Raw genomic sequence first — 56465 nt, forward strand, 5'->3', positions numbered from 1 at the left:
GTGATCATCTATCTCGTGGCCGTAGTCATCCTGCTGGTCCGCCCGCGTGGCCTCATTGGCCGGCGCGGTATCATGGAGACCTAACCCCCATGTTCTCGCTTTCCCGCAAGGACTCTGCCTCTCTGGCCATCTTCAGCCTCATCGTCCTCACGATGCCTTTGTGGCTTTCACCGCTCGGCGCGGCCTATCCGGGCCTGATGCAGAAATTCGCGATCTACGCGATCTTCGCCATCGGCTTCAACATACTGTTCGGCCTGACCGGCTATCTCAGCTTCGGCCATGCCGCGTTTCTGGGCGTCGGCTCCTACACCACCGTCTGGTCGTTCAAGCTCCTGACCATGGACATGCTGCCGGCCATGGTTCTGGCGGTGACGGTGGCGGGCCTGTTCGCCCTGCTGATCGGTTATTTCAGCCTGCGCCGCTCGGGAATCTACTTCTCGATCCTGACCCTGGCTTTCGCGCAGATGTGCTACAGCCTGGCCTATTCGGTCCTCACGCCGATCACCAATGGCGAGACCGGCCTTCTGCTGGCGCGCGACGACCCACGCTTCCTCGATGCGCTGTTTGGCGCGCAGGCCGCGGCTTCCGGCTTGCCGACGCCGACCCTGCTCGGAACCACGATCTCCGGCTATCTCGGCTTCTATATCTGCGCGGTGCTGCTGATCGTCTCCTTCTACGTCTCGCAGAAGATCTTCGCCTCGCCCTTCGGCATGGCGCTGCGGGCGATCAAGTCCAACCAGACCCGCATGAACTACACCGGCTTCAACACCAAGCCCTACACGCTTGCCGCCTTTGTCATCTCCGGCATGTTCGCCGGGCTTGCCGGCGCGCTGCTTTCGGTGACCGACCCGCTGGCCGGCGCCGAACGCATGAAGTGGACCGAATCCGGCAATGTGGTGCTGATGACCATCCTGGGCGGTGTGGGAACGCTCTACGGGCCTGTCGTGGGCGCCTGGCTGATCAAATATTTCGAGAACATCTTCTCGGCCATCAACGTCAACATGCTGAAGAACGCGTTCTCCTTCCTGCCGGACGGGCTTTCGGACGCGGTGGTGACCATCCTGTCCAAGTTCGTGGGCGAAGGCTGGCACCTGACGCTGGGCCTGATGTTCGTGCTGATCGTGGTGTTCCTGCCCGGCGGCCTCGTGGAGGGAAGCCAGCGCCTTCGGCGACGGTTTCAGCGCGGCAAGACAGCACCCGACGACGCGCTTCGCACCCAGCCAGCGGAATAGGACGGCGCAGCCATGACCCAGACACCTGCAAACATCGTCCTGCATGCGGCGGACGTCCACAAGCACTTCGGCGGCCTCAAGGCGCTGTCGGATATCGACCTCCAGATCGAGGAGGGCAAGACCCACGCCATCATCGGCCCCAATGGCGCCGGGAAATCGACGCTGCTCAACGTCATCATCGGGCGCATCCCGCCATCCAGCGGCGCCGTCGTCTTCGACGGAACCGTTCTGACCGGGAAGGCCCCGCATGAGATCAACCAGCTCGGCATTTCACGCGTCTTTCAGACGCCGGAAATCTTTGCCGATCTGTCGGTTCTGCACAATGTGATGGCCCCGGCCTTTGCCCGCCGCGACGGCGCCTTCAAGATCAACATGTTCCGCTCGGTGGAAAGCGAGGCCGAAATCCGCGAGCAGGCTGGGGCGCTGCTGCACGACCTCGGCCTCTACGAACGGCGCGACGGACATGCCGGAGCCCTGTCGCGCGGCGACAAGCGGCGACTGGAACTGGCAATGTGCCTGATACAGAAGCCGCGCCTGCTGCTGCTCGACGAGCCGACGGCCGGCATGAGCCGCCACGATACCAACACAACGATCGAGCTTCTGCGCAAGATCAAGATGAGCGGCATGACCAAGGTCATCATCGAGCACGACATGCATGTCGTCTTCTCGCTGGCCGACAAGATTTCGGTGCTTGCGCAAGGGCGCATCATCGCCTCCGGCCTGCCCGGTGAAATCAAGGACGATCCGCGCGTCCAGGAAGCCTATCTGGGAGGAGCCCTCGAATGAACGTCCTGGCGACAAAGCGGGAAGCCATTTCGGCCGCGACGGAGTCCGACCCGAGGAATGCCTTCTTCGCGATCCGCGACATCCATGCCTATTACGGCGAAAGCTATATCGTCCAGGGCGTCACGCTGGACGTTCACAAGGGCGAGATCCTGGCCCTTCTCGGCAGAAACGGCGCCGGAAAGACCTCGACGCTGCGCGCCATCGCCCGGCTCGATCAGCCCGAATTGCGCAGCGGTGAGATCTGGCTGGAAGGCCAGCCGATCCATGCGATGAAATCCTACCAAGCGTCACGGGCCGGCATCCAGCTGGTTCCGGAAGACAGGCGCATCATTCCGGGCATGAGCGTGGAGGAAAACCTGAAGCTGGCGCAGATCGCGCCCGGCCACGGCATGTCCCTCGACGAGATCTACGCGCATTTCCCCCGTCTGGCGGAGCGGCGCACGCAGGAGGGCATCACCCTTTCGGGCGGCGAGCAGCAGATGCTGGCGGTAGCGCGCGCGCTGGCCCGCGACGTGAAGCTGCTGCTTCTGGACGAGCCCTATGAGGGGCTGGCGCCTGTGATCGTCAAGGAAATCGAGAACATCGTCTACGACATCAAGAAGCGCGGCATCACCACGATCATCGTGGAGCAGAACGCGGTCGCCGCCTTGCGGCTCGCGGACCGCGCGGTCATCCTCGACACCGGCGAGCTTGTGTTCTCAGGAAGTGCGAAGGAGTTGCTCGACAGCCCCGAACTGCGCAACGAGTATCTCGCCATCTAAGCGCTCGCCTACCCGCCCCCTTCAGGGGATACGCAGGGGGACGTCTGAGGGCGCCAACCCCTGCCACGACCGAAAGATCGCCTGTAACGAACTCTCTCCGGGCGCGCTTCACCTGAAAGCGCGCTCTCCGCGGGCCATCGCGGATCTGCCGAAGCACTCGGCTTGTCCGCGACTGAATTTTACGCATCCACTTTCGACCGATCGGACCAGGGTCAAGGCCCTGCGCTGTCGCTCCCTTGCGCGGGCCCTGCTTGGCGCCGATGCCTCACAACGCAGCACCGGTCGCACTGCCCGAACGACCGATATGCCTCATCCAAATGAACTAGGCGATTAAAATAATAACGCTCGACTTTACGCGAAATATACTACGATCCACGGATGCTCTAAGTCCGAATTTCAGTGGGAAGCCAGGAACCAATCACCGCTTTGTGAATTATATTATACACAACCGCATGTATACTTGGACGCGCAATCCGCGCGCGATGGTAACGCATATTATTACAAACATCTAATATGAACGCGGATGTATGTCCCACTGATCTGGAAGTATTCACTGATTTTTAAATCCATTCGCTTTCAATGGAATGTCAGGGGCGAGAATTCCATGAAACCGACCTCACTTCAGATCGATGCGCTGTCGAAGAAAATCGCAGCGTTCATGCCGCTGAAGCCGGAAGACTCAGTAATACTCGAAAGGCTGCAAGGGCAGCGCATCCTGATAGGTGCCGGCCGCGATATTGTCTATGAAGGGCAGCACCATCACGCCGCCTATGTCGTTCGCGAAGGATGGGCCTGTTCCTACAAGCGCCTTCACGACGGCGGGCGGCAGATCATCGACATTCAGATCCCAGGCGATTTCCTCGGTCTACGCAGCTTGTTGCTGAGGACCTCGGACCAGAGCTACGTGGCGCTGACCGATATCGAGATCAGGAAGGTGAACACCGATCGGATTTGGGAGGCCTTCCGCGAGTCGCCGCGTCTGGCGGTCGCCCTGCTGTGGGCGGCATCGCGCGACAACGCCATGGTGGTGGAGCACCTTGTCAATGTCGGCAGGCGGGACGCGCTATCCCGCACCGCCCATTTCCTGCTCGAACTGGCAATGCGGATGAGACTTATCGGCCACGGAAACTCCGACAGCTTCCCTTGCCCGCTCTCGCAGACCGTACTTGCCGATTCACTCGGCCTGACCGCAATCCACCTCAACCGCGTTCTGCGGCAATTGCGCGAAGCGAACCTGCTCGTGTTCCGCGATGGCGTGGTGACCTTCCTCAACCGGGAGTCACTGGCCGAACTGACCGGATTCGACCTGACCTATCTCGACCAGGACATCACTCCGACCAGATAGCCACGCGGCCAGCTGGTGAGCGCACGCGAGGGCAGCGCGCTCGCGCGTTCCACCCTCAACGCCCTTGCGACACTGCGAGAAAAAGGGAATGCGCCCGACGCGGCAGCTATTGCTGCGCCTGCTTCAACACAAAGCGCTGTATCTTGCCCGTGGCCGTCTTCGGCAGAGCCTCGATGAACTTGATCGAACGCGGATATTTGTAGGGCGCGATCACCTGCTTGACGTGATCCTGCAGCGTCTTGATCGTCATTGCATCGGCCGGCACGTCCTTGGCGAGCACCACATGTGCCTGCACGATCTGGCCACGCTCCTCGTCGGCTGCACCGATCACAGCGCATTCGGAGACGAAAGCGTGGCTGAGCAACGCCGCTTCCACTTCCGGCCCGGCGATGTTGTAGCCGGCCGAGATGATCATGTCGTCGGAGCGGGCGGCGAAATGGAAATAGCCGTCCTCGTCCTGGTAGAAGGCATCGCCGGTGAGGTTCCAGCCGCCGCGTACATAGGTTCGTTGCCGCTTGTCGGCGAGATAGCGGCAGCCCGTGGGCCCGCGCACTGCAAGACGCCCCACCTCGCCGCGCGGCTTCTCGTTCATGTCCTCGTCGACGATCTTCGCCTCGTACCCGCCGACAGGCTTGCCGGTGGAGCCAGGAGCGGAATCGCCCAGGCGGTTGGTGATGAAGATATGCAGCATCTCGGTGGACCCGATGCCGTCCAGCATCGGCTTGCCGGTCTTCTCCATCCAGGCATTGTAGATCGGCGCGGGCAGCGTCTCGCCGGCCGAAACCGCGACGCGCAGCGAGCTGAGATCCGCGCCCTTGTCCATGGCCGCGAGCATGACGCGGTAGGCCGTAGGCGCGGTGAAGCTGATAGTCGCCTTGTAGTTCTCGATGATCTCGATCATCTTCGGCGGGGTCGCCTGCTCCAGCAGCGTCGCGGCAGCGCCAAAGCGCAGCGGAAAGATGGCGAGGCCGCCCAGCCCGAAGGTGAAGGCGAGCGGCGGCGAGCCCACAAAAATATCGTCCGCGCGAACGCCCAGCACTTCCTTGCCATACGCATCGGCGATGATGAGCAGATCGCGATGGAAATGCATCGTCGCCTTGGGCTCGCCTGTGGTGCCGGAGGTAAAGCCCAGAAGCGCGACATCGTCGCGGCTGGTCGGCACGGCGTCGAACTTCACCGGCTTGTCGAGCGCGATGCGGTCGAGCTCGGCATCATGGTTCGCGGTGCCGTCGAAGCCGATCACCTTCTTGAGGAATTTCGAGGTCTTGGCGCAGGCGACGAGTTCATCGAGGATGCGCGAGTCGCAAAGCGCGAATTCGATCTCCGCCTTGTCCACGATCTTCGCGAGCTCGCCCGCGCGCAGCATCGGCATGGTGTTGACCACCACGGCACCGGCCTTGGTGGCTGCGAGCCAGCAGGCGACCATGGCGGGGTTGTTGGCCGAGCGGATCAGCACCCGGTTGCCCGGCTTGACGCCATAATTGTCGACCAGCGCATGGGCGATGCGGTTCGACCAGTCGGTCAGTTCCTTGTAGGTGCGGCGGCGGCCATTGCCGATCAGCGCGATGTTGTCGCCAAACCCCTTGGCCACCATGGCGTCGGTGAACTCGACGCCGGCATTGAGGGTTTCGGGATAGTCGAAGCCGTCGAGCAGCAGGTCGGGCCACTCCTCCACCGGCGGCAGGTTGTCACGAGCAAATGTGTCGATGTGCGCCGATGGCCCCAGCATTCATTATCCTCCCGCCAGCGTCTGCCTGGCTATTATGACTTTCTGTACGTCGGACGCGCCCTCATAGATGCGCAGCGCCCGGATCTCCCGATAGAGGCTTTCGACGACGCTGCCCTTGCGCACGCCGTCGCCGCCATGGATCTGAACCGCCTTGTCGATCACGCTCTGGGCGCGATCGGTGGCGTAGAGTTTTGCCATGGCAGCTTCGCGGCTGACGCGTGGGGCGCCGGAATCCTTAAGCCAGGCGGCGCGATAGACCAGAAGTGCCGACGCATCGATGTCGAGCGCCATGTCGGCAATGTGGCCTTGCACCATTTGCAGGTCCGACAGCGGCGCGCCGAAAAGTTCACGCGACGTCGAGCGCGCGACGGCCTCGTCCAGCGCGCGGCGGGCAAAGCCGAGCGCGGCGGCGGCAACCGTGGAACGGAACACGTCGAGCACCGACATGGCGATCTTGAAGCCCTCGCCCGGCTTGCCGAGCATGGCCGACTTCGGCACGCGGCAATTCTGGAACGACAGCCGCGCCAACGGATGCGGCGCGATCACCTCAAGCCGCTCGGCGATGGAAAGGCCGGGCGTGTCGGCCGGCACGATGAAGGCCGAAATGCCCTTGGCGCCCGGCGCTTCGCCGGTGCGGGCAAAGACCGTGTACATGTCGGCGATGCCGCCGTTTGAAATCCAGGTCTTCTCGCCTTCAAGAACGTAGAAGTCGCCGTCCTCGCGCGCGGCAAGGTCGAGATTGGCGACGTCGGAGCCGGATTTCGGCTCGCTCAGCGCGAAAGCGGAAAGCGCGGTGCCCGCCCGCGTACGGCTCAACCACTCGCGCTTCTGATCCACGGTTCCGAACAGCGAGATCGCGCCGGTGCCGAGGCCCTGCATGGCAAAGGAGAAGTCGGCAAGGCCGTCATGGCGCGCCAGTGTCTCGCGGATTATGCAAAGGCTGCGCACGTCGAGCGTGCTGACCGCCACATCGGGATCGACGGCCGAATATTCCAGCCAGCCGCCCTCGCCCAGCTTGGCCACCAGCTCGCGGCAGGCGGCGTCGACGTCGCTGTGGTCGATGTTCGCCAGATTGGCGGCGGCCCAGCGGTCGAGCGCGTCGGCGAGGATGCGGTGGCGCTCTTCGAAGAAGGGCCAGGTGAGAAAGCTGCGGTCCGCCATGTCAGTCGCCCTTGAAGACAGGTTTTTCGCGCGCGACGAATGCGTCGTAGGCGCGCTTGAAATCCTGGGTCTGCATGCAGATGGCCTGCGCCTGCGCTTCGGCCTCGATGGCCTGCTCGATGGACATCGACCATTCCTGGTTCAGCATGGTCTTGGTCATCATGTGACCGAAGTTCGGGCCGTCGGCGAGACGGCGAGCCAGCGCAATCGCCTCGGCGTCGAGCGAGGCGGCATCGACGATGCGGTTGTAGAAACCCCAGCGCTCGCCTTCTTCCGCGCTCATGGTGCGGCCGGTGTAGAGCAGCTCGGACGCGCGGCCCTGGCCGATGATGCGTGGCAGGATCGCGCAGGCGCCCATGTCGCAGCCGGCAAGGCCGACGCGGGTGAACAGGAACGCGGTCTTGGCCTCGGGCGTGGCGAGGCGGATGTCCGAGGCCATGGCGACGATGGCGCCGGCGCCGACGCAGACGCCGTCGACGGCCGCAATCACCGGCTTGCCGCAGTTGATCATGGCCTTCACCAGATCGCCGGTCATCCGGGTGAAGCGTAGCAGGCCCTTCATGTCGAGGTCCAGCAGCGGACCGATGATGTCGTGCACATCGCCGCCGGAGCAGAAATTGCCGCCGTTCGAGCCGAACACCACCGCCTTGATGTCGTCGGCATAGACCAGCGCGCGGAACACGTCGCGCAGTTCGGCATAGCTGTCGAAGGTCAGCGGGTTCTTGCGCTCGGGCCGGTCGAGCGTGACGACCGCGATGCCGTCCTCCACGCGCCAGAGGAAATGCTTTGCGACGTAACCCGCCATATCAGTCATTATCATCAACCTTCGCTGTCTGTTTCGGCGCCCTGCCGATGGTGTCCAGGATACCGATAACCTGCTCGCACGCCGCCGGCGGCAGGTCCTCGAGCACGGCGTTGACCCAGCGCGCATGCGCCGCCGCCATCTTGGCGAACTCGTCCTGCCCCTTCTGGGTCAGGCGCACCAGGGTGGCGCGCTTGTCGCCCGCTACCGGCACGCGCAGCACCAGTCCGTCGATGACGAGGCGTTCGATGATGCCGGTGACGTTGCCGTTGGAGACGCGAAGCGCTGCCGACAGCTCGCTCATCTTGAGGCCATCGTCGAAACGATCCAACGCTGCGAGCACGTCGAAGCGCGGCAAGGTGGTGTCGAACTCGGCGCGAAGGTTTTCGCGAACGACCTGCTCGACATTCTTGGTGACCTTCAACAGCTTCAGCCAGACACGCACCCGCGGCCTGACGGGACTGGAAGCACTCAACTCGTCGGGCAGTTGCACGCTCATATCTCGCCTCCCGACACCGAAAGGGCCTGGCCGGTCATGGAGCCGGAATTCGGCCCGCAGAGATAGAGCACACTTTGTGCCACCTCCTCCGGCAGCACGAAGCGGCGCTGCGGGTTGCCCTCCGTCAGCGCGGCGGCGGCTTCCTCCCGGCTCTTGCCGGTCTTCTGCATGATGTTTTCGATCGAGCGTTCGAGCATGGGCGTCAGCGTGAATCCGGGACAGACGGCGTTCACCGTAATACCGGTCTCGGCGAGTTCAAGCGCCAGAGAGCGTGTCAGCCCAATTACCCCGTGCTTGGCGGCTGCATAGGCGGAGACATAGGGGTAGCCCTTGAGCCCGGCGGTGGACGCAACCGCGACCAGCCTGCCCTCGCCGCGCTTCCCCATGCCGCTGGCCAGTGCCTGCTGGAAGGTCATGAAGACGCTGGTGAGATTGACGTCCATCATCCGGCGCCAGAGGTCGAGCCCGGTGCGCCGGAAGGGCGCGCTTTCGGCAGCGCCCGCATTGGCAACGACGATGTCAAGATCGCCGACTTCGCTGGCGATCTTGTTGAACAGCGCCTTGAGCGACGCTTCATCGGTGACATCGGCCGTCATGGCGACGATGTCTTTCGAGCTGGCAGCGACCTCCAGCAGCGCTTCCATGCGCCGCCCAGCGACGACGACGGTCGCGCCGGCATCTGACAGCGAGCGGGCAATTGCCGCGCCCATGCCCGAGCCGCCGCCGGTGACCAGTGCGCACTTGCCGGTCAACTCTCTCATACCGCGCGATCCTGCGCCGCCATCTCTGCAGCGCGCTCGGCGAGGCGGCGAAGCTGGTCGCGGCCCGGCAGGTATGGATCGGGCCATGCCTCGGCAGTATCGCCCAAGGTCGCCGCTGCCCGGAGCGTCCAGTATGGGTCGGTCAGGTGCGGACGGGCGAGACAGACAAGGTCGGCGCGGCCGGCGAGCAGGATCGAGTTGACGTGATCCGGCTCGTAGATATTGCCCACGGCCATGGTCGCCATGCCGGTCTCGTTGCGAATGCGGTCGGAGAACGGCGTCTGGAACATGCGACCATAGACCGGGCGCGCAGCCCTAGTGGTCTGGCCGGCCGAGACGTCGCAGATGTCGACGCCGGCTTCGCAGAAGATGCGCGCGATCTCCACCGCTTCCTGCGGCGTCACGCCATCCGGCCCTACCCAGTCATTGGCCGAGATACGAACCGAGATCGGCTTGTCCTGCGGCCAGACCGCGCGGATCGCATGGAAGATCTCCAGCGGATAGCGCATGCGGTTTTCCAGCGAGCCGCCATATTCGTCGGTGCGGTTGTTGGTGACCGGCGTGATGAAGGACGACAGCAGATAGCCGTGCGCGGCGTGGATTTCGAGCATGTCGAAGCCGCAGCGGTCCGCCATCCGTGTCGCCGAAACGAACTGGTCGCGCACCAGGTCCATGTCGGCGCGGGTCATCGCCTTCGGGGTCTGGTTCTCTTCCGACCACGGCAGGCCGGAGACCGACAGCACCGGCCAGTTGCCTTGCTTCAGCGGCTTGTCGGTGCCTTCCCAGCCGACGCGGGTCGAAGCCTTGCGGCCGGCATGGCCGATCTGCGCGCAAATCTTGGCTTCCGTCTCGGTATGGACGAAATCGACGATGCGCTTCCAGGCCACCTCATGTTCCGGCGCGTAGAAACCGGGGCAGCCGGGCGTGATGCGCCCTTCGGCGCTGACGCAGGTCATCTCGATATAGAGCAACCCTGCCCCGCCCTTGGCGCGCTCGCCATAGTGCACCAGATGCCAGTCGGTCGGCGTGCCGTCGATGGCCTTGTACTGCGCCATGGGCGAAACCACGACGCGGTTCTTCAACTCCATGCCGCGCAGCTTGAACGGCGCGAACATCGGCGCGCGATGCGTGCCCTGCGGCGCGCCGGCTTTTTGCTGGAACCAGCCTTCGGCGCTCTCCAGCCAGTCCTTGTCGCGCAGGCGCAGGTTTTCGTGGCTGATGCGCTGCGAGCGCGTCAGCAGCGAATAGTTGAACTGCACCGGGTCGAGATGGAAATAGCGTTCCACCTCCTCGAACCATTCCAGCGAGTTGCGCGCCGCCGACTGCAGGCGCAGCACCTGCACGCGGCGCTCGTCTTCGTAACGGGCGAAGGCGGTTTCGAGCGACTTTTCGGTGTGAACGAATTCGGCGAGCGCGACAGCGCTCTCCAGCGCCAGCTTGGTTCCCGATCCGATCGAGAAATGCGCGGTTGCCGCCGCGTCGCCCAGCAGCGCGATGTTCTTGTAGGACCAGCGCTTGCACAGCACGCGCGGAAAATTCAGCCAGGCCGAGCCGCGAATGTGGTTGGCATTGGTCATCAGCGCATGGCCGCCGAGATGCTTTGCAAAGATGCGCTCGCAGACCGCGATGCTCTCCTGCTGGCTCATTTCGCCGAAACCGAACTTTTCCCAGGTCTCGGTGCTGCACTCGACGATGAAGGTCGCGGTGTCGTTGTCGAACTGGTAGGCGTGCGCCCAGACCCAGCCGTGCTCGGTTTCCTCGAAGATGAAGGTGAAGGCGTCGTCGAACTTCTGGTGCGTGCCGAGCCAGACGAATTTGCAGGCACGGACGTCGATGTCGGGCTCGAACTGGGCGGCGAATTCGGTGCGGGCCCGAGAATTCAGGCCATCGGCGGCGACGACAAGATCATACTGTTCGGCATAGTCGGCAACGCTCTCAACATTGGTCTCGAAGCGAATTTCGATGCCGAGCTCTTTCGCCCGCGCCTGCAGCAGGAGAAGAAGCTGCTTGCGGCCGATGCCGCAGAAGCCGTGGCCGCTCGACACCGTCTTGGTGTCCTTGAAGTGGACGGCGATGTCATCCCAATAGGCGAAATGCGCGCGGATGGCTTCGGCGCTCACCGGATCGTTGGCGGCAAGGTTGGTCAGCGTCTCGTCGGAGAGCACAACGCCCCAGCCGAACGTGTCGTCCGGCTTGTTGCGCTCGATCACGACGATCTCCGCCGACGGGTCGCGCAGCTTCATGCTGATGGCGAAGTACAGGCCGGCCGGCCCTCCTCCGATACAGGCGATCTTCATCGGCAACTCCCTTCTGATGGGGAAAGGATGGCACCGCGCCCCGATAATTTCAAGCATGAAGTTTCAAGCTTGAAATTTTCTCGACGGTCGTGAAATCTGCCCCGGCTTGCGCATTCGCGAACGGCTTGGCAGGCACTTGCGCGACGGCCGCAGCGTGATTGATAAAGCGCGGGACAAGCCGGCGACGGCGACCAAAGGGAGGCAGGAAATGTCGGGAAACAAGATCACGGACTGGGACGACGCCTATTCGAACTCGGCCCATATTCCGGGCGGCGACGCCTACCCGGCAAAGTGGCACGCGGCAGCGGCGGCCTTCCGTGATGAAATGCGTGGCGCCGGGCGGCTGCGCGAAGACATCGCCTACGGCCCCCACACGCGCAACCGCTATGACCTGTTCCTGCCGCAGGCAGACGCCAAAGGGCTCGTGGTCTTCGTGCATGGCGGCTACTGGATGGCGTTTGACAAGTCGGCATGGTCGCATCTGGCGGCCGGGCCGCTCGCGCACGGCTATGCTGTGGCGATGCCTTCCTATGTGCTGGCGCCGGAAGCGCGCGTCTCCGACATCACCAGGCAGATCGGCGCAGCCATCAATGCGGCCGCTCGCGAGGTCGAAGGCCCGCTGCACATCACGGGCCATTCGGCCGGCGGACACCTGGTCAGCCGCATGAACACGACCACCTCGCCGCTCGAGCGCGATGTGGCGGCGCGACTGCGCAAGACCGTCTCGGTCTCCGGCCTGCACGACCTGCGTCCGCTGCTCAACACGAAGATGAACGAGGCGCTGCGTCTCGACCTTGCCGAGGCACGCGCGGAAAGCGCGGCCCTGCTCGAACCTCTCGACGGCATGGACATCACCTGCTGGGTGGGCGCCAACGAACGCCCCGAGTTCGTGCGCCAAAACGGCCTGCTCGAAAATCTCTGGAGCAGCTTCAACGCCGAGGTCTCAAGCGTCGAGGAAGCCGACCGGCACCATTTCGATGTAATCGAAGGTCTTGCCGACCCCGATCACAGGCTGGTGCGGACCCTGCTCGGCGTGTAAGACACGGAGCTGGACTGGCCGCTTCCGAGCCCCGCGCAAGCACGGGCTTTGCAGCGAATGCCTGATTGTCGAATCAATGCATGATGTTGGACCGGACGGCTCATGCGCCGGTCGAATCCCGCGTCAGGAGAGCACAATGAAAACCGTATTCGTCCAACTGCAATGCGTGCCCGGCCAGACCTATGCGGTCGCCGACCAGCTCTACGAGCGCGAAGTGGCCTCCGAGCTCTACTCGACTAGCGGCGACTACGACCTCTTGATGAAGATCTACATCGACGACGATGTCGACATCGGCAAGTTCATCAACGAGAACGTGGCCAATGTGCCGGGCATCGTCCGCTCGCTGACCACGCTGACTTTCAAGGCGTTCTGAGAGACGCGCGAAACATTGCGGCCTTGATTCAAGGCCGCAATCCAATGCCTTGTTTTCAGTCGGGTTTCCGGTCGGCGCGGCGCGCTGCGATATAGCGCATGGCCATCACGCGGCGGCGCAGGATCTCGGTGCGCATCGCCATCAGATGCAAGGTGAAGAACAAGACTGTGAAGCCGGCGGCCATCACCATCAGCGGCCACAGCATGCTGGAATCGATCGTCGGGCCGCCCATCCGGAACACTGATGCCGGCTGGTGAAGCGTGTTCCACCACTCGACCGAGAACTTGATGATCGGGATGTTGATGAAGCCGACCAGCGTGATGACGGCGGCCGCACGTGCAGAGCGCGCGGGATCGTCCAGCGCCCGCGTCAGCGCGATGATGCCAAGATACATCAGAAAAAGCACGAAGACCGAGGTCAGCCGTGCGTCCCACACCCACCAGGTACCCCACATCGGCTTGCCCCAGATGGAGCCGGTGACCAGCGCGAGCGCGGTGAAAGTGGCACCGATGGGTGCCGCGGCCTTGAGCGAGACGTCGGCCAGCGGGTGACGCCAGACCAAAGTGCCGAGCGACGACGCCGCCATCAGCGAATAGCACATCATGGCGATCCACGCGAAAGGCACGTGGATATACATGATGCGGACCGTGATGCCCTGCTGGTAATCCTCCGGCGCGGCAAAACCCAGGTAGAGTCCGACGGCCAGCAAAGCCACCGACAGGCCGCCAAGCCACGGCACCACCCTGTCGGCCAGCGCCAGGAAGCGTGTGGGATTGGCTAGATCGATCCAGCGGCCGGGCCGCGCGCTTGTTTCAGTCATGCCGGCCTATCTACCGCGAGCAGCCGGCCCCTGCAATGCGGGAGGTCGCCGCAGGCGCCTCCCCTTTTGGTGGGTCACGCCGCCTCCGGCTGCACCGAGACGTGGCTGAGCGCGCGCACGTCCTCGTCGGTCAGCAGGCCACCGGCACGCAGGAGTGCTGCGAAGCGTCCATTGGTTGCCGAAAGCTCGGCAAAACCGCCCATTTCCACGATGCGGCCGTGGTCCATGAAGACGACCAGATCGGCATCGCGAACGGTGGTCAGGCGATGGGCGATGATGAAGGTTGTTCGGCCCTGTCGCACGCGGTCGATCGCATCCTTGACCCGGCTTTCGGTTTCCACGTCGAGCGCGCTGGTGGCTTCGTCCAGAACCAGGATGGGCGCGTCCTTGAGGATGGCGCGGGCAATGGCGACGCGCTGGCGCTCGCCGCCGGAAAGCTGGCCGCCGCGTTCGCCGACATTGGTGTCATAGCCCTCGCTCTTGGCGAGAATGAAGTCCTGCGCGGCTGCCGCCTGGGCCGCAGCGTGCACATCGGCGTAGCTGGCGTTTTCGCGGCCGATGCGAATGTTGTCCTCGATCGAACGATTGAAGAGGCCGGCATCCTGGAACACGGTGGCCATGGCCTGGCGCAGCGACTTGCGGGTTACCGAGCGCGTATCCACGCCGTCGACCAGGATGCGTCCGCTCTGCGGCGTGTGCACGCCCTGAAGGAGGTTGATGAGGGTAGTCTTGCCAGCCCCCGTCGGGCCGACGATAGCCACGGTCTGGCCGGCGCGGATCTCGAAGGAGATGTCCTGCACGCCATGGCCGGAATTCGGAAACTCGAAGCTGACATTCTCGAAGCAGACATCGCCCTTGACGTTTTCCAGCTCGCCCAGGCCGGCCGGCTCCTCGCGCTCCGCCACCGAATCTTCAAGCTGGTAGAAGGCCTCGAGCTTGGCACGGGCGTCGAAGATCTGATTGACGAAGTTCGAAACCTGGTCGAGCCGGCTGATGAGCAGCGACGCAAAGCCGGTGAAGGCCACGATGTCGCCCACGCGCAATTCGCCGCGCGATACCAGCAGGGCGCCGATCATCAGCACGATCATCATCGAGATCGTCGAAGAGAGGCGGTGCAGCGCGCTGGCAAGCGCCCACCAGTCCAGAACCGGATATTGGGCCTGGAGCAGGTCGCGGATATGGCCGCGCAGCTTCTGGGTTTCCACTCCGATGCGGTTGTAGCTCTGCAGCACCGCAACGTTGTTGACTGAATCCGTCACGTGCGAAAACACTTCGTGATAGTGCGTCTCCACCTTGGCCTGGCCGTCCTTGGTCTTGTGCATCACCACCCGGCCTATGGCCACGTAGAAGACGCCAAGCCCCAGCAGCACCAGCGACATGCGCACATCGAGCGAAAGCGCCGTCGGCACCAGCAGCACCAGGGCCACGGCCGTGGTCAGGTGCTGGCGCATGAACTCCAGCCAGAGGCTGAACAGGCTTTCCACGGCGCGCAGCAAAGTATGCAGCGCCTGTGACGTTCCGCGCTCATGATGCCACGACAACGGCATGGCGACGACCTGTTCGAACGATTCGCACAGCAGCGCGGCGCGCCGGGCGTGAGCCATGCGGTCAGCCCCCCGGGCTACGAGCACATAAGCAAGGATGTTGAAGGCGCCCAGGCTAGCCCAGATCGCCAATGTCGGGACGACTTCCAGCTTCTGCGAGATGGCATCGATAACCCTGCCGAACAGTATCGGCTCAGCAATGGTTACCAGAGCAAGCACAATATTTGCTGAACAAATGAAAAAAACGCGCCGCTTTTCGGCAGCCAAATAACGAAGCGCTCGAAAATAGACTTCCAGCAATGACACGAAACTCACCTCGTGAAAGCTAAAGCCGTGCCGCACACCATCGCTGCACCCAGCATTGCCTGCCGCACCGCAAGACAATGCTCACATACAGACTTGGTTCCGCCTTTTCGAAACAACATCGAGCAACGTGCCGTAACTTGGCGTGATCGCATAACAGCTTGAGATTAAAGAAAAAATGTCAGCCATACGGCAAATTGATGGCGACCGGCCCCGGCAAGGGCCGGCCGCGAAAATATTCTTCGCGGCTAAAAAGGAACCCGCACCAACACCTGGCTTTCACCCCCGGGTTTCAGCTCGATGGAGTTCCCGTCAACCCGCTTTCCGTCATGCTCCATCGCAGCTTTGCGGATGCCTTTCTGGCGCTCCACGCGGATGTCATACACCGCGCCGCCCAGCTTCAACCTGGCCGAATAACCCTGCCAGTGCGTCGGCAGAACCGGGTCGATGACAAGGCTTTCTCCCTGCCAACGGATGCCCAGGATGCTCTCTGCTGCCGCACGGTAAAGCCAGCCTGCCGACCCCGTGTACCAGGTCCAGCCTCCGCGCCCTCCCTGATCGCCCACCGAGTAGATATCGGCGGCGACCACATAGGGTTCGACCCGGTACCTGTTGGCGGCGGCTTCGTCCAGCGAATGGTTCACCGGATTGAGCAAGCTGAAGCAACGATAAGCATCGTCGGCACGCCCCATTTCGGCCAAAGCTATGACAAGCCAGGTGGCGGCATGGGTGTATTGGCCGCCATTTTCACGCACACCGGGCGGATAACTTTTGATGTAGCCAGGGTCTTTTTCCGTGTTCACGAACGGAGGCGTGAAGAGTTTGACGATCTGGTTCTCGTCATCGACGAGCATCTTCATCGCCGAATCGATCGCTATCTTCGAACGCTCGGGGTCGCCCTGGCGGGACAAGACGCTCCAGGACTGCGCGATCGAATCGATTTTGCATTCCTGCGATTTGGAAGAGCCGAGCGGCGTTCCGTCGTCATAGGAGCCCCTGCGGTACCACTCGCCGTCCCAGGCCGATTTCTCCAGAGCCTGCTTCAGGCGCCGCGCATGCTTCTCCCAGCGGTCGGCACGCCTCGAATCGCCCTGCTCGCGCGCGATGGGCGCAAAGTCGCCGAGCGTCTTGAGCAGGAACCAGCCCAGCCAGACACTCTCGCCTCTGCCTTCCTCGCCGACGCGGTTCATGCCGTCGTTCCAGTCACCGCCGAGGATGAGGGGCAGACCATTGGGGCCGGACCGGCGGATCGCGAGTTCAAGCGCCCGTGCGCAGTGCTCGAAAAGCGGCGCGGTCTTCTTGGAAACCTCAGGGGTGAAGAAGCGGTCGTGTTCGCCTTCCTCGAGCTTCTCTCCTGCCAGGAAGGGAATGTCTTCCCGCAGGATCGACACGTCGCCCGTCACGTTCACGTAATGCGCAGTGCCGTAGGCCAGCCAGACCACATCGTCCGAGATGATGGTGCGTACGCCGGCGCCTGTCCGCGGCAGCCACCAATGCTGAACGTCGCCCTCCTCAAACTGCCGGTGGGCGGCATTGATGATCTGGTTGCGGGCTAGCTGCGGGTCGTGCATCAGCAGCGAAAGCGTGTCCTGCAACTGGTCGCGGAAGCCGAATGCGCCGCTTGCCTGGTAGAAGGCAGAGCGAGCGCGGATGCGGCATGCCAGGCTTTGATAGGGCAGCCAGTGATTGACCAGCGCGTTGAAGGGCTTGTCCGGTGTCTCCACCTGCAGCGTCTCGAGGAAGCCGCGCCAGTTGCGGTCGTTCTCGGCGAGGCGCTCGCCAAAATCCCGCTGCCGATGACGCGTGGCGAGTTCGCTCGCCTCCTCCGGCGAAGCGGCATCGCCAAGAAGGAAGAGCATGGACACCTCGCCGCCTGCCGGCACTTCGACGTCGCGTGCCAGAGCCGCACACGGGTCCAGCCCAGCCTCGACACGGCCCGACAGCTCCAGCCCCCGCACCACCACATGCGGCCTTTCGGCGGTTCCAAGATGGCCGATGAACTCGCTGCGATCAGCGGTGACGGTATGCAGAGCACCATCGCCGGCCAGGAATGCTACCCTGTCGCCGAATTCGAGGCTGAAGGCGTTGTTCGCCAGCAGCGCCCCGGTCCGGCGGTCCTGCGTCGGCACGATGGTAGGAGCCGACTTGGCGCGATTGTTGCCCAATACCCATTCGGCATAGGCATAGACGCGCAGGCGCACCGATGCGCCACCCGAGTTGCGGATACGCAGGCGCGAAACCTTCACCGGGTCTGTCGGATCAACCAGCTGGGTCACCTCGGCGGTCAGGGGGCCCCTGAAAGCGGTGAAAGTGCTGACGCCCTGTCCGTGGCGCGCCTCGTAGACGATGGATTCGTCCCGGACCACTGCCGCGAAGGGCGAAAATGCCTGCCCGTCGGCATGGTCATAGATGTAGATCGCCTCGCCGGGACGGTTGCTCACCGGATCGTTCGACCACGGGGTCAACTGGAAATCGCGGCTGTTTCGGCTCCAGGTGAAGGAAGCGCCTTCGGCTGAGGTGTGGAAGCCGAACGACGCGTTGGAGATGACGTTGATCCACGGCTGGGGCGTTGTGCGCCGCCGGTCGAGGCGCACGACATAATCGCGGCCATCCCGGTCGAACCCGCCAAATCCATTCCAGCCCTCCAGACCCGAACCATCCGCGACCGCCGCGGATCTGGCAGGAAGGCTCGGTTCGAGTTCCGTCGCCAATGTGCCCGCCATGGCTGCCTCGTCGGCAGCCGCGAGATCGCGAGCCTTCAAGGCTGTCGCTTCCGCGCGCTCGATCTGATCGAATATGGTGCCGTTGCGCGTGTGCAGGATGACACGCGCGACCGCCAGCAGCGTCTTGTAGGAGGTATCGTCCATGAGGTCGCGGCGCACAGCGAAGATGTGCTGGCGCGGGCCGAGCTCCTTGCCTCGCAGACGGCTGTTTTCGGCCAGCGTCTCGATGGCCTGCTGCAGGTCCTGCACGTAGGATGATGCCTGCTCATTTATTATGACCAGGTCTGCGAACAAGCCGCGAGCACGCATATACTCCTGGAAACGCAGCGCCTGGGCGACGATCTCGAGATCAGCAACGTCGCCGATGCGGAGCGCGAAGATCGGGAAATCGCCCGAAATTCCCATCGGCCACAGGGCCGACTGAGGCCCAAGGCCGGCCACCACGGTTTCCGCCGGGGCCCGCAGGTAGGGATCGGGATAGATCAGATAGCGCGCCAGCTTCTGAACATTGGCCGCATCCGAGAGGCTGAGGCCCAAGTGGCGCGTCTGAACCTGCGAGCGTGTCCAGGCAAGCATGGCCTGGCGCGGAAAGCTCTCGGGATGGTCGAGCCGCGTCACGGCGGATTCGACTTCCTCGCGGTCGGCTCCGACAACTGTCCAGAAGGTCAGCGATACCTTCTTGTTGGCAGGCACCCTGACCCGGCAGCGCAGCGACATGATCGGGTCCAGCACGAAGCCGGAACTGCCGCTGAGCCGGGCGCCTTCGTCGAAGGCCGCCGCATCGGCGATGGTTCGCCCACGCCCAAGGAAGGCACGGCGATCCGTCTCGGCCTCGGTATCGCGGGTTACGCCGGATGCGTCGGTCACGAAATGCGCCAGGAAGATATCGGGGTCGCTGTCCGAACGCTTGCGACGCGTGGCGAAGATCGCGCTGCTGTTGCCGGCGATTTCCGTTTCCACGAACATCTTGGAGAACGCAGGGTGAGCGCTGTCCGCGGCTTCCGGCGCCAGCACGAGCTCGGCATAGGAAGTCACCTCGATATGGCGGTCGGCAATGCCGTCATTGGCGATGGTGATGCGCCGGCCCTCGCCATTGCCTTCGGAAACCACGATGCACTCGACCTCGGAGCGCAACGTGCCGACTGTCTTGATGAAGCTTGCCTTGTCGTCGCAGAACAGCGTCTGCGAGTGCTCGGAGGCGGCGCGCTTCGGCTCCTTGGTGGACGACCACCAATCGCCGGTTTCGATATCGCGCAGGAACAGATAGCTGCCGAGCCGGTCTTCGACGGGGTCCGGCTGCCACCTGGTGACGGACAGCTCATTCCAGCGGCTGTAGCCCGAGCCTGTCGCCGTGACCATCACGGAATAGCGGCCGTTCGACATCAGGTTGGTGGAGCGCAATGCCCGCTCGGGCTCCACAACCAGGCGCGTGTCGGCGCTCTGTTCGAGCGTCTCGACCTTGCCGCGTTCGTCGGCCTCAGTGCGGACCGCCGAAACGGTAACATCGCGCGGAGCCTTTTCCTGCAGCAGCAGTTCGGCGGCCTCGATGACGGGGTCGCTGTGGAACCGATCACGCAGCCGGCCCTCGAAGATGGCATTGGCCACGGCGGCAATCGTCATGCCCTGATGATGGGCCATGTAGTTGTAGACCACCGCGTGGTTCGATCCATCGGGCACGCGCTGCGGCGTGAAGTCGACCGCATCGTAATATCCGTAGCGGCCGAGCGCGCCGATGCGTCTCAGGCGCTCGAGATTCTGGACCGCCTCGTGCGGCATGAATTGGGCGGCAAGCACGGTGGCGTAAGGCGCAATCACCGTGTTGCGGCCAAGGCCGCGCTTCAGCCCCAGCCCCGGCACGCCGAAATTGGTGTACTGGTAGGTCATCTCGCGGTCGCGCGCATTGTAGGCCGACTCCGAAATGCCCCACGGCACGTGCTTGGAGCGGCCGTATTGCATCTGGCGGTAGATCACCAGCTTGTTGGTCTGGTTGAGCAGCCCGCCTGCCGGCTCCTTCATGACCAGTGGCGGCATGAGGTACTCGAACATCGAGCCCGACCACGACATCAGCGCGCCCCTGAAGCCGATCTCCACAATCGGCCGGCCAAGCCTGAACCAGTGCTCGGTGGGGATGTCGCCCTTGGCGATGGCGAACAGGCTGGTCAGCCGCGCTTCCGACGCCAGCAGGTCGTAGCAGCTTTCGTCCAGTTGGTGCTCCTCGACGCGATAGCCGATGGACAGCAGCTTGCGCTCGCGCCGCAGAAGGAAGGAAAAATCCATTTCAAACGCGAAGCGCCGCGCGCGCTCCTGCAGGTTCTTCAGCTTGGCGCGGAGTTGCTCAATGGACTTCTCGTCACTGTGGGCGTCGTGGACATGCGCCTCGCATGCCGCTTCCAGCTTGGCCGCCCAGTCGATCAGCACTTCCGAGCGGGCCGAACCGACCTCGGTGTGGATGGCGCTGGCCAGCTTGCGGATCTCGCCCGACAACACCGCCAGGTTGATGGTGCGGATCGATGCCATTTCGGGCTGCAGCTTGATTGTTGCCACGGCCCGGCTCATGCCGTCGATGCGATCACGCAAGCGCTGGCGCAGCGGCCGAAGCTGGCGGCGGTCGTCCGGAAGGGCGTCGAGGTTCTCGGCGAGGATGGCAACCGCGTCGAGGAGGCCGTCGAAATCGCCCTGCAGGTGCACCGAAGGCGCTTCCGCCCATTCGGCGCAGGCTGCCGAGACCGTCACCAGGTGGCCGGCGAGATTGCCGCTATCGACGCTGGACACGTACAGAGGCTGCAGCGGACGCAAGGTGATGGTGTCGTACCAGTTGTAGAGATGGCCGCGGTAGCGGGTCATCCGCTCGATGGTGCTGAGCGTGTGATCGATCCGGTTTGCGGCATCGGCCAGGCTGATCCAGCCGAAGTCCCGCGCCGAGATGACCGAAAGCAGATAGACGCCGATATTGGTGGGCGAGGTGCGGTGGGCGACGACTGGCTGCGGTGTCTCCTGGAAATTATCGGGCGGAAGGTAGTTGTTGTCGGGCGTCACATGGGTTTCGAAGTAAGCCCAGGTGCGCCTCGCCACGATGCGCAGCCGCTGGACGTCGCGCTCCGAGATGCGCAGCCTGTCCTCGGTTTCGGCCGAACGGCTGATAAGCCAGGCGAAGGCGGGTGAACCGGCCCAGAAGATTGCGAAGAAGAACGCGACGAAGCTGCCGGTCGAGTCGGCCGCGACCGGAATGGCGAGGCCGGCGATCGCGATAATCACCGCGCCGCGCATCAACCGATAATAGGAGACAAGATCGTTGCCATCGCTTTTGTAGGCCTGGGAAGCGGTGCGCCACTCCAGCAGGTTTTGGCGGCTCACGAACAGGCGGTACAGCGTGCGGATGATGGAATCGCCCATCATCCAGGCATTGTGCGCCATGAGCACGACGCGCAAAGCCACCATCGCAGTGCCGAATGCCACATCGCGAAACAGCGCGCTGAAATGGCCGCGCGCCGTGGCGTCCCGCGTCTTGGGCAGCAGCGAATCGACGATGTCGAAAGTGGGCGCCATGAACAGGCTGAGAATAAGCAGCGCCTGCCACTGCGCAGCCTGCGTGAAGGGCAGCAGCGTCCAGCCCGCAACCGCCGCCGCCACCCAGAATATGGGCGTGAGGGTGCGGCGCAGATTGTCGAGCATCTTCCACCGCGACAGCGCCGGCACGCCCGACTTCGGGTCCAGCATGAAGCCCAGCAACTGCCAGTCGCCCCGCGCCCAGCGGTGATGGCGCGACGCGTCGACCGAATAGCGCGTGGGATAGTCTTCCACCACTTCGACATCGGTGACCAGTGCCGAGCGGGCCAGCGCGCCTTCCAGAAGGTCGTGGCTGAGAATGGTGTTCTCGGAGATGCGGCCTTTCAGGGCCGCCTCCATCGCGTCGATGTGATAGAGCCCCTTGCCGGTGAAGGAGCCATCACCGAACACGTCCTGGTAGAGATCGGACACGGCAAACACATAGGGGTCGAGCCCCCTGTTGGCCGAAAACACGCGCTGGAAGAACGAAGCCTCGTCGCCCGTCGTCAGCGAATGGGTAACGCGCGGCTGAAGAATGGCGTAGCCGGCCGTCACGCACCGATGCGTGGCATCGAATTCGGGGCGGTTGAGCGGGTGACGCATCTTGCCCACCAGCCTCTTCACCGCGTCGCGCGTCATCCTGGTGTCGGCGTCGAGCGTCATCACATGGACGATGTTCTCAGGCAGCGGCGCATCGGGGGGCAGGAAGGTGGTGTCGGCATCGCCGCGAAGAAGCAGGTTCAGCTCATGCAGCTTGCCGCGCTTGCGCTCCCAGCCCATCCAGCACTTCTGCGAGGGATTGTAGAGGCGGCGGCGGTGCAGCAGGTGGAACAGCGGCGCGCCCTCACCCGGATAGCGCGCGTTCAGCCTGGCGATCTCCTCGCGCGCGTGGTTGAGGATCTCCAGGTCCTCGGCAGTCTGCTCGGACGCGCTGTCGGGCCAGTCGGAAAGCAGCGCGTAGTAGATCTCGCCATGCATGTTGGCCAGGTGATGGACCTCGAGCTGGCGAACGTTCTCCTCCACATCGTCGCGCGAGCCGATCAGCGACGGCACGACGACCAGGGTGCGCGCCTCGGCCGGCACGCCGTCCTTGTACTCGTAGCCGACCAGTCTTGTCGGCCGCAGGAACAGCAGCACGATCGTGTTGAAGAACGCCATCGCGCCTTCGCTGGCCGGCACGGAGAAAAGGATCAGCATCAGCGCAATGGACGGCGACGACAGGCCGATGCGCGAGAGCGCCAGCCCCGTCAGCGTGAGCAACAGCGCCGTCAGGGCGAAAACGGGAACGACGATACCCAGCCAGCCGGTGCGCCGGAACACCCTCGCGAACCGAAGCCGGAATCCGGGCCGATAGCCGATGGCCCGTTCGAACTCGGGACGCTTGGGGCCGACCAGAAAGAAGCCGATGTCATTGCACTTCGTCGCAGCCGGAACAGGCTGGCCCTCGCCCTGCATAGGCTGGCCTTCGTCAGGCGCGGGCTCGCCTTCATCGGGCGCGAGCTGGATTTCATCGGCCGCGACCGCGGTACGTTCGCCCTGCTCCACCATTTCGGTCGCGCGCTCGGCGACGTCGTATTCGGTGAGCTTAGAGCGCCGCGCCAGATCTTCGATGGCGGTGCGGTACTGGTCGCGCGACTGGAAATCGAGCTCGCCGAAATTGCTGCGTTCGCGCAGAAGCGCATCGACGGGGCTGACGGATTCGAACCACAGCGTCCAGTCGACGTCGTTCAGAAGGCGCAGGCCGCGGATGATATTGCCAGTGGTCACGTTGCCGCTGGAAAGCATCTGGTGCTCGCTCAGGATGGTCTCTTCGGCATCCGAACCCGCGGTTTCGAGCTGCTCCTCGAGCCACACCAGCGCCTTTCCGGCATTCTTTGAGCCATCCCGCAGGCGGTAGAGCATCTGGGTGGCGAAAGTGGTGTCGCGCGCATGGGCGGTGTAGCGCGACAGGATTGTGCGCCAGGCCTCGCCGTCGCTTGCGGCCATGATCTGGTCGGCCACATTGTTGGCGATCTGGCGCATCTCGTGGGTCCTGTAGACCCGCACCGCCAGCCGGCGCAGATTCTCGATCAGCACGAAGCGCAACAGTGAGGGAAGCGCCCACAACTCCCCGATGCGCATCGGCTCGACACGCTGGTAGCCATCGACCAGCGCCTTGAACATCTCCGCCGATACGGTGCTGTCGGAATGCGCCACATAGACCCACGCAAGTGCAAGCGCGCGCGGCGTCACCACGCCGGTGGTCAGCTCGATGGTGGGAAGTTCGCGATAGAACCGGCGCGGCAGGTCGCGCTTGATCTGAAAGATGGTCTCTTCGACCAGATAGTTGTTGTCGAGCAGCCACTGCGCGGCCGGCGTTATGGTCTCGCCGCGCGCCTGCGCCGCATTGGTGGCGCGATAGACCTCGAGGATCTTTTCCGCGTTTTCCTTGTTGCGGGCGTGGAAATCGAAGGTCTCGAGGCCGTAATATTCCGTGAGCTCACGGCGCGCCAGGCTCTCACCCAAAATTCTCAGCCGGTCCTCCGGCAGGAAGTTCGATCGGATAGGCTGCTCTGCGCTTGCGAGTAGGTCAGAAACTGCCTTTTCCAGCAGGGCGGGGGTGGTCTGGAGATTCATCAATGGCGATTCCGCTCAACAGCAAACTGGCCGCGCCTTCGACGCAGCCATTTTAGGGCCAGAACAGTTCTGGTGGCGATTGGTTGCATCCAAGCAACGGCCAAACGGTCTTTTCTCAAAAATTATGAGTCAGCTGGAAATGCGTCGGACATTTCCCAATCAAAATCTCATTGGAATCAATGGGAAGACAAAGGATGTGAATTCGGGCATTTTCGTGTTTGAAAGCCCGTTTTCCACCGCCGGCGTGTGGCTCGCCTGGAAAACACATCGGCAGACAATCGAAAACGCACGACCCGATCGCGCCGGCAGAGCATAGGCGGAGCTATGCCGCCGCACGGGGCGGCGGCATAGCGCAAAATCGAATTTTCGAAGGACGAGCCTTAGACGGCGGCCGTGATGATGATCTCGACCTTGTAATCCGGGGTGGCCAGCTTGGCTTCCCCGGTGGCGCGCGCCGGCGTGTGGCCCTGCGGCACCCAGGCGTCCCAGACGGCGTTCATTTCGCCAAAGGTGTTCATGTCGGCCAGCCAGATGATTGCCTGGAGGATCTTGGTCTTGTCCGAGCCGGCCTTGGCCAGCAGCTCGTCGATGGAGGCCAGGATGGCCTTGGTCTGCTCGGTGACGCTGGCGCCCGGCGCACCAACCTGGCCGGCCAGATAGATCGTGTTGTTGTGGATGACGATGTCGCTCATGCGGGGACCGACATCGATGCGGCGGATGGTCATGGCTGGCTTCCTTCTTGTTGCTCCGTGCCCGGTTCTCTTTAGATTTCAGTGCTCTGCCGGGCAAGGCCGCCCCGATGGGAAACCCCTGTTTCTCCCCATCCATATCAGGACTTTGCCCCGGCCCTTGCCATTCCGGCATGTTGACTAATGTAATAACATCACATATCCAGACAGCAACTCTCCTCCCTGGGTCGCGGACCGACGATGACTGACGCCTGCCTCACCTTTCGCGACCTGACGCTCGGCTATAGCAGCCACCCGGCCGTTCACCATCTCAATGGCTCCTTCAGGGTCGGATCCCTGACCGCTGTCGTCGGCGCCAATGGTTCCGGCAAGTCGACGCTCATGAAGGGCATTGTGGGCGTGTTGAAGCCGATGTCCGGCCTGTGCGTGAACGCGCGCAATGCCCGCATCGCCTACCTGCCGCAGCAATCCGAGCTCGACCGTTCCTTTCCGGCTCGCGTCGTGGACCTTGTTTCATTGGGGCTATGGCCGCGCCGCGGCCTTATGGCGCGTTTCACTCGGGATGACCGCGCAGAGGTTTCCAAGGCGCTGAACGCGGTCGGCCTCGAGGGCTTCGAGAAGCGGCCGATCGACACGCTGTCCGGGGGCCAATTGCAGCGCGCACTGTTCGCCCGCGTGCTGGTGCAGGACGCGGAACTGATCCTGCTCGACGAGCCCTTCAACGCCGTCGACGCCAAGACGGTCAACGACCTCATTGAGCTGATCAAGCGCTGGCATGGAGAGAAGCGGACTGTGATCGTGGTGGTTCACGATCTCGACCTCGTCCGCGAGCACTTCCCGGAGACGCTGCTGCTGGCGCGCCGGCCCGTGGCCTGGGGCGCCACCAGGGAGACGCTGCGGCCGGAAAACCTGCTGCGCGCCCGGCGCTTCGATGAAGCCTGGCACGAGGACGCGCCCTGGTGCGAACCCGATCATGGGCACGAGCATGCCGATGGACACGCGCACTCTCACGACGGCCATCACCATCAAGAGCATGGCGAAGTGCGCGACCGCCCCGACCACGAAACCGGCCCAAGGGCAGCCTGAGCAGCGCCATGTATGATTACCTGATCGCCCCCTTCGTCGAATTCGGCTTCATGCAGCGCGCGCTGGCCGGCTCCCTGATGCTGTCGCTGGGCGCCTGCCCGGTCGGCGTGTTCCTGATGCTGCGCCGCATGAGCCTGACGGGCGATGCCATGGCACATGCCATCCTGCCCGGCGCGGCCGCCGGCTTCCTTCTCTTCGGCCTGCAGATCGTGCCGATGACCATTGGCGGGCTGGTCGCCGGCGTCATCGTCGCCCTGGGCGCGGGTGCTGTATCGCGCTTCACCGTGCAGAAGGAAGACGCCTCCATGGCGGCCTTCTACCTGATCTCGCTCGCGCTTGGCGTGCTGATGGTTTCGCTGCGCGGATCGAGCGTGGACTTGATGCATGTGCTGTTCGGCACCGTGCTCGCCCTCAATGACGACGCGCTGACGCTGATAGCGGCGATTTCGGCCATCACGCTGGTAACGCTCGCCATCTTCTGGCGCGCCATCGTGGCCGAATGCCTCGACCCATTGTTCCTGCGCTCGGTGAGCCGGCTCGGAACACCGGTGCATTTTGTCTTTCTCGGGCTGGTCGTGCTCAATCTCGTCGGCGGTTTCCAGGCGCTCGGCACGCTGCTTTCTGTTGGCCTGATGATGCTGCCGGCCGCCGCCGCCCGCTTCTGGACGGCGCGCGTGGAGCCAATGTGCGCGCTCGCCATCGTCATCGGCTTCGGCTCCTGCATTGCGGGATTGCTGTTGTCCTATCACGCCTCCCTGCCCTCCGGGCCAGCCATCATCCTCTCGGCAGGGCTGGTGTATTTCGTCTCGACCATTTTCGGCACGCGCGGCGTCTTCAACACGCGCCTGCGCCGCCACCGCCACAGAACCGCCTGACCGCCCTCACGGAGACCTCTTCGCAATGCTCAAGTCCCTTCGGCTCGCCACCCTTGTGAGCGTTATAACATTAACCCCGTTCGGTCTGGCTTCAGCACACACTGAGCCGCTGAAGGTGGTGGCCAGCTTCTCGATCATCGGTGATTTCGCCAAAAACGTTGGCGGCGGCCGCATCGACCTGACCACGCTGGTGGGTCCGGATGGCGACGCCCATGTCTATGAGCCCAAGCCGGCCGATGCCATGGCCATGAGCAAGGCGGATGTGGTGCTGGTCAATGGTCTGCATTTCGAGGGCTTCTTGCAGCGCCTGGTCGAGGCCAGCGCCACAAAGGCATCGATCGTGGAACTGACCAAAGGCGTCGAGCCGATCAACATGAGCGACGAGCACCACGATGAAGGCGAGGAAGATGAGAGCCACGCCCACCACCACGGCGACCTCGACCCGCATGCCTTCCAGTCCATCGCCAACGCAAAGATCTACGTGAAGAACATCGCCGATGCATTCTGCGCGGCCGACGCCGAGGGCTGCGAGAGCTACAAGGCCAATGCCGAAGCCTACACCCAGAAGCTGGCGGAAACCGATGATTATGTGAAGGCGACCGTCGCCTCGATCCCGGAAGACAAACGCACCATAATCACCTCGCACGACGCCTTCGGCTATTTCGAGCACGCCTATGGCCTGACCTTCCTGGCGCCGGAAGGCATCTCGACGGAAGCAGAGGCTTCGGCCGCGGACGTGGCGGCGCTGATCAGGCAGATCAGGGATGACAAGGCCTCGGCGATATTCGTGGAAAACATCACCAACGCCCGCCTGATCGAACAGATCGCCGCCGAGACCGGCGTGAAGCTCGGTGGCACGCTCTATTCGGACGCGCTGTCGAGCGCCGACGGCCCAGCCGCCACCTATATCGATATGATGCGTAGCAACATCGCCACGATCAAAGGCGCAATCACGGGAAGCTGAACGGACAAAGCGATTCAGCTCGCTCCGCCAACCCGCTGATGGAACGACGCTTTTCGCGATTGCGCTTCAGCCCTTATTTGAGTGATGCGCAAATCAGTTACGCGCCCTCGGGCAGTTGACCCGACCTCCCCTCTTCACATACTCAGGCGCATGTCCTGAAGGGAGGTCGGGCATTTCCAACGCCGTCCTCCTTCCCGACCAGCCAGCTACCGGCGCCAGATGCGCCACAAGGGGAGTTTTTCGCATGACCGAGGCCGTGACCATCGCACGCGACGGCGAGATCGCCATCGTGACCATCGACAATCCGCCGGTGAACGCGATGAGCTTTCACGTGCGCGAGCCGTTGCTGGCCGCGCTTACCGCCCTGCGCGACGATGCCTCCGTTGCCGGCATCGTGCTGGCCTGCGCGGGCCGCACCTTCGTGGCCGGCGCCGACATCACAGAGTTCGGCAAGCCGATGCAGGCGCCGGAGCTGCGCGACCTGATCGCCGCGCTCGAAACGCTGGGCAAGCCCGCAGTGGCCGCGATCCACGGCACGGCGCTCGGCGGCGGGCTGGAACTCGCGCTGGGCTGCCATTTCCGCGTGGCCGAGGCGAGCGCTAAGGTCGGCCTGCCCGAAGTGAAGCTCGGCATCCTGCCCGGCGCCGGCGGCACGGTGCGCCTGCCGCGCCTCGTCGGCGCGCTCAAGGCGCTGGACATGATCGTCTCCGGCACGCCGATCAGCGCCAAGGAAGCGCATGCGAACGGTCTCGTCGATGGGGTCGTCGAGGGCGATCTGATCGCCAGCGCCGTCGCCTTTGCGCGCGAGCAGGTCAAGTCCGGCAAGCCGCCGGTCGCCGTGCGCGACCGAAACAACCTGATCGAAAACGCCGATCTCGCCGCCTTCGACGCGCGTGCTGCCGAACATGCCAAGAAGGCACGCGGGCTGGAAGCGCCGGTCGCCTGCGCCGAATCCGTGCGCAATGCGCTCACCCTGCCGTTCGACGAGGCGCTGGCCAAGGAGCGCGAAATCTTCGCCAAGCTGGTCGCAGGCGACCAGTCCAAGGCGCAGCGCCACCTGTTCTTCGCCGAACGCGAGGCAGCCAAGGTGCCGGGCGTGGGTAAGGACGTGAAGCCGCGCGAGATTGCCCGCGTCGGCATCATCGGCGCCGGCACCATGGGCGGCGGCATCGCCATGGCCTTCGTCAATGGCGGCATCCCAGTCACGCTGCTGGAAATGAATCCCGAAGCCCTCGAACGCGGCCTCGGCACGATCGAGAAGAACTACGCGATCTCCGTCACGCGAGGCTCGCTGACCGAAGAGGCCAAGGCCAAGCGCATGGCCGCCTTCACCCCCTCAACCGATTATGCCGATCTCGCCAATTGCGATCTCATCATCGAGGCCGTGTTCGAGGAAATGTCGGTGAAGAAGGAAGTGTTCGGCAAGATCGAGGCTGTCGCCAAGCCGGGCGCGATCCTCGCCACCAACACCTCCTATCTCGACGTCAACGAGATCGCCGCGTCGACCAGCCGGCCGCAGGATTTCCTCGGCCTGCACTTCTTCTCGCCGGCCAATGTCATGAAGCTGCTGGAAATCGTGCGCGGCGCGAAAACCGCGCCTGACGTGCTGGCAACGGCGCTGGCCGTGGGCAAGAAGATCGGCAAGGTGCCGGTTGTCGTGGGCGTGTGCCACGGCTTCGTCGGCAACCGCATGCTGGGCGCGCGCGGCGCGGAGACCGAGCCGTTGCTGCTCGAAGGCGCGACACCCCTGCAGGTCGACAAGGTGTTCACCGACTTCGGTTGGCCGATGGGCCCGTTCCAGATGTGGGACCTTGCCGGCCTCGACATCGGCTGGCGCAACCGCAAGGCCCAGGGCAAGACGGCGATCATCGCCGACACGCTCTGCGAACAGGGCCATTTCGGCCAGAAGACCGGACGCGGCATGTATCTTTACGAAAGCGGCTCGCGTACGCCGACACCTGATCCGGAGGTCGCGGCCCTGATCGAGGAAAAGGCCAAGGAACTCGGCATCGAGCGCCGGGAGATTTCGTCCGAGGAAATCATCGAGCGCACCTTCTACCCGCTCATCAACGAAGGCGCGAAGATCCTCGAGGAAGGCATTGCCGCCCGCGCTTCCGACATCGATATCGTATGGGTCAACGGCTACGGCTTCCCCATCGGCAAGGGCGGTCCGATGTTCTGGGCCAGCCTCGAAGGTTTTGGCAAGATCGTCGAGCGGCTCGACTACTGGCACGCCCGCACCGGCAAGGACATCTTCAAGCCGGCCGAACTGCTGCGCAAGGCCGCCGCGACCGGCAAGCTGGCGGACGCAGCCTAAACACGTAAATCTCTTCGCGAGGCATGACATGCCTCGCGAAACTCGGCGGCCCGCACTATGTTTGCCGCAATCGACAAAGCGCCTGTGAGGAGCATCATGGAATACCGCCAGATTTCCGACGACTATTCGGTGTCGGGGCAGATCACCGCCGACGATATCGCCACCATCAAGGCGGCTGGCTTCAAGGGCGTCATCTGCAATCGTCCTGACGGCGAGCAGCCCGGCCAGCCTTCCGCCGACGAAATCCGCATGGCGGTCGAGGCAGCCGGGCTCGGCTTCCGGCACGTACCGATGATCAGCGGCCAGCCGGTGACCATGGAAGACGCCGAAGCCATGGCCAAGGCGCTGGATGAACTCGACGGCCCGGTCTTTGCCTATTGCCGGTCCGGCGCGCGCTCGACCAACCTGTTCCTGGCCGCGCAGCAGGTCAGAGGCTGAACCCTCTTCGCCCTGTCGCCTATAGCGGCAGGGCCGACGTTTCCTTCAGCGTCTGCAGCACGACCGCCGTCTTCACATGCTGGACGGATTCGTGCGGCAGCAGCACGCCGTTGACGAAGTCCGCCAGCGACCTCAGGTCCGGCGTCACCACTTTCAGAATGTAGTCCATCTCGCCGGTCAGGGCGTGCGCCTCCTGCACTTCGGGCAGGCGCGCAAGCAGATCGGCAAAGCGCTGCGCATTGTCCCGGTTGTGCGTGGCCAGCGTCACCGAGATCACATTGACCAGTGGAAAACCCAGCCGCTCGCGGTCGAGCACCGCGCGATAGCCGCGGATATATCCGTCATCCTCCAGCCTCTGGCGTCGCCGCGAACATTGCGACGGCGACAGGTTCACGCGCTCCGACAGGTCATTGTTGGTGAGCCGGCCATCCGCCTGCAAACATGACAGTATCTTGCGATCAAATTGATCAAGATGCGCGTCATTCATACCAAGCTGCCCTTTCCTACACGGTCCATGCGCATTTCGAGCACTTGCGGCATTCGAATGCAAGCACTGTGCGCTTACGCAGGCGTATCATTGGCCAAGATGAAAATTCGCGGCTTTCGATCCGCAGGAGGAGACCATGGGACCTTTCCCGCACGACGCGCCGCCCGCAACCATCAGCGCGGCCAACCCTGCCGGCACCGACGGCTTCGAGTTCGTTGAATTCGCCCACCCCGAGCCGGAAAAGCTCTCCGAGCTGTTCACGCGCATGGGTTATGTGCCGGTTGCCAAGCACCGGACCAAAAACATCACCATCTGGCGCCAGGGCGACATCAACTACGTGCTGAACGCCGAACCCGGCTCGCATGGCATGAAGTTCGTGGAAAAGCATGGGCCGTGCGCGCCGTCGATGGCCTGGCGCGTGGTCGATGCCAAGCACGCCTTCGACCATGCCGTTTCCAAGGGCGCCACGCCCTATGAAGGCGACGACAAGACGCTGGACGTGCCGGCCATCGTCGGCATCGGCGGTTCTCTGATCTATTTCGTCGACAATTACGGCAAAAAGGGCTCGGCCTATGATGCCGAGTTCGAATGGCTGGGTGAGCGCGACCCGAAGCCGGAAGGCGTCGGCTTCTATTACCTCGACCACCTCACCCACAACGTCTATCGCGGCAACATGGACAAGTGGTGGGATTTTTACCGCGACCTGTTCGGCTTCACCCAGATCCATTATTTCGACATCGACGGCCGCATCACCGGGCTGGTCAGCCGCGCCATCACGTCGCCCTGCGGCAAGATCCGCATCCCGCTGAACGAGTCCAAGGACGAAACCAGCCAGATCGCGGAATATCTGCGCAAGTACAATGGCGAGGGCATCCAGCACATCGCTGTCGGCACGGACGCTATCTATGACGCCACCGACAGACTGGACGGCAACGGGCTGAAATTCATGCCCGGCCCGCCGGACACCTACTACGAAATGTCGCGCAAGCGCGTGCACGGCCATGACGAACCGCTCGAGCGCATGAAGAAGCACGGCATCCTGATCGACGGCGAAGGCGTGGTGAATGGCGGGATGACGAAGATCCTGCTGCAGATCTTCTCCAAGACCGTGATCGGCCCGATCTTCTTCGAGTTCATCCAGCGCAAGGGCGACGAAGGGTTCGGCGAAGGCAACTTCCGCGCGCTCTTCGAATCCATCGAGGAAGACCAGATCCGCCGCGGCGTGATCAAGATTCAGGCGGCGGAATAAGCCGCCTCAACTTGCAGTCTAACCCCTTATGACCTAAATTCTGGTCATAAGGGGCAGGCTGATGAACCATCAGAGCAAATCGACTGTCTTTAGCGTTGCCGAGGCGAAGGCGCGCTTTTCCGAGATCATCAAGCGCGCCGAGGCCGGCGAGCGCTTTGTTGTGACACGACATGGCGTTCCGGTCGTTGAGATAGCAGCAAGCACGGACGCGCAACCGAAGAAAAAGTTGCGTGGCGCCATGAAAGGCAAAATCTGGATCGCGCCGGACTTTGACGAGCTCGGGCCGGAATGGGACGAATATGTCTCATGAGCGGCCGAGGCTATCTGCTCGACACTCATGTCTTCTTGTGGGACCTCGCCGACGACAAGCGGATTTCTCCGGTTCACGACGAAATCCTCCTCGGCGATGCGCCCAAATATTTAAGCGTCGCATCACTTTGGGAGATCGCGATCAAGGCAAGTATCGGAAAATTGACGATACCGCCTGGACTGTTGGAAACGATTGAAGCCAGTGACGTGAAGTTGCTGCCGATACTCCCCGAGCATGCGCTCCATACCTCATCGTTGCCACGACACCACGGCGATCCTTTCGATCGGCTGTTAATAGCCCAAGCGCAGTTGGAAGGACTAACGCTCGTTACAGCGGACTCCCACTTCGCCAGCTATGACGTGGCGCTGGCCTGATCCAGCCCGAGCCGCTCGACCTCGTCCTTCCTGAAGCGCAGGTCGTAGTCGAGGAAAAACTCATCAAGCTGCGGCGGCTTGACCGAGGTGCCCGAGAGCATCGCGTGCACCTGGCCGCGATGGTGGATCTGGTGCAGGAAGAGATGCGCCAGCAGGTCGCCTATCCTTTCGGGAATGATGCCCGCCGTGCCTCGGTCCGTCGGCACGCGGCGGTCGAGGTCGGCAAGCCAGAGTCCATCGCAAAAAGCGATCAGCCTTCCATCCAGCTCCGCTTGCGCGGCGGCGAGCCTTGCCGGGTCGTCATAGGCGACAAAGCGATCGAACAGCGCCCGCCCCTCGCCGCCCTCGGCCAGCATGTCGAAATAGAACAGGTCCACTTCGTGGATGTGATTGAGCGTTTCCTTGATCGAGGGAAAGAAGCTCACGCGCTCGGCCTCGAACTCGCCCGGCTGGAGAGCTAGCACGGCGCGATAGAGCCGGTCGTTGGACCAGCGATTGTTGCGCGCCATCTGGCGATTGTGGGTGAGCATATCCATGGCCGCCGCTCAACTCTCGTATTTTTGCACGGTCTGCTCGATCGCGCCGAAAATCGAGTGATGTCCGGCCTTGTCCTTCATCTCGATACGGACCGTGTCGCCGAAATGCAGGAAAGGCGTCTTCGGCGCACCTGTTTCGATGGTCTCGATGGTGCGCAGTTCGGCAATGCAGGAGTAGCCGACGCCGCCCTCGCCCACCGGCTTGCCGGGGCCGCCGTCGAGCTTGTTGGACACCGTGCCGGAGCCGATGATGGTGCCGGCCACCAGCGGGCGCGTCTTGGCGGCGTGGGCAATCAGTTGCGGAAAATCGAAGGTCATGTCCACGCCGGCATTGGCGCGGCCGAAGGCTTTGCCGTTCAGATCGACATTCAGAGGCAGGCTGACCTTGCCGCCGTCCCAGGCGTCACCAAGTTCGTCCGGCGTCACGGCGACAGGGGAAAAGGCCGATGAGGGCTTGGATTGGAAAAAGCCGAAGCCCTTTGCGAGCTCGGCCGGGATCAGGCCGCGCAGCGACACGTCGTTGACCAGCATGACCAGCCGGATCGCGTCGCGCGCCTCGTCCACGCTCGCGCCCAAGGGCACGTCGTCGACGATGACTGCAACTTCGGCCTCCATGTCGGCACCAAAGGCTTCATCGGCAAGCGGGATCGGATCGCGCGGCCCGAGGAAGGAATCCGAGCCGCCCTGATACATCAGCGGATCGGTCCAGAAACTCTCCGGCATGGCCGCGCCGCGCGCTTTCCGCACCAGTTCTACGTGGTTCACGTAGGCCGAGCCGTCCGCCCACTGATAGGCGCGCGGCAGCGGCGAGTGGGCGTGGTGCTCGTGAAAGCGTTCGGACGGAACTGCTCCGGTTTCAAGCGATTCTGCCATCGCCGACAGATGCGGGGAGATGCGCCGCCAGTCATCGAGCGCCGCCTGCAGCGTCGGCACCAGGAAGGATGCATCGGTGTAGCGGGTCAGGTCGCGCGAAACCACCACCAGTTTTCCGTCGCGCGTGCCGTTCTTGAGCGTGGCCAGTTTCATGGGCGGTCCGTCCCTCTCCCGTTGGTTTTACGGCGCGTTTGGCGCCGCAATCGCTGTCCAGCTTAGACCGCGCCGGCCTCAACTCCAATCGCCTTCGGGCGTGCCGTTGAAGCGCTTTTTCAGGTCCTTCCAGCAATCGATATAGTTGTCCTGGCGCGTCTCGAGCTCGGCGCTGTAGCGCGTCAGCATCTGGGGGAAGCGCGTCTCGAACATGAAGGCCAAGGTGTTGTCGAGCTTCACCGGCCTCAGCTCGGCGCGCGTGGCCTTCTCGAAGCCCGAGGCATCCGGTCCATGCGCCAGCATCATGTTGTGCACGCTGATACCGCCCGGAACAAAGCCCTCGGCCTTGGCGTCGTACTGGCCGTGGATCAGCCCCATGAATTCGCTCATGATGTTGCGGTGATACCAGGGCGGGCGGAAGGTGTTTTCCGCCACCAGCCAGCGCGGCGGGAAGATGACGAAATCGACATTGGCAGTGCCTTCCTCGCCCGATGGCGCCGTCAGCACCGTGAAGATCGAGGGGTCCGGATGGTCGAACAGGATCGCGCCGACCGGAGAAAAGGTCGCCAGATCATATTTGTAGGGCGCATAGTTGCCATGCCAGGCGACCACATCCAACGGCGAATGGTCGAGTTCGGTGACGTAGAACTTCCCGCACCACTTCACGGTCAGGCGGCAGGGTGTTTCCTTTTCCTCGAACCAGGCCACGGGCGTCTTGAAGTCGCGCGGGTTGGCCAGGCAGTTCGCGCCGATCGGCCCGCGGTGCGGCAAGGTGAATTTTGCGCCGTAGTTCTCGCAGACATAGCCGCGCACCGGTCCGTCGATCAGCTCGACCTTGAATACGAGCCCACGCGGCAGGATGCATATCTCGCCCGGCTCGACCTCCATGGTGCCCATTTCGGTAACGAAGCGCACGCCGCCCACCTGCGGCACGACAAGAAGCTCGCCATCCGCGTTGAAGAAATGGTCGTCCTTCATGTCGGCATTGGCGACGTAGACGTGGGCTGCCATGCCCGAGTGGCCGAGGACGTCGCCTGCAGTCGTGATGGTGCGGATGCCGGCCAGAAAGTCGGTAGGCGCGGCAGGCAGGGGCACGGGGCTCCAGCGATATTGACCAATCGGCAACTCATGGTCGCCGAGATTGGGGGCGCTCTTCCAGAGCGGATATTCGGTCGCCGCGAACCGCCCCGTGTGCTTGACGCTCGGCCGGATGCGGTAGAGCCAAGAGCGCTCGTTAGCGCCGCGCGGCGCGGTGAAAGGGGAACCGGACAGCTGCTCGGCATAAAGGCCGTAGGCGGGTCTTTGCGGCGAATTGCGCCCCTGAGGCAGCGCGCCGGGCAGGCTTTCGGTTTCGAAATCGTTGCCGAAGCCGGGCATATAGGAAAAGGCCATCGCATCCTCCCGTGACCAGGTTCGAGGCCGCCTTTGGCCCGGATTCCACCACCCGGTCCGCAAGCAAGCCTCTAACGGCTATGCAATAGTGAAATTAGCACATTGCAGCCTGAAATCCTTGGCCTGAAAGGAGGCTTGGGGCCACACCTTACCAGTCCATCACCACCTTGCCGGAGCTTCCAGTCCGCATGGCATCGAAGCCCTGCTGGAAATCGTCGATGCCGATGCGGTGGGTGATCAAGCCCGACACGTCGAGCGGGCCCTGCACCAGCGCGATCATCTTGTACCAGGTCTCGAACATCTCGCGGCCATAGATGCCCTTCAGGTGCAGCATCTTGAAGATGACCTTGTTCCAGTCGATCTCGAAGCCGGTCGGAGCGATGCCGAGAATGGCGATCTTGCCGCCATTGTTCATGGTGTCGATCATGTCGCGGAAGGCGACCGCCGAGCCCGACATTTCGAGACCGACATCAAAACCTTCGGTCATGCGTTCCTCGCTCATCACGTCGCGCAGGCTTTCCTTCGATGCATCCACCACGTGATGCACGCCGAGCTTGCGCGCCAGTTCCAGGCGCGCCGGATTGATGTCGGTGATGACGACCTTGCGCGCGCCAACGCATTGCGCCACCAGCGCGCCCATGATGCCGATCGGCCCCGCGCCAGTGACCAGCACATCCTCGCCCACCAGATCGAAGGAGAGCGCGGTGTGCACGGCATTGCCGAGCGGGTCGAAGATGGCGGCGATCTCGTCGGGAACATCATCGGGAATGGCCACGACGTTTTGCTGCGGCAACACGAGATATTCCGCGAAGGCCCCCGGCCGGTTGACACCGACGCCCAGCGTATTGCGGCACAGGTGTCCGCGCCCCGCCCGGCAATTGCGGCAATGGCCGCAGACGATGTGCCCCTCGCCCGACACGCGCTGGCTGACCTTGTAGTCTGTCACCGCCGCGCCGAAGTCGGCGACCTCGCCGACAAATTCATGACCGGTCACCATCGGCACCGGCACCGTGTTCTGCGCCCACTGGTCCCAGTTGTAGATGTGCACGTCAGTGCCGCAGATCGCGGTCTTGCGAACCTTGATCAGCACGTCGTTGGGGCCGATCTCGGGCACCGGCACCTGTTCCATCCAGATGCCGGGCTCGGGCCGCGACTTCACCAGGGCGCGCATCATGTTGGACATGATCTTGTTCCTCGAAACCGTTGATAAGGAATCCTTCTTTCGGCAAGCCTCATGTAGTGTCGGACCGCCGCTCAGGAAATGACGCCAAGTTCGCGCCCGACTGAACCAAACGCGGCAATCGCACGGTCGATGTCGTCGGCAGAATGCGCCGCCGACATCTGCGTGCGGATGCGCGCCTGCCCCTTGGGCACCACGGGGAACGAAAAGCCGATCACATAGATGCCATGGTCGAGTAGTTTCTGCGCCATCTCCTGCGCCAACGCGGCATCCCCGATCATGACCGGAATGATCGGGTGATCGGCGCCGGCGAGGGTGAATCCGAGCTTCGACATGCCAGCCCGGAAACGCGCCGCATTGGCATATAGCGTTTCGCGCAGGCCATCCCCACCCGCGATCAACTCGAGAACCTTGAGCGAAGCGCCCGCGATCACTGGCGCCAGCGTGTTGGAAAAGAGATAGGGACGCGAGCGCTGCCGCAACCATTCCACCATCGGGCCGCGAGCGGAGGTGTAGCCACCCGATGCGCCGCCCAGCGCCTTGCCGAGCGTGCCGGTGAGAATGTCCACCCTGCCCTCGACCCCGCAATATTCGGGTGTGCCGCGCCCATGCTTGCCGACGAAGCCCACGGCGTGGCTGTCGTCGACCATCACCATGGCATCGTACTTCTCCGCCAGGTCGCAGATGCCCGAAAGGTTGGCGATGATGCCGTCCATGGAAAAGACCCCGTCGGTGGCAATCATCCGGAAGCGGCAGTCCTGCGCCTCCTTCAGCCGCTCCTCGAGATCGGCCATGTCGTTGTTGGCGTAGCGGAATCGCCTTGCCTTCGACAGTCGCACGCCGTCGATGATCGAGGCATGGTTGAGGGCATCGGAGATCACCGCGTCCTCCTCCGAGAGCAGCGTCTCGAACAGGCCGGCATTGGCATCGAAGCATGAGGAGTAGAGGATCGTGTCCTCCATGCCGAGGAAGGAGGAGAGCTGCGCCTCCAGTTCCTTGTGCTCCTGCTGGGTGCCGCAGATGAAGCGCACCGAGGCCATGCCGTAGCCGTAGAGGTCCAGCGCGGTCTTGGCAGCCTCGCAAAGCTTCGGGCTGTCGGCCAGGCCGAGATAGTTGTTGGCGCAGAAATTCAGGAGCTTCCTGCCGCCGACCTCGATTTCGGCCGACTGCGGCGAGGTGATGATGCGCTCCGACTTGTAGAGCCCGGCCGACTTGAGACCGGAAATCTCCGCCTCGAGGTGGGAAAGGAACGCTTCGCTCATTGCCTTTTCGCCCTGTTGGAGCCTTGCCTGACTGTGGCGGCAAGCGCGACGAAAAGCTATCGGAAATTGGACCCCCGCGCTCACGATCATCCAACGGTTTCCGCCGCCGGCGTCTGGATCGGTCATTGCCGCGTGGATAGGATCGCCGCGCATTTTCAATGGAGTGGAGTTTGCAAATGGCCGACGGGCAGTTTCCAGTTTTCGACCTCGGGCAATTCGAAGGGGCCGACGCGGCCGAACGCCAAAGGCTGGGGGCCGAGGTGGACGCGATCTGCCGCTCGACCGGCTTTCTGGCCATCGCCAATCATGGCGTGCCGCAGGCGGTGATCGACGCGGTTTGGAGCAAGGCGCGCGAGTTCTTCGATCTGGCTCCGGAGGAAAAGCAGAAGGCACGCGCGCCCTACAAGGGCTATCCTTATGGCTATCTCGGGCCGGAACTGGAGGCGCTGGCCAAATCCCGCGATGTGGACAGCCCGCCGGACCTCAAGGAAAGCTTCAACGGCGGCCCCCTGCACACGCCGTTGGGCATGACCGACAAGGACGCGCTTGCCTTCTGCTATGCGCCGACGATCTGGCCGCAGGCGCCGGACGGCTTTGTCGACGCGTGGAAGAGCTACTACGCGGCGATGGAAGACCTGGCGGCGCGCATCATGCGGCTGTTCGCGGTCGCGCTGAACCTGCCGGAAGACTATTTCGAGCGCTTCATCGACGCCCCGATCAGCGCGTTGCGCGCCCTCAACTATCCGGAGCAGACGGTTCCCCCCAAGCCCGGCCAGCTACGCGCCGGTGCGCACACCGACTATGGCAGCCTGACCATCTTGCTGCCGCAGGAAGGCTCGAGGGGCCTGGAACTGATCACGCCGGACGGCAACTGGACGCCGGTGCCGCCGGTGCCGGGCGCCTTCATCATCAATATCGGCGACCTGATGGCGCTGTGGACGAATGACCGCTGGGTTTCCACCATGCACCGCGTGGTGAACCCCTCGCCCGAGGACGGCGGCATGGACCGGCGCCAGTCGCTGGCCTTCTTCCACCAGCCAAACTGGGATGCGGAAATTGTTTGCCTGGAGCAGTGCCTGGCGCCCGGCGAAGAGCCGAAATACCAGCCCGTGCGCTCAGGCCCCTATCTGGTGAGCAAGTTCCAGTCGACGACGAAATAGCTCGCTCAAAAAAAATTCGGGCCGCGCTTGGCGGCCCGAATTCCTGTCGCTTACGAGGCTCAATTCCTCAGAAGAACGCCTGGATGCCGGTCTGGGCGCGGCCCAGGATCAGGGCATGCACGTCGTGGGTGCCTTCATAGGTATTGACCGTCTCCAGGTTCTGCGCGTGGCGCATGATGTGGTAGCCGATCTGGATGCCGTTGCCGCCATGCATGTCGCGCGCCTGGCGAGCGATGTCGAGCGCCTTGCCGCAGTTGTTGCGCTTCACAAGGCTGATCATCTCCGGCGCGAACTTGTGCTCGTCCATCAGGCGGCCGACGCGCAGGGAACCTTGCAGGCCGAGCGCGATCTCGGTCTGCATGTCGGCGAGCTTCTTCTGGAACAGCTGCGTGGCAGCCAGCGGCTTGCCGAACTGCTTGCGATCGAGGCCATACTGGCGGGCCCGGTGCCAGCAGTCTTCGGCCGCGCCCATGACGCCCCAGGAAATGCCGTAGCGGGCGCGGTTCAAGCAACCGAACGGACCCTTGAGGCCCGAGACGTTCGGCAGCAGCGCGTCTTCGCCCACTTCCACGCCATCCATGACGATCTCGCCGGTGATGGATGCACGCAGGCTGAGCTTGCCGTCGATCTTCGGCGCCGAAAGGCCCTTCATGCCCTTTTCCAGCACGAAGCCGCGGATGGCGTCCTTGCCATCCTCACCCTTCAACTTGGCCCAGACCACGAAGACGTCCGCGATCGGCGCGTTCGAGATCCACATCTTGGAGCCGGAGATCTTGTAGCCGCTCGCCGTCTTTTCGGCGCGCGTCTTCATGCCGGCCGGGTCAGAGCCGGCATCCGGCTCGGTCAGGCCGAAGCAGCCGATCCACTCGCCCGAGGCGAGCTTGGGCAGGTACTTTTTCCGCTGCTCTTCCGAGCCATAGGCATAGATCGGGTACATGACCAGCGACGACTGAACGCTCATCATCGAGCGGTAGCCCGAATCGACGCGCTCGACCTCGCGCGCGATCAGGCCATAGGTGACGTAGTTGGCGCCAAGGCCGCCATATTCCTCCGGAACGGTAACGCCAAGCAGGCCCGCCTCGCCCATCTCGCGGAAAATCGCCGGATCGGTCTTCTCGTCCAGATAGGCCTCTTCGATGCGCGGCGCGAGCTTGTCGGCGGCGAAGGCTGCAGCCGCGTCGCGGATCATGCGCTCGTCCTCGGTCAGCTGGCCCTCGAGCAGGAAGGGATCATCCCAGACGAAGCTGGCGACGGCGCTCGCCTTGTTTTCCATGTTCATGACGTTTTCCAGATTTACTTGAAGCTTGAAATATTACTCTAGCGCGGTTCACCCGTCAGGGCAAAAGGCTTTTAGCACTGGCGAGCGAGGAAAGGAACAAACTGGTCCACGCCGTGTGCAGGCGGGAAACCATCCCTTCAGAAGGCCCCGCTTGCCCCTTTCCGCCATTGTGCCGGAATGAACTCGTTTAGCGCGATGGTAGCATTCCGTGAAGACCCACAGCATGTCGCGGCCATCGACGTTCTGGCACGCGTGGCGCCATCCCGAGCGCAGCCCATGGCGGCGGCGCTCAGGCGGCGAAACGCTTGGCGCCCGCGACGCACATCACCACAGCTGCTGTGACCGCGACCATCGACCATCCCACCGCTTCATGCAGCAGCGTGGCCGCTAGCAAGAGACCGAAGAAGGGCTGCAGCAGCTGCAACTGCCCGACCGCAGCGATGCCGCCCTGCGCCAAGCCCCGATACCAGAAGACGAAGCCGATCAGCATGCTGAACAGCGAGACATAGGCAAGACCGATCCAGGCCGGGCTGCCGATGCCCGCCCACGACACCGGCATGGTGTAGAGCATCAGAGCGCCCATCACAGGCAGCGACATCACCAAGGCCCAGGAGATGACCTGCCAACCGCCAAGCCTGCGCGACAATCTTGCGCCTTCCGCATAACCGAGGCCGCAGACGACGATTGCCGCGAGCATCAGCAGGTCGCCTTTCGGCGACGCCGAAAAGCCTTGCGTCAGAGCAAAGCCGGCCACCAGCACGCTGCCGACACATGAAAACAACCAGAAGGCCGGGCGCGGTCGCTCGCCGCCGCGCAATACGCCGAAGATGGCGGTCGCCAGCGGCAACAGCCCGATGAAGACGATCGAGTGGGCGGAAGTCACCTGCTGCAGTGCCAGCGCCGTCAGCAGCGGGAAGCCGACGACGACGCCCAAGGCCACCACGGCAAGGGAAAAGAGATCGCTGCGCGCCGGCAGCTTCTCACGGAACGCCAGCAGCAATACCGAGGCCGCGACGGCGGCAATGCTGGCGCGGGCGACGGTGAGGAAAACCGGATCGAAATCTGCCACCGCCACGCGCGTCGCCGGCAGTGATCCGCTGAAGATCAGCACCCCAAGAAACCCGTTGATCCAGCCGCTCGCCGATTTGTCCATGGCCCGCTCCCATTTGAGAGGCGGTATCGATCTTCGCGGCTGGCGCAGCCAGAGACAGTACGGTACAGTTTTGCCGAACTGTATTGCTTACGGGAGCAGCACAGATGACGTTGCAGCAACGCTTCGGCGATGAATCCGGCACGCTGGTGGAGCAGGTGATGCAGGCGATCCGCAAGCGCATCGCCGCCCGCACGCTGGCGCCGGGAGCAAGGCTGCCTTCCATCCGCGGCTTAGCCGAGGCGATGCAGGTTTCCAAATCGACCGTGGTGGAAGCCTATGACCGCCTTGCGGCCGAGGGGGTTATCCGCTCTCGACGTGGCGCCGGCTTCTATGTCGCCGGCCATTTGGTGCCGCTTTCGCTTGCCGAGATCGGGCCGCGACTCGACCGCGAAGTCGATCCGCTCTGGGTCTCGCGGCAATCGCTGGAGGCGGGCGACACCATGCTCAAGCCCGGTTGCGGCTGGCTGCCAAGGGAATGGATGCCGGAGGAAGCCATCCGGCGGGCGCTGCGAAACCTGGCGCGGACGGAGCAGATCAACCTCAGCGACTACGGCCCGCCACTGGGACTGGGGCCACTGCGCCAGCTTCTGTCACGCCGCTTGGCCGACCGCGGCATCGAAGCCGAGCCCCGCCAGATCATGCTGACGGACTCCGGCACGCAGGCCATCGACCTGCTCTGCCGCTTTCTGCTTGAGCCTGGCGACACGGTGCTGGTCGACGACCCCTGCTATTTCAACTTTCACGCCATGCTGCGGGCGCATCGCGCCAAGGTTGTCGGCGTGCCCTATACCTCGACGGGCCCGGATCTCGATGTCTTTGCGCAGACGCTGACCGAGCATCGGCCGCGGCTCTACATCACCAACTCCGGGCTCCACAACCCGACCGGCGCGACGCTGTCGCCGGTCACTGCCCACCGCCTGTTGAAGCTGGCCGAGCAGCACAACCTCACCATCATCGAGGACGACATCTTCGCCGATTTCGAGCCGGAGCCGGCGCCGCGCCTCGCCGCCTTCGACGGACTCGACCGCGTCATCCACATCGGCAGCTTCTCCAAGACGCTGTCGGCGGCGGTGCGCTGCGGCTTCATTGCCGCTCGCCCGGACTGGATCGAGGGGCTGATCGACCTGAAGCTTGCGACCTCCTTCGGTGGCGGAGCTTTTTCGGCCGAGCTTGTGCATGCCCTGCTGAAGGACGGCAGCTACCGCAAGCATGTGGAGGGTTTGCGCGAGCGGCTGGCCCGCGCCATGGGCGAGACCGGCCCCCGACTGAAGAAGCTGGGGCTGAAGCCCTGGATCGAGCCGCGCGCCGGCATGTTCCTGTGGTGCCGCTTGCCGGAGGGGCTGGACGCGGCAGACATCGCGCGCCGCGCGCTGGCCGAGAACCTCGTGCTGGCGCCCGGCAATGCCTTCAGCCTGTCGCAATCGGCCAGCGGCTTCCTGCGCTTCAACGTGGCGCAGTCGCTCGATCCGCGCGTCTTTGCGGTGCTGGAACGGGCGATGGGGGCTCAGCCCATTTGACACCGCGCATGATCCGTATCATGGTGTGATACACAATGCGGAAACCACATGATCGTTTCGTTCTACGACAAGATGACCGAAGGGATCGCCACCGGCGGCAAGCCGCCAAAGGGATTTCCGGCCGACCTGGTTCGTTCCGCGCAGCGAAAGCTCGCCATGCTGGATGCCGCCCACAAACTCAACGATTTGCGCTCGCTGCCTGGCAACCGGCTTGAGGCCCTGAAGAATGACCGCGCTGGACAGCATTCGATCCGCATCAATGATCAGTGGCGCATATGCTTCATTTGGACCGACGCCGGGCCGGACCGGGTGGAGATCACCGATTACCATTGAAGCGCGGCTTTGCACGATGACGCCAAGCCTGATGGATAAGGAACCATTCAAATGACGACGGAGCTACAGCCGGTACACCCCGGTGAAATCCTGAGGGAAGAATATTTGCGTGAACTGCACATGAGCGCGGGTGCACTCGCCAAGAAGCTCGGCGTCCCGCGCACTCGCATTGAAAGGCTGGTCAAGGAGACGACGCCCGTTACCGTCGACACGGCCTTGCGCCTTGCAAAATTCTTCCACACCACGCCACAGTTCTGGATCAATCTCCAGACCTCCTACGACATCAAAACCGAAGCCAGATCCTTGGAAAAGGAACTGGAGAAGATCGAACCGCTCGCCGATTTCGAACACGCAGCCTGATGTCGACACCATCAGAGGCATCTCTGCCGTGAGACCCAATCTTCTGACTTGATCCTAACTGAATAGCTTTTCCGCAGCCCTCGAATCCGAGTATTATGCGCGCCATGCAGATCCGACACCTCCCTGAAACGATGATCAACCAGATCGCGGCCGGCGAGGTCATCGAGCGCCCGGCGAGCGTGGTCAAGGAACTGGTCGAGAATGCGCTCGACGCAGGCGCGTCGCGCATCGAGGTGGCGACAGCCGGCGGCGGGCTCAACCTGATCCGCGTTGGCGACGACGGCTCCGGCATCCCGCCGGACGAACTGGAAATGGCCGTCTCGCGCCACTGCACTTCCAAGCTGGCGAACGACATCCACGACATCCGCTCGCTGGGCTTCCGCGGCGAGGCGCTGCCGTCGATCGGCTCGGTCTCGCGGCTCACCATCCGCTCGCGCACCGAAAAGGCCGATGCGGCGGCGGAAATTTCCATCGAAGGCGGCAATGTCTCTTCCGTGCGACCGGCGGCGGCCAATCGCGGCACCTCGGTGGAGGTGCGCGACCTGTTCTTCGCCACGCCCGCGCGCCTGAAGTTCATGAAGGGCGAGCGCGCCGAGGCAACCGCCATCGGCGACGTCGTCAAGCGCATCGCCATCGCCTTCCCCGCTGTGCGATTCACGCTCTCCGGGTCCGACCGCACCACGCTCGAACTGCCGGCAAGCAACGAGACTCCGGATGGCCGCCTTGCCCGCATCGCGCAGGTGATGGGCAAGGAGTTTCCGCAGAACTCCATCGCCATCGACGCCATGCGCGAAGGCGTACAGCTCACCGGCCATGTTTCGATCCCGTCCTATTCGCGGGCCAACGCGCTGCAGCAATATGCATATGTCAACGGCCGGCCGGTGCGCGACAAGCTGATCGCCTCGGCCATTCGCGGCGCCTATGCCGACGTGCTGCCGCGTGACCGCCACGCTGTGACCGTGCTGTTCCTGGCGCTGGATCCCGCCACGGTGGACGTGAACGTGCATCCGGCCAAGGCCGATGTGCGCTTCCGCGACCCCGGGCTGGTGCGCGGCCTGATCGTCGGCGCCATCCGCGAGGCGCTCGCCAATGCCGGCCTGCGCTCGGCGACCTCCGGCGCATCGGCGATGATGAGCGCCTTCCGGCCCGGCGCTGCCACCTACGGCCACCCGGGTCCCGCCAACGGGCATCGCAGCTTCAACCCCGGCTTCCGGGCTGCCGCAACGGCGGGCTTCGATGCCGCCCGCTCACCATATCGCCCGCTGGAAACGGGCGGCTTCGCCGAGGCCGCGCAGGCAAGCTTTGATGCGGGTCCGTCCGGGCCAAGCGTGGACGCCCGCGCCGGCCAGACGGAAATCCCCAAGGCCCTGCTGCAAAAGCAGCTTGGCGCGGCGCGCGCGCAGGTGCACGAGAACTATATCGTCGCCCAGACGGAAGATTCGCTCATCATTGTCGACCAGCACGCGGCGCATGAGCGGCTGGTCTACGAGGCGCTGAAGAACGCGATCCATTCGCGCCCCCTGCCCTCGCAAATGCTGCTCCTGCCCGAGATCGTCGACTTGCCGGAAGACGATGCAACGCGGCTTGCGGCGCACGCCGAGACGTTGCGCCAGTTCGGGCTCGGCATCGAGCGCTTCGGCCCCGGCGCGATAGCGGTGCGCGAGACCCCGGCCATGCTCGGCGAGACGGAGGTGGCGCAACTGGTGCGGGACCTTGCCGACGAGATCGCCGACAACGACACCACCGAGACGCTGAAGGCCCGGCTCGACGCTATCGCCGCCACCATGGCCTGCCACGGCTCGGTTCGATCAGGGCGGCGGCTGCTGCCGGAAGAGATGAACGCCCTGCTGCGGCAGATGGAAGCCACGCCCGGTTCCGGCACCTGCAACCACGGCCGCCCGACCTATATCGAGCTGAAGCTCGCCGACATCGAGAGATTGTTCGGCCGCCGCTGACCTCCGAAGCGGAGGAAACAACTTCGCCCGTACCGCGTCCGGGCTGTCATGCAGCTGTCATCGGCGCGTGATGAAAGCCGTTTCATGCAGAGCGGCACGGTCGGTCAAATGGCCAGTCTTTCCCAACATTGCGCTTCGCCTTCCGAGGCGCGCGGAGAGCGCTTTCTGATCGTGACCGACGCGTGGCACCCGCAAATCAACGGCGTGGTGCGCACGCTGGAGCGGCTGGCCGAAGAGCTGGAGGCGAAAGGCTGCGTCCTCGAGTTTCTGACGCCGCAGGACTTCCGGAACCTTCCCCTGCCCTTCTACGCCGAGATCCAGCTGGCGCTGGCAACGCCAGGACGCGTCGCGAAGCATATTCGCCGGGCACGCCCCGATCATGTGCACATCGCCACCGAAGGCCCGCTCGGCATGCTGGCTCGCCGCTTCTGCCTTCGGCACGGCCTCGCCTTCACCACCAGCTATCACACGCGGTTCCCGGAATATCTCAGCGCGCGTGCACCGGTCCCCGAACGCTGGAGCTATGCCTGGCTGAGTCGCTTCCACAATGCCGGCAACGGCACGCTGGTGGCCACGCCCTCGCTTGCGGCCGAGCTAACGGCGCGCGGATTCCGCAATGTCAGGCCATGGACGCGCGGCGTCGATACCGGCCTCTATCGCCCCGACCGGCCGCAGGTGCTGGAGCTGCCGCGGCCGATTTTCCTCTCGGTCGGCCGCGTCGCCGTGGAAAAGAACCTCCCTGCGTTTCTGGATCTCGACCTGCCTGGCAGCAAGGTCATCGTCGGTGATGGTCCCGACCTGAAACGCCTGCGCACGGCCTATCCCGACGCCATCTTCCTCGGCGCGAAAACAGGCGAAGAGCTGGCCGACATCTATGCCAGCGCCGACGTGTTCGTCTTTCCCAGCCGCACCGATACATTCGGCATCGTGCTGCTGGAAGCGCTGGCGAGCGGGTTGCCCATTGCCGCCTTTCCCGTGACCGGCCCGATCGACGTGCTTGGCGACGGGCTCGGCGGCGCACTGTCGCAAGACTTGCGGCAGGCGGCACTGGAGGCTCTGGCCATCCCCCGCAACGAGGCGCGCGCAAAGGCACTAACCTATAGCTGGGCGACCTGCGCAGACATTTTCCTGGAACATACTGGCGCCGCGCACATTGACGCGCCGGATACGGCCCGGAAGCCTTCCGCTTGACCTCGCGGCCGATTTGTGGCGGAACATTCCGGTAACACAGGCTTGAGCACGAACATGATGAACCGTTTCGAGGGTCCCGGCGCCCGGGAAGCCCGCATTCGCTATCTCGACGGAGATTTCCAGGTAACCAGCCCCGGCTCCTTCGTGCGCTGCGTCGTGACCGGCGAATCGATTCCGCTCGACGAACTCAAATACTGGAGCGTGGAGCGCCAGGAGCCTTACCTCAACGCCAGCGTCTCGCTGCAGCGGGAGCTCGAGGCGCATCCGGAACTGCGGGTCCGGCGCGGCTGACGCGTTTCCCAGAAGGCGCAAGGGTAGGCCTGCAACGATAGCAGCCACCCGACCAACCGGATCTAGGCTCTACCCCGCCGCTGCCGCCAGGCTTCCAGCGTGTCGCCGATGATGCGCGCAGGAGCGTGCTTCAGATCGAAGGCAGCGTCGATTTCCAGCACGTTTAGGCAATCCACGAGGTCTTTCGGCGCGTTGTGGCGCAGGCGCGCCGCGTCCTTCGCCGTCGTCACAAGTTCCAGCCCTTGCGCGTCGGCCACGGCCATCAGGTCGTCGAGTTCGTCCTTGCCATAGACGTGATGGTCGCCGAAGGAGCGCTTGAGTGCGACCGTGCCGCCGGCGCGGGCCACGGTGTCGTAAAACTTCTCGGGGTGCCCGATACCGGCAAAGGCGAGGAAACGCCGCCCTGCAAAACTCTGCGCGTCGCGCGGGCGCGCCACGGCCTCGAATACAGCCACACCGGCGCGCGAGGCCTTGCGCACGATGTGATCGGCGGCAGTACCCTCGCCCATCTTCAGCACCGCGTCGGCAAAGCGCAACTGATGCACCAGCGGAGCACGCAACGGCCCGCCGGGAATGACGTGGCCGTTGCCGATGCCATAGCGGGCATCGACCACCAGCAGCGCATAGTCGATGTGGATGTGCGCGCTCTGGAAGCCGTCGTCCATGATCAGGAAGTCGCAGCCCTGTTCCAGCAGCAGCTTGGCGCCGGCTGCGCGGCTGGCCGTTACCGCCACGGGCGCATGCTCGGCCAGCAGCAGCGGCTCGTCGCCCACATGCTTGGCGCTGTCGTGGGCGGCGTTGACGATATGGGGCTGGCTGAAATTGCCGCCATGGCCACGCGAAAGGAAGCCGGGCCGGAGACCCATGCGCCGCGCTTCGCCGGCGAGCGTGATCGCCACCGGCGTCTTGCCTGAACCGCCGACTGTGAAATTGCCGACGCAAAGCACCGGCAGGTCGAACCGCTCGCGCTTGGCGGTCAGCATGCGCCGGCTCGCCACCAATCCGTAGAGCATCGAAGCTGGCCACAGCGCATAGACGCGCCAGTCTGGCCGCTCCCACCAGAACGGAGGCGCCTCGCTCGCCACCTCTATTGCGTCCCTTTCAGCCGCGACTTCACGATCAGCGGCTGGATGAACGGATCGAGCGCCTTAAGCGTCTTTGCCAGCGCGCCGCGCATTTCGTCGACGGCGGTCATGCCGGCGGCAATCATGTTGCGGCGCACCTTTTCATTGAGCAGGAGGAAATTCACCGCGCCGGCAAGCATGTCCGGGTCGCGCACCAGCTTGGCGCCGCCGCGCTCGATGAGGCGTTGATAGCTCTCGCGAAAATTCTGGACATTGCGTCCAGCCAGAACCGCGGTTCTGAGCATGGCCGGCTCGAGCGGATTCTGCCCGCCTTCCGAGGTGAGCGAGCGGCCGACGAAGGCGATCTCGGTCAGGCGCAGGAAAAGCCCCATCTCGCCGATCGTGTCGCCAAACAGGATATCGGTGTCTGAGTCGATACTGTCGCCCGTGCTGCGCCGAGCCACTTTCAGGCCCATGGCGGCGAACTCTTCCACGAGCGAGGCAGCGCGATCCGGATGCCGTGGCACGATGATGGTGAGCAGGCCCGGATGGCGCGAGCGCAGCCGCATGTGCACATCCGCCGCCACCATCTCCTCGCCGTCATGTGTGGAGACCGCGGCCCAGGTCGGCCGCCGTCCGATCTGCCGCTGGAGTAGAAAAAGTTCCCGCTCGTCGGCAGGCGGCGGCGCGGTGTCCACCTTCAGGTTTCCCGAAACGGTGACGGGCCGCGCGCCAAGTGCGGCGAAGCGCTGGCCGTCGAGATCGGACTGCGCCACGACATGGGCAAGGTTTTCGAACAGCGCCTCGGCCAGATAGGCCCGCTTGTGCCAGGACGCGAAGGACCGGTCCGACAGGCGGCCGTTGACGAGCACCTGCGGCACGCGACGCTTGCCAAGCTCCAGGATGGTCATGGGCCAGATCTCGGATTCGGCGATGATCGCCAGATCAGGCTGCCAGTGGTCGAGGAAGCGGCTGACCGCCGGCTTCAGGTCTAGCGGCACATATTGATGGATGATGCGATCGCCGAGCCGTTCCTCGGCCACCCGCGCCGAAGTGACGGTGCCGGTGGTCAGCACCACGTTGATGCCGTAGCTGAGGATGGTTTCGATCAGCGGCACGACGGCAAGCGTCTCGCCTACGCTGGCGGCATGCATCCAGATCAGCGGGCCTTCCGGCCTTGGCCTTCCAGGGCGGCCGTAGCGTTCGCGCCGCCGTGCATGATCTTCCTTGCCCTTGGTGGAACGCCAGGTGACATAGGTGCCGATCACCGGATAGGCGAGCGATCCGGCCAGCCGATAGGTCGACAAAAGGGCGCGGGCCCAGCGCTCGCTCATGTCCGGCCACCGTCGACGATGCTGTAGGCCTCTTCCGTGGCCCGGGTCAGCGAGGCGGTCAGTTCCTGGCGCTTGCGCTCCATCTCGGCCGCGTCGGCATCGGCCGGCACATGTAGCGGCTCGCCCACGATCGCCGCCGAACGACCGAACGGCAGGTTGATCGTGGTCTTGTCCCACGTCTTTTCCAGAACCTTGCGCCGGCTGGTGGCGACCGCCAGCGGAACGACGGGCCTGCCGGACAGGCGGGCAAGCGTAACGATGCCCAGTCCCGCCTCGCGCGGGGTGCCATGTGGAATGTCTGCAATCATGGCCACGTTGGTGCCGGCATCAAGCGCCTTTTTCAGGGCAATCAGCGCCCTGGCGCCACCTTTGTCGAGGTGACGGACATCCTCACGGCCGCCGGAACCGCGCACTGCCTCGAAGCCCAGCTTTTCCAGCGCCAGCGCATTAAGTTCCGCGTCGGCGCTGCGAGAAACCATGGCCAGCATCTTTTGCCCTCGCGGCAGCAGGCAAGGTGCCAGCAGGTGCTGGCCGTGCCACAGCGCGATGATTGCCGGGCTGAGCTCGGCCTGCGCCTCCCTGAGGTTGGACGACCCCTTCGCGAGCGGATTGGTCAGGCGCACAAAGCGCAATGCATAGGCAAGGAAGCTCCCGATCGCGCCCTTGACGAAGCGCGACTGCGCAAGCGGCTTGCGGACCTTACGCCAAAAGCTCTGCACAACGCCCGCCTTGCGTTTCTTGCCGGCCGCCACCCTGGCCACCGGCGCCACTGCTTGGTCCTCCATCAGCGCTGACCGGAGGCCCCATTTTCGTCCGGATTCAACAGGCGATGCAGATGGACCACGAAATAACGCATATGCGCATTGTCGACGCTGGCCTGCGCCTTCGACTTCCAGGCGGTTTCAGCCGACTTGTAGTCGGGGAAAATGCCGACGATGTCCAGCTTGTCCAAATCGCGGAACTCGGTGGAGTCGAGCGTCTTCAGCTCGCCACCGAAAACCAGGTGCAAAAGCTGCTTTTTTCCGTCTGCATCGGCCATGGCTATTCCTGAATCGTGAATGCAAATTTGCCACTACCTAAAGCAAATCCGCGCATTTTGAAACCGCCTCGCCCGTCAGCGTTGGGCGATCACCTCCGCAATGACGGCAAGCAGGTCGCCGCTGCCGGCAACGAGCGCGTCATGCGACGTAATTGAACCGCCATAGGAGGGCGCGTTCCCCAACGTATTCAGAAGGCAACCACCCGCCTCGCGCAGGATCAGATCGGCTGCGGCGATGTCCCAGTCGTGGGCGTTTGGCTTGACGAAGGTGGCATCAAGAGCGCCTTCCGCGATCATCGCCAGCCGGTAGGCCAGCGAGGGGACGTGGGACATACGGCGCACCCGCTCGCGCCACGTCTCGGGCAAGGCCTCGAAGAATGGCTTCGGCCCGCCGATTACGGCTTCCGGCCCTGGATCACGCACCCGAATGGGCGCGCCGTTCTTCCAGGCGCCCGCGCCCGGCGTTGCAAAATAGACCTCTTCACGCGCCGGGCAATCGAGCACGCCGACGACCGGCTGGCCCGCCTCCACGACTGCGACGCTGATGCACCAGGTGCTTGCCCCCTCGATGAAGCCGCGCGTGCCGTCGATCGGATCGACGACGAAGGTGCGGCGCATCGACAGCCGCTCGCCGGTGTCGGCGGTTTCTTCCGACAGCCAGCCGTAGCCGGGGCGTGCCGCAGTCAGTGTCTCGCGCAGGAAGGTGTCGACCGCGAAATCGGCCTCGGTGACGGGCGACTGGCCCGTCTTCATCCACACTTCGGGATTGCGCTTGAAATATCGCATCGCGATACCGCCGGCCTCGCGTGCCGCATCGATCAGCAGCGAGAGGTCGTCCTTGCGACTCGTCATTGCGATGGCTTCAGTTGCCCGCAAGCGTCATCCCTTCAATGAGCAATGTCGGCGCGGCGGTCCCGAAATTGCGGTCAAGATCGTCAGCGGGGATCATGTTGAGGAACATGTCCTTGAGGTTGGAGGCGATAGTAACTTCCGCCACCGGATAGGCAAGCTCGCCATTCTCGATCCAGAAGCCGGAAGCGCCGCGACTGTACTCGCCGGTGACCATGTTGACGCCCTGGCCAAAGACCTCCGTGACATAGAAGCCGCTCTTGAGCGAGCGGATCAGGTCCTCGGGCGAGCGCTCGCCCGGCTCGATGGAAAAGTTGGTCGAACCCGGCGACACGGAGGAGCCACCGCGCACGCCGCGACCATTGGTCTTCAGCCCCAGTTCCTTCGCCGCCGAAACCGACAGGAACCAGTGGTTCAGCACGCCCTTGTCGACCATCACCAGCTTCTCGCCTTCCACGCCCTCGCCGTCGAACGGGCGGGAGGATGGACCGCGCATGCGCAGCGGCTCATCGATGACGGTGATGGAGGCCGACGCCACCTGCTTGCCCATCATGTCGCGCAGAAAGCTGGTCTTGCGCGCGACCGAGGCGCCGTTGATGGCTCCCCCAAGATGGCCGGCAATTCCGCGCGCCACGCGCGGATCGAACACCACGTCGACCGGGCCGGTCTTGGCCTTGCGCGGGTTGAGCCGCCGCACCGCCCGCTCGCCGGCCGTGCGGCCGATCTTCTCGGGCGTTTCCAGGTCGGCGAAGTGAAGGCGCGAGGAGAAGTCGTAGTCACGCTCCATGCCGGTGCCCTCGCCCGCGATCACGCTGGTGGAGCGCGAGAAACGGGTGGCGGCATACTGGCCGAGGAAGCCGTGCGACGTTGCAAGCACCAGCCCGCCCATGCCGGCACTGGCGCCGCTGCCGCCGGAATTGGTGACGCCTGGGATGGCAAGTGCCGCTTCCTCGGCTGCCAGCGCATCGGCCTTGAGCTGCTCGGCGGAAACGACGGTGCCGTCGATGAGGTCAAGGTCGCGAATGGTCTTTGCCAGCAGCTCGACATCGGCCAGCCCCTGGAACGGGTCTTCAGGTGACACCCTCGCCATGGCGACCGCCCGCTCCGCGAGGGCTGCGGGATCGGAAGCGGCCGTCGCCGATACGCTGGCGACACGCTGGCCAACGAATACACGCAGGGATACGTCCTCGCTCTCGGAGGCTTCGGTGCCCTCGACCTTGCCCAGGCGCACGGAAACACTGGTCGAGCGGCCGCGAACAGCGACAGCGTCGGCTGCGTCGGCGCCGGCCTTCTTGGCCGCCTCCACAAGCGCGGCGACCCGATCGGTCAGCCGTGCGGCATCCTGTGCAGTGTCGGAAATGTCGTTCATGCGAATCTTCCCAAACTTGCGTTCTTGGGTTCGTGCGCCAAGCGCGGCCGCCTGCTGCACCATCTATTGTTCCGCACCCTGTTGTGCAATGGGTTAGCTGAAGACTCTAGGCGCAATCGCCCGATGACTTAGCCCCTTCGCCGGTCACAACGCGCGAAGCCAACAAGGAAAGCCGAAAGCATGACGCCGTTTCACCTCGCCTTCCCCGTCCGCGACCTGGCTGAAACCCGCGCGTTCTATCGCGACGTTCTCGGCTGCGCGATCGGGCGCTCGTCAGAGACCTGGGTGGATTTCGACCTATACGGCCATCAGATGTCGGCGCATCTGCGCCCCGCAACGGCGGCCGCGGCCAGTGACGGGCAGGTCGACGGCAAGCTGGTGCCAATTCCGCATTTCGGCGTCGTCCTGCTTATGGACGACTGGCAGGCCTTGGCCGACCGGCTGCTGGCGCGCGACGATATCGACTGGCTGGAAAAGCCGATGCTGCGCTTTGCCGGTGAGCCGGGCGAACAGGCAACGCTGTTTATTCGCGACCCGTCGGGAAATGCGCTCGAGTTCAAGGGTTTTCGATCCCTCGAACAGGTTTTTGCGGGTTAAGACCCCGAGCAGCGTGAACACAGACCATCTGCCGCGAACACGGGTGGCGCAGTTCGCGGCCGGCTGCAGCAGCCGAACCACTCTGGAAATGAAAATGAGGGGCTAGGCGCGCCGGCGGTTTTCGCGTTTGTCCAGAACGACCTCGACCGCGCGCTTGAGTTCGTCCTTGATGGCGACTGTCTCGCCCATCACCGCGTCGATCTTGAGGAAGTCCAGCACGCGGAAGCGCGACACCGGCGGACGCATAAGAATGTCGGGCTGAGTATGCTCGAGCTTGCCGGCGATGATCGACTGCATCATCAGTTGCGAGGCGCCGAACATAAGGTCGATGGAGTTCGGCTTCCGGTATCCGTTGTCGGTGGGCGCGCCGATGACGTCGATGGCAATCACGATGTCAGCGTCCTTCTCCACCAAGTCGAACGGCACCGGGTTGTAGATACCGCCATCGATCAGCAGGCGGCCGCCGCGCTTGACCGGGCTGAACACCGCGGGGATGGCGGCGGAGGCCGCCAGCGCGGAATTGAGATCGCCCGAACTGAAAACCCTGAGCTGGTGTCCGAAGTAGTCGGTTGCCGTGACTCTCAGGGGGATTTTCAGCTCCTCGAAGGTGCCTGGGATTTCCGGCGGCAGGAACGATCTGAGGATGCGTTCTATGTTGAACTGGCTGACGCGCAGGCCGCCTTCCATCATTTCCGCAAACGTCATGGGCCGGGCCCGCCACATGCGGGTTGCCACTTCCGCCCGGCGCCCGAGGATGGACCGGGCGTAATCGTGTACTTGCCGGCCCGTCATGCCGGCAGCCATGCCGGCTCCCATGATCGCGCCGATCGAGGAGCCGGCAATTGCAACGGGGCGGATGCCCAGTTCGTCCAGCGCCTCGATGACGTGGATGTGGGCAAGACCGCGAGCTCCGCCGCCACCGAAGGCGACGGCGAAGGTTGGGCTCATCCATTGCCTCCCGCGGCTGCGGCAGTGGCAGCATCGGAGGGGCCGACGATCAGCTCGGCCGGGGCAACGTCCAGAAGCTTGCGCGCCGCCGCCTTCGTGTCCTCAAGCGTCACCGCATTGATGAGGCCCGCGCGACGCTGCATGTAGTCGATGCCGAGGCCCTCGACCTGAAGCTCCACCAGCGTGCTTGCAACAGCGCTCGAGGAGTCGAGGTTGTTGATGGGATAGGCGCCGATCAGGTACTTCTTGGCCGCCGTCAACTCGGCCTCCGTCGGTCCTTCATTGGCCATCTTGCTCACCACGTCGCGGATGACGCTCAGCGTCTCGTTCGCCTTATCAGCGCGAGTGGAGGTGCCGATTATCAGCGCCGAAGAGTGGTCGCTGTTCACCAGCGACGAACTCACGCCATAGGTCAGCCCGCGCTTTTCCCGCACCTCGTCGAAGAGCCGCGAGGAAAAGGTGCCGCCGCCCAGGATGTGGTTCATCAGAACGGCCGCGAAGAACTCGGGCTTGTCTCGCTCCACACCGGGATAGGTAAGCTGGATGCTGGTCTGCGGCAATGGGTATTCGACGCGAACCTGCTGCCCCAGCTTGGGCGCGATATCGGGCACCGGGGTGAGCGAGGGCTTCTCCGGCAGGCTGCCGAACAGCTTGTCCAGCTCGACCTTCAGGGCATCCGCATTGATGGCGCCGACGACCGCGACCTTCAGCTTCTGGCGGGCGAAGATGGCCTGATGCAGAGCGCGCAGGTCGTCCTGGGTGATCGTCGTCAGGGTCTTCTCGGTGCCCTCCGCACGCCTTGCATACGGATGATCGCCATAGAGCGCCGTCGCCCACTTGAACTGCGCCTCCGTGCTGGGATCGCGAGCGCCGGCAAGGATGCCGGAAACCATCTGCGCGCGAATGCGGTCCAGCGGTTCCTTGTCGAAGCGCGGTGCATTGATGGCCATGCGCAGCAGGTCGAACGCACTGTCCTTCTGCTCGGCCAGCATGCGCATGGAGCCATAGATCGCGTCGTTGTTGGCGCTGAAGCCCATGTCGGCACCGAGATCATCGAGGCGCGTCTGGAAGGCCTCTCTGTCGAGATCGCCCGCACCTTCGTCGAACAACCCGGTCATGAGAGTGGTCAGGCCTTCCTTGCCCTTGGGGTCTTGGGTGGTGCCGCCCTCGAAAGCGAAACGGATCGAGACGATCGGTACCGAATAATCTTCGACCAGCCAGGCGCTGACGCCGCTATCGGACTTCACTTCCTGGATGTTCATGTCGGCGCGTGCCGGCGCCAGGCCGTGCAGCAGCAACATCAGCGAGGTCGCAACGGTGGCCACGAAGCCAACCGCCGGCGAACGCAGGTCCATCTTCAGTGTCATTCAACTATTCCAGTTCAATTTGCGGGGGCGGCGGTGTTTACCGTCGGAGCAACGGCCGGAGTTCTGCCTTCAGGCTGTGCGCCGACCGGTTCAGGCCCGCCAGCAGGCGCATCCGCGCCGACAGGAGGCGCATCCGC

At 63.8% G+C, this 56465-nt stretch carries 51 protein-coding genes (2 of these 51 running past the window's edge); 24 read left to right on the plus strand and 27 right to left on the minus strand.

The annotated features are described in order from the left end of the window. The 5 genes from AC3A4H_RS00265 to AC3A4H_RS00285 all read left to right on the plus strand — a co-directional run. Nucleotides 1-84: the final stretch of a branched-chain amino acid ABC transporter permease gene (locus tag AC3A4H_RS00265; RefSeq protein WP_487764906.1), read on the plus strand. It extends 945 nt beyond the left edge of the window; only the last 84 of its 1029 coding nucleotides appear in the window; the start codon falls outside the window, past its left edge; it ends in the stop codon at nt 82-84. A 5-nt stretch (nt 85-89) separates the two neighbouring features. Continuing rightward, nucleotides 90-1232, plus strand: a complete 1143-nt coding sequence (locus AC3A4H_RS00270; RefSeq protein ID WP_348778513.1) for a branched-chain amino acid ABC transporter permease — start codon at nt 90-92, stop codon at nt 1230-1232. 12 nt (nt 1233-1244) lie between these two features. Continuing rightward, entirely contained in the window at nt 1245-2018 is a 774-nt protein-coding gene (locus tag AC3A4H_RS00275; protein ID WP_348778512.1) for an ABC transporter ATP-binding protein, read from the plus strand. Then, the gene (locus AC3A4H_RS00280) at nt 2015-2779 is read left to right on the plus strand and encodes an ABC transporter ATP-binding protein (protein ID WP_487764907.1); all 765 of its coding nucleotides are present in this window, start codon (nt 2015-2017) and stop codon (nt 2777-2779) included. The genes AC3A4H_RS00275 and AC3A4H_RS00280 overlap by 4 nt, the downstream gene beginning before the upstream one ends. Before the next feature lie 523 nt (nt 2780-3302). Then, a complete protein-coding gene (locus tag AC3A4H_RS00285; RefSeq protein ID WP_487764908.1) occupies nt 3303-4124 on the plus strand; it encodes a Crp/Fnr family transcriptional regulator in 822 nt (273 codons plus the stop codon). A 106-nt stretch (nt 4125-4230) separates the two neighbouring features. On the opposite strand, the gene AC3A4H_RS00290 is transcribed toward AC3A4H_RS00285, so the two are convergent. From AC3A4H_RS00290 to AC3A4H_RS00315, 6 genes are read right to left on the minus strand one after another with little or no spacing between them, the layout of a single operon-like run. After that, nucleotides 4231-5853 carry a benzoate-CoA ligase family protein gene (locus AC3A4H_RS00290; RefSeq protein ID WP_487764909.1) on the minus strand — a complete coding sequence of 541 codons (1623 nt, stop codon included), beginning with the start codon at nt 5851-5853 and terminating at the stop codon, nt 4231-4233. A 3-nt stretch (nt 5854-5856) separates the two neighbouring features. Beyond that, nucleotides 5857-7014 carry an acyl-CoA dehydrogenase family protein gene (locus AC3A4H_RS00295; protein WP_487764910.1) on the minus strand — a complete coding sequence of 386 codons (1158 nt, stop codon included), beginning with the start codon at nt 7012-7014 and terminating at the stop codon, nt 5857-5859. A gap of 1 nt (nt 7015) precedes the next feature. Beyond that, nucleotides 7016-7828 carry an enoyl-CoA hydratase family protein gene (locus AC3A4H_RS00300; RefSeq protein WP_487764911.1) on the minus strand — a complete coding sequence of 271 codons (813 nt, stop codon included), beginning with the start codon at nt 7826-7828 and terminating at the stop codon, nt 7016-7018. Further along, entirely contained in the window at nt 7821-8315 is a 495-nt protein-coding gene (locus AC3A4H_RS00305; protein WP_487764912.1) for a MarR family winged helix-turn-helix transcriptional regulator, read from the minus strand. The genes AC3A4H_RS00300 and AC3A4H_RS00305 overlap by 8 nt, the downstream gene beginning before the upstream one ends. Then, the gene (locus tag AC3A4H_RS00310; RefSeq protein WP_487764913.1) at nt 8312-9076 is read right to left on the minus strand and encodes an SDR family NAD(P)-dependent oxidoreductase; all 765 of its coding nucleotides are present in this window, start codon (nt 9074-9076) and stop codon (nt 8312-8314) included. The genes AC3A4H_RS00305 and AC3A4H_RS00310 overlap by 4 nt, the downstream gene beginning before the upstream one ends. After that, nucleotides 9073-11373 (minus strand): bifunctional salicylyl-CoA 5-hydroxylase/oxidoreductase, encoded by a 2301-nt coding sequence (locus AC3A4H_RS00315; RefSeq protein WP_487764914.1) that lies wholly within the window; start codon nt 11371-11373, stop codon nt 9073-9075. Before AC3A4H_RS00315 ends, AC3A4H_RS00310 begins: the two co-directional genes overlap by 4 nt. A 208-nt stretch (nt 11374-11581) precedes the next feature. Between AC3A4H_RS00315 and AC3A4H_RS00320 the strand changes: the two genes are divergently transcribed. Together AC3A4H_RS00320 and AC3A4H_RS00325 are read left to right on the plus strand one after the other, a co-directional pair. Further along, nucleotides 11582-12412 carry an alpha/beta hydrolase gene (locus tag AC3A4H_RS00320; protein WP_487764915.1) on the plus strand — a complete coding sequence of 277 codons (831 nt, stop codon included), beginning with the start codon at nt 11582-11584 and terminating at the stop codon, nt 12410-12412. 136 nt (nt 12413-12548) lie between these two features. Further along, complete coding sequence (locus AC3A4H_RS00325) at nt 12549-12785, plus strand: Lrp/AsnC ligand binding domain-containing protein (RefSeq protein ID WP_106725628.1); 237 nt, start codon at nt 12549-12551, stop codon at nt 12783-12785. Between the two features lie 55 nt (nt 12786-12840). Here the strand turns inward: AC3A4H_RS00325 and AC3A4H_RS00330 are convergent, their stop codons facing one another. The 3 genes from AC3A4H_RS00330 to AC3A4H_RS00340 all read right to left on the minus strand — a co-directional run bounded on the left by AC3A4H_RS00330 (nt 12841) and on the right by AC3A4H_RS00340 (nt 24337). Next, the gene (locus AC3A4H_RS00330) at nt 12841-13605 is read right to left on the minus strand and encodes a heme ABC transporter permease (RefSeq protein WP_487764916.1); all 765 of its coding nucleotides are present in this window, start codon (nt 13603-13605) and stop codon (nt 12841-12843) included. 74 nt (nt 13606-13679) lie between these two features. After that, on the minus strand, nt 13680-15455 hold the full coding sequence (locus AC3A4H_RS00335; RefSeq protein ID WP_348778501.1) for a glucan ABC transporter ATP-binding protein/ permease: 1776 nt from the start codon (nt 15453-15455) through the stop codon (nt 13680-13682). A 245-nt stretch (nt 15456-15700) separates the two neighbouring features. Then, on the minus strand, nt 15701-24337 hold the full coding sequence (locus AC3A4H_RS00340) for a glycoside hydrolase family 94 protein (protein WP_487764917.1): 8637 nt from the start codon (nt 24335-24337) through the stop codon (nt 15701-15703). Between AC3A4H_RS00340 and AC3A4H_RS00345 the strand changes: the two genes are divergently transcribed. Continuing rightward, nucleotides 24321-24653, plus strand: coding sequence for a hypothetical protein (locus AC3A4H_RS00345; protein ID WP_487764918.1), 333 nt, complete (start codon nt 24321-24323; stop codon nt 24651-24653). The genes AC3A4H_RS00340 and AC3A4H_RS00345 overlap by 17 nt on opposite strands. Nucleotides 24654-24717: 64 nt before the next feature. Here the strand turns inward: AC3A4H_RS00345 and AC3A4H_RS00350 are convergent, their stop codons facing one another. Next, a complete protein-coding gene (locus tag AC3A4H_RS00350) occupies nt 24718-25062 on the minus strand; it encodes a RidA family protein (RefSeq protein ID WP_348778498.1) in 345 nt (114 codons plus the stop codon). A 204-nt stretch (nt 25063-25266) separates the two neighbouring features. Between AC3A4H_RS00350 and aztA the strand changes: the two genes are divergently transcribed. The 5 genes from aztA to AC3A4H_RS00375 all read left to right on the plus strand — a co-directional run bounded on the left by aztA (nt 25267) and on the right by AC3A4H_RS00375 (nt 30706). Then, nucleotides 25267-26112, plus strand: coding sequence for a zinc ABC transporter ATP-binding protein AztA (aztA, locus tag AC3A4H_RS00355; RefSeq protein WP_487764919.1), 846 nt, complete (start codon nt 25267-25269; stop codon nt 26110-26112). An 8-nt stretch (nt 26113-26120) separates the two neighbouring features. After that, nucleotides 26121-26987 carry a zinc ABC transporter permease AztB gene (gene aztB / locus AC3A4H_RS00360; RefSeq protein WP_487764920.1) on the plus strand — a complete coding sequence of 289 codons (867 nt, stop codon included), beginning with the start codon at nt 26121-26123 and terminating at the stop codon, nt 26985-26987. A gap of 25 nt (nt 26988-27012) precedes the next feature. Then, the gene (aztC, locus tag AC3A4H_RS00365; protein ID WP_487764921.1) at nt 27013-27951 is read left to right on the plus strand and encodes a zinc ABC transporter substrate-binding protein AztC; all 939 of its coding nucleotides are present in this window, start codon (nt 27013-27015) and stop codon (nt 27949-27951) included. Nucleotides 27952-28195: 244 nt separating this feature from the next. After that, nucleotides 28196-30268, plus strand: a complete 2073-nt coding sequence (locus tag AC3A4H_RS00370; RefSeq protein ID WP_487764922.1) for a 3-hydroxyacyl-CoA dehydrogenase NAD-binding domain-containing protein — start codon at nt 28196-28198, stop codon at nt 30266-30268. Between the two features lie 96 nt (nt 30269-30364). Continuing rightward, entirely contained in the window at nt 30365-30706 is a 342-nt protein-coding gene (locus tag AC3A4H_RS00375) for a protein tyrosine phosphatase family protein (RefSeq protein WP_487764923.1), read from the plus strand. Nucleotides 30707-30725: 19 nt separating this feature from the next. On the opposite strand, the gene AC3A4H_RS00380 is transcribed toward AC3A4H_RS00375, so the two are convergent. Beyond that, nucleotides 30726-31193 (minus strand): Lrp/AsnC family transcriptional regulator, encoded by a 468-nt coding sequence (locus tag AC3A4H_RS00380; protein WP_487764924.1) that lies wholly within the window; start codon nt 31191-31193, stop codon nt 30726-30728. Nucleotides 31194-31329: 136 nt separating this feature from the next. Here AC3A4H_RS00380 and hppD point away from each other — a divergent pair, with 136 nt between their 5' ends. The 3 genes from hppD (at nt 31330) to AC3A4H_RS00395 (ending at nt 33126) form a co-directional block, all read left to right on the plus strand. Beyond that, nucleotides 31330-32442 carry a 4-hydroxyphenylpyruvate dioxygenase gene (gene hppD, locus AC3A4H_RS00385; protein WP_487764925.1) on the plus strand — a complete coding sequence of 371 codons (1113 nt, stop codon included), beginning with the start codon at nt 31330-31332 and terminating at the stop codon, nt 32440-32442. A gap of 61 nt (nt 32443-32503) precedes the next feature. Then, a complete protein-coding gene (locus AC3A4H_RS00390; RefSeq protein WP_487764926.1) occupies nt 32504-32752 on the plus strand; it encodes a type II toxin-antitoxin system Phd/YefM family antitoxin in 249 nt (82 codons plus the stop codon). Then, a complete protein-coding gene (locus AC3A4H_RS00395) occupies nt 32749-33126 on the plus strand; it encodes a type II toxin-antitoxin system VapC family toxin (RefSeq protein WP_487764927.1) in 378 nt (125 codons plus the stop codon). Before AC3A4H_RS00390 ends, AC3A4H_RS00395 begins: the two co-directional genes overlap by 4 nt. On the opposite strand, the gene AC3A4H_RS00400 is transcribed toward AC3A4H_RS00395, so the two are convergent. From AC3A4H_RS00400 to AC3A4H_RS00420, 5 genes are all read right to left on the minus strand, one after another. Further along, nucleotides 33105-33662 carry a DinB family protein gene (locus tag AC3A4H_RS00400; protein ID WP_487764928.1) on the minus strand — a complete coding sequence of 186 codons (558 nt, stop codon included), beginning with the start codon at nt 33660-33662 and terminating at the stop codon, nt 33105-33107. The two genes, AC3A4H_RS00395 and AC3A4H_RS00400, sit on opposite strands and share 22 nt — an antisense overlap. A gap of 9 nt (nt 33663-33671) precedes the next feature. Beyond that, nucleotides 33672-34688: a fumarylacetoacetate hydrolase family protein gene (locus AC3A4H_RS00405; RefSeq protein WP_487764929.1), complete on the minus strand. Its 1017-nt coding sequence runs from the start codon at nt 34686-34688 to the stop codon at nt 33672-33674. 78 nt (nt 34689-34766) lie between these two features. After that, nucleotides 34767-36080, minus strand: coding sequence for a homogentisate 1,2-dioxygenase (hmgA, locus tag AC3A4H_RS00410; RefSeq protein WP_487764930.1), 1314 nt, complete (start codon nt 36078-36080; stop codon nt 34767-34769). A gap of 148 nt (nt 36081-36228) precedes the next feature. Then, nucleotides 36229-37263 (minus strand): L-threonine 3-dehydrogenase, encoded by a 1035-nt coding sequence (gene tdh / locus AC3A4H_RS00415; protein ID WP_487764931.1) that lies wholly within the window; start codon nt 37261-37263, stop codon nt 36229-36231. 71 nt (nt 37264-37334) lie between these two features. Continuing rightward, nucleotides 37335-38522 carry a glycine C-acetyltransferase gene (locus AC3A4H_RS00420; protein WP_487764932.1) on the minus strand — a complete coding sequence of 396 codons (1188 nt, stop codon included), beginning with the start codon at nt 38520-38522 and terminating at the stop codon, nt 37335-37337. A gap of 176 nt (nt 38523-38698) precedes the next feature. On the opposite strand from AC3A4H_RS00420, the gene AC3A4H_RS00425 reads away from it, so the two are divergent. Then, nucleotides 38699-39682, plus strand: a complete 984-nt coding sequence (locus AC3A4H_RS00425; RefSeq protein WP_487764933.1) for an isopenicillin N synthase family dioxygenase — start codon at nt 38699-38701, stop codon at nt 39680-39682. 67 nt (nt 39683-39749) lie between these two features. On the opposite strand, the gene AC3A4H_RS00430 is transcribed toward AC3A4H_RS00425, so the two are convergent. Both AC3A4H_RS00430 and AC3A4H_RS00435 read right to left on the minus strand, forming a co-directional pair. Continuing rightward, nucleotides 39750-40955, minus strand: a complete 1206-nt coding sequence (locus tag AC3A4H_RS00430; RefSeq protein WP_487765866.1) for an acyl-CoA dehydrogenase — start codon at nt 40953-40955, stop codon at nt 39750-39752. 295 nt (nt 40956-41250) lie between these two features. Further along, nucleotides 41251-42114, minus strand: a complete 864-nt coding sequence (locus AC3A4H_RS00435) for a DMT family transporter (protein ID WP_487764934.1) — start codon at nt 42112-42114, stop codon at nt 41251-41253. Between the two features lie 104 nt (nt 42115-42218). Between AC3A4H_RS00435 and AC3A4H_RS00440 the strand changes: the two genes are divergently transcribed. The 6 genes from AC3A4H_RS00440 (at nt 42219) to AC3A4H_RS00465 (ending at nt 47761) form a co-directional block, all read left to right on the plus strand. Beyond that, entirely contained in the window at nt 42219-43631 is a 1413-nt protein-coding gene (locus AC3A4H_RS00440) for an aminotransferase-like domain-containing protein (protein WP_487764935.1), read from the plus strand. 48 nt (nt 43632-43679) lie between these two features. Then, nucleotides 43680-43964, plus strand: coding sequence for a type II toxin-antitoxin system RelE/ParE family toxin (locus AC3A4H_RS00445; RefSeq protein ID WP_487764936.1), 285 nt, complete (start codon nt 43680-43682; stop codon nt 43962-43964). A gap of 51 nt (nt 43965-44015) precedes the next feature. Further along, nucleotides 44016-44324, plus strand: coding sequence for a HigA family addiction module antitoxin (locus tag AC3A4H_RS00450; protein ID WP_487764937.1), 309 nt, complete (start codon nt 44016-44018; stop codon nt 44322-44324). 104 nt (nt 44325-44428) lie between these two features. Continuing rightward, nucleotides 44429-46279: a DNA mismatch repair endonuclease MutL gene (mutL, locus tag AC3A4H_RS00455; protein ID WP_487764938.1), complete on the plus strand. Its 1851-nt coding sequence runs from the start codon at nt 44429-44431 to the stop codon at nt 46277-46279. A 108-nt stretch (nt 46280-46387) separates the two neighbouring features. Then, nucleotides 46388-47470: a glycosyltransferase family 4 protein gene (locus tag AC3A4H_RS00460; protein WP_487764939.1), complete on the plus strand. Its 1083-nt coding sequence runs from the start codon at nt 46388-46390 to the stop codon at nt 47468-47470. Nucleotides 47471-47524: 54 nt separating this feature from the next. After that, nucleotides 47525-47761: a DUF2093 domain-containing protein gene (locus AC3A4H_RS00465; protein ID WP_348791335.1), complete on the plus strand. Its 237-nt coding sequence runs from the start codon at nt 47525-47527 to the stop codon at nt 47759-47761. A gap of 62 nt (nt 47762-47823) precedes the next feature. Here the strand turns inward: AC3A4H_RS00465 and lpxK are convergent, their stop codons facing one another. From lpxK to AC3A4H_RS00495, 6 genes are all read right to left on the minus strand, one after another. Further along, nucleotides 47824-48846, minus strand: coding sequence for a tetraacyldisaccharide 4'-kinase (gene lpxK, locus AC3A4H_RS00470; RefSeq protein ID WP_487764940.1), 1023 nt, complete (start codon nt 48844-48846; stop codon nt 47824-47826). Between the two features lie 2 nt (nt 48847-48848). Continuing rightward, a complete protein-coding gene (gene waaA / locus AC3A4H_RS00475; protein ID WP_487764941.1) occupies nt 48849-50159 on the minus strand; it encodes a lipid IV(A) 3-deoxy-D-manno-octulosonic acid transferase in 1311 nt (436 codons plus the stop codon). Beyond that, on the minus strand, nt 50156-50944 hold the full coding sequence (locus AC3A4H_RS00480) for a lysophospholipid acyltransferase family protein (protein WP_487764942.1): 789 nt from the start codon (nt 50942-50944) through the stop codon (nt 50156-50158). The genes waaA and AC3A4H_RS00480 overlap by 4 nt, the downstream gene beginning before the upstream one ends. Beyond that, the gene (locus tag AC3A4H_RS00485; protein WP_487764943.1) at nt 50944-51198 is read right to left on the minus strand and encodes a DUF4170 domain-containing protein; all 255 of its coding nucleotides are present in this window, start codon (nt 51196-51198) and stop codon (nt 50944-50946) included. The genes AC3A4H_RS00480 and AC3A4H_RS00485 overlap by 1 nt, the downstream gene beginning before the upstream one ends. 75 nt (nt 51199-51273) lie before the next feature. Next, nucleotides 51274-52050 carry a 3'(2'),5'-bisphosphate nucleotidase CysQ gene (locus AC3A4H_RS00490; protein WP_487764944.1) on the minus strand — a complete coding sequence of 259 codons (777 nt, stop codon included), beginning with the start codon at nt 52048-52050 and terminating at the stop codon, nt 51274-51276. A 10-nt stretch (nt 52051-52060) separates the two neighbouring features. Further along, nucleotides 52061-53416, minus strand: coding sequence for a TldD/PmbA family protein (locus AC3A4H_RS00495; protein WP_487764945.1), 1356 nt, complete (start codon nt 53414-53416; stop codon nt 52061-52063). A gap of 180 nt (nt 53417-53596) precedes the next feature. On the opposite strand from AC3A4H_RS00495, the gene AC3A4H_RS00500 reads away from it, so the two are divergent. Beyond that, entirely contained in the window at nt 53597-54013 is a 417-nt protein-coding gene (locus AC3A4H_RS00500; protein ID WP_487764946.1) for a VOC family protein, read from the plus strand. Between the two features lie 102 nt (nt 54014-54115). Here the strand turns inward: AC3A4H_RS00500 and AC3A4H_RS00505 are convergent, their stop codons facing one another. The 3 genes in view from AC3A4H_RS00505 to AC3A4H_RS00515 are tightly spaced (at most 14 nt apart) and all read right to left on the minus strand, a layout consistent with a single transcriptional unit that may run on beyond the window. Continuing rightward, complete coding sequence (locus tag AC3A4H_RS00505; RefSeq protein WP_487764947.1) at nt 54116-54961, minus strand: patatin-like phospholipase family protein; 846 nt, start codon at nt 54959-54961, stop codon at nt 54116-54118. Continuing rightward, a complete protein-coding gene (locus AC3A4H_RS00510) occupies nt 54958-56328 on the minus strand; it encodes a M16 family metallopeptidase (RefSeq protein ID WP_487764948.1) in 1371 nt (456 codons plus the stop codon). Before AC3A4H_RS00510 ends, AC3A4H_RS00505 begins: the two co-directional genes overlap by 4 nt. A gap of 14 nt (nt 56329-56342) precedes the next feature. Continuing rightward, nucleotides 56343-56465 carry the final stretch of a M16 family metallopeptidase gene (locus AC3A4H_RS00515; protein WP_487764949.1) on the minus strand. Its footprint extends 1386 nt past the window's final position, so 123 of the gene's 1509 nt are visible here — the last part of the coding sequence; the start codon falls outside the window, past its right edge; the stop codon is at nt 56343-56345.

This window comes from Pseudaminobacter sp. Soil_N_29 (assembly GCF_057656055.1).

Excerpts from the sequence above, each read along its gene's own strand:
- AC3A4H_RS00270 (WP_348778513.1), top strand. The coding sequence starts at position 90 with ATGTTCTCGCTTTCCCGCAAGGACTCTGCCTCTCTGGCCATCTTCAGC.
- AC3A4H_RS00275 (WP_348778512.1), top strand. The coding sequence starts at position 1,245 with ATGACCCAGACACCTGCAAACATCGTCCTGCATGCGGCGGACGTCCAC.
- AC3A4H_RS00280 (WP_487764907.1), top strand. The coding sequence starts at position 2,015 with ATGAACGTCCTGGCGACAAAGCGGGAAGCCATTTCGGCCGCGACGGAG.
- AC3A4H_RS00285 (WP_487764908.1), top strand. The coding sequence starts at position 3,303 with ATGTATGTCCCACTGATCTGGAAGTATTCACTGATTTTTAAATCCATT.
- AC3A4H_RS00290 (WP_487764909.1), bottom strand. The coding sequence starts at position 5,853 with ATGCTGGGGCCATCGGCGCACATCGACACATTTGCTCGTGACAACCTG.
- AC3A4H_RS00295 (WP_487764910.1), bottom strand. The coding sequence starts at position 7,014 with ATGGCGGACCGCAGCTTTCTCACCTGGCCCTTCTTCGAAGAGCGCCAC.
- AC3A4H_RS00300 (WP_487764911.1), bottom strand. The coding sequence starts at position 7,828 with ATGACTGATATGGCGGGTTACGTCGCAAAGCATTTCCTCTGGCGCGTG.
- AC3A4H_RS00305 (WP_487764912.1), bottom strand. The coding sequence starts at position 8,315 with ATGAGCGTGCAACTGCCCGACGAGTTGAGTGCTTCCAGTCCCGTCAGG.
- AC3A4H_RS00310 (WP_487764913.1), bottom strand. The coding sequence starts at position 9,076 with ATGAGAGAGTTGACCGGCAAGTGCGCACTGGTCACCGGCGGCGGCTCG.
- AC3A4H_RS00315 (WP_487764914.1), bottom strand. The coding sequence starts at position 11,373 with ATGAAGATCGCCTGTATCGGAGGAGGGCCGGCCGGCCTGTACTTCGCC.
- AC3A4H_RS00320 (WP_487764915.1), top strand. The coding sequence starts at position 11,582 with ATGTCGGGAAACAAGATCACGGACTGGGACGACGCCTATTCGAACTCG.
- AC3A4H_RS00325 (WP_106725628.1), top strand. The coding sequence starts at position 12,549 with ATGAAAACCGTATTCGTCCAACTGCAATGCGTGCCCGGCCAGACCTAT.
- AC3A4H_RS00330 (WP_487764916.1), bottom strand. The coding sequence starts at position 13,605 with ATGACTGAAACAAGCGCGCGGCCCGGCCGCTGGATCGATCTAGCCAAT.
- AC3A4H_RS00340 (WP_487764917.1), bottom strand. The coding sequence starts at position 24,337 with ATGAATCTCCAGACCACCCCCGCCCTGCTGGAAAAGGCAGTTTCTGAC.
- AC3A4H_RS00350 (WP_348778498.1), bottom strand. The coding sequence starts at position 25,062 with ATGACCATCCGCCGCATCGATGTCGGTCCCCGCATGAGCGACATCGTC.
- aztA (WP_487764919.1), top strand. The coding sequence starts at position 25,267 with ATGACTGACGCCTGCCTCACCTTTCGCGACCTGACGCTCGGCTATAGC.
- aztB (WP_487764920.1), top strand. The coding sequence starts at position 26,121 with ATGTATGATTACCTGATCGCCCCCTTCGTCGAATTCGGCTTCATGCAG.
- aztC (WP_487764921.1), top strand. The coding sequence starts at position 27,013 with ATGCTCAAGTCCCTTCGGCTCGCCACCCTTGTGAGCGTTATAACATTA.
- AC3A4H_RS00370 (WP_487764922.1), top strand. The coding sequence starts at position 28,196 with ATGACCGAGGCCGTGACCATCGCACGCGACGGCGAGATCGCCATCGTG.
- AC3A4H_RS00375 (WP_487764923.1), top strand. The coding sequence starts at position 30,365 with ATGGAATACCGCCAGATTTCCGACGACTATTCGGTGTCGGGGCAGATC.
- AC3A4H_RS00380 (WP_487764924.1), bottom strand. The coding sequence starts at position 31,193 with ATGAATGACGCGCATCTTGATCAATTTGATCGCAAGATACTGTCATGT.
- hppD (WP_487764925.1), top strand. The coding sequence starts at position 31,330 with ATGGGACCTTTCCCGCACGACGCGCCGCCCGCAACCATCAGCGCGGCC.
- AC3A4H_RS00390 (WP_487764926.1), top strand. The coding sequence starts at position 32,504 with ATGAACCATCAGAGCAAATCGACTGTCTTTAGCGTTGCCGAGGCGAAG.
- AC3A4H_RS00395 (WP_487764927.1), top strand. The coding sequence starts at position 32,749 with ATGAGCGGCCGAGGCTATCTGCTCGACACTCATGTCTTCTTGTGGGAC.
- AC3A4H_RS00400 (WP_487764928.1), bottom strand. The coding sequence starts at position 33,662 with ATGGATATGCTCACCCACAATCGCCAGATGGCGCGCAACAATCGCTGG.
- AC3A4H_RS00405 (WP_487764929.1), bottom strand. The coding sequence starts at position 34,688 with ATGAAACTGGCCACGCTCAAGAACGGCACGCGCGACGGAAAACTGGTG.
- hmgA (WP_487764930.1), bottom strand. The coding sequence starts at position 36,080 with ATGGCCTTTTCCTATATGCCCGGCTTCGGCAACGATTTCGAAACCGAA.
- tdh (WP_487764931.1), bottom strand. The coding sequence starts at position 37,263 with ATGTCCAACATGATGCGCGCCCTGGTGAAGTCGCGGCCCGAGCCCGGC.
- AC3A4H_RS00420 (WP_487764932.1), bottom strand. The coding sequence starts at position 38,522 with ATGAGCGAAGCGTTCCTTTCCCACCTCGAGGCGGAGATTTCCGGTCTC.
- AC3A4H_RS00425 (WP_487764933.1), top strand. The coding sequence starts at position 38,699 with ATGGCCGACGGGCAGTTTCCAGTTTTCGACCTCGGGCAATTCGAAGGG.
- AC3A4H_RS00430 (WP_487765866.1), bottom strand. The coding sequence starts at position 40,955 with ATGGAAAACAAGGCGAGCGCCGTCGCCAGCTTCGTCTGGGATGATCCC.
- AC3A4H_RS00435 (WP_487764934.1), bottom strand. The coding sequence starts at position 42,114 with ATGGACAAATCGGCGAGCGGCTGGATCAACGGGTTTCTTGGGGTGCTG.
- AC3A4H_RS00440 (WP_487764935.1), top strand. The coding sequence starts at position 42,219 with ATGACGTTGCAGCAACGCTTCGGCGATGAATCCGGCACGCTGGTGGAG.
- AC3A4H_RS00445 (WP_487764936.1), top strand. The coding sequence starts at position 43,680 with ATGATCGTTTCGTTCTACGACAAGATGACCGAAGGGATCGCCACCGGC.
- AC3A4H_RS00450 (WP_487764937.1), top strand. The coding sequence starts at position 44,016 with ATGACGACGGAGCTACAGCCGGTACACCCCGGTGAAATCCTGAGGGAA.
- mutL (WP_487764938.1), top strand. The coding sequence starts at position 44,429 with ATGCAGATCCGACACCTCCCTGAAACGATGATCAACCAGATCGCGGCC.
- AC3A4H_RS00460 (WP_487764939.1), top strand. The coding sequence starts at position 46,388 with ATGGCCAGTCTTTCCCAACATTGCGCTTCGCCTTCCGAGGCGCGCGGA.
- AC3A4H_RS00465 (WP_348791335.1), top strand. The coding sequence starts at position 47,525 with ATGATGAACCGTTTCGAGGGTCCCGGCGCCCGGGAAGCCCGCATTCGC.
- waaA (WP_487764941.1), bottom strand. The coding sequence starts at position 50,159 with ATGAGCGAGCGCTGGGCCCGCGCCCTTTTGTCGACCTATCGGCTGGCC.
- AC3A4H_RS00480 (WP_487764942.1), bottom strand. The coding sequence starts at position 50,944 with ATGGAGGACCAAGCAGTGGCGCCGGTGGCCAGGGTGGCGGCCGGCAAG.
- AC3A4H_RS00485 (WP_487764943.1), bottom strand. The coding sequence starts at position 51,198 with ATGGCCGATGCAGACGGAAAAAAGCAGCTTTTGCACCTGGTTTTCGGT.
- AC3A4H_RS00490 (WP_487764944.1), bottom strand. The coding sequence starts at position 52,050 with ATGACGAGTCGCAAGGACGACCTCTCGCTGCTGATCGATGCGGCACGC.
- AC3A4H_RS00495 (WP_487764945.1), bottom strand. The coding sequence starts at position 53,416 with ATGAACGACATTTCCGACACTGCACAGGATGCCGCACGGCTGACCGAT.
- AC3A4H_RS00500 (WP_487764946.1), top strand. The coding sequence starts at position 53,597 with ATGACGCCGTTTCACCTCGCCTTCCCCGTCCGCGACCTGGCTGAAACC.
- AC3A4H_RS00505 (WP_487764947.1), bottom strand. The coding sequence starts at position 54,961 with ATGAGCCCAACCTTCGCCGTCGCCTTCGGTGGCGGCGGAGCTCGCGGT.
- AC3A4H_RS00510 (WP_487764948.1), bottom strand. The coding sequence starts at position 56,328 with ATGACACTGAAGATGGACCTGCGTTCGCCGGCGGTTGGCTTCGTGGCC.